The sequence below is a fragment of the Collimonas sp. OK412 genome (assembly GCF_900112135.1).
Taxonomy (GTDB): domain Bacteria; phylum Pseudomonadota; class Gammaproteobacteria; order Burkholderiales; family Burkholderiaceae_D; genus Collimonas; species Collimonas rhizosphaerae.
The window spans coordinates 57,672-109,820 of record NZ_FOLC01000018.1; the positions used below are offsets into that span (position 1 = coordinate 57,672).

The window sequence follows — 52,149 nt, forward strand, 5'->3', positions numbered from 1 at the left end:
TTGTTGCGCCCGCTTGTCACACAACAACAGTACGGTTACCATCAAACTATGAACGATGAACCCGACCTCAGCCGGCTGGCCCGCACCATCGGCGACCCGACCCGCATCCAGATGCTGGCGCTGCTGATGGAAGGACGCGCCCTGACCGCCAAGGAACTGGCGTACGGCACGGAAATCAAGCCTGCCACCGCGACCGCGCACCTGCGCCAGCTGCTGGAAGACAAACTGCTCGACATGACCACGCAAGGCCGCCACAAATATTTTCGGCTGGCCTCGCCGGAAGTGGCGCGCCTGATCGAATCCCTGATGGTGTTCGCCCCGAAGCGCAAACGCATCGGTCCCGCGAACGGCAACGACGCCATCTGCACCGCGCGCTTCTGCTACGACCACCTGGCAGGAAAACTGGGAACCAGGCTGACCGAGGTCCTGCTTGAACGCGGCTTGCTGCATGCCGACGACGGCACTTTTTCGTTATCGGAACAAGGCGAAACCTGGTTCGAAGACTTCGGCATCGATACCCGTCAATTGCAGAAGAGCCGGCGCCAGTTCGCCTACCCCTGCCTCGACTGGAGCGAACGGCGCGACCACCTGGCCGGCGCCCTCGGCGCGACATTGGCGAAGCGCATGGTGGAACTGAGCTGGCTGACCAGGAGCAAGCATTCGCGCGTGGTCGGCATCACGCCGGAAGGCCGTGCCGCGCTGGCGGAACAGTTCGGAATCGCGCTGCACCACGAGTAGCCGGCCGGCACGGCTGGAAACAAGTTCGCAAAATAAAATGGACCGGGTAATCAGCCCGGTCCATTTTTTTTGACGGCTGCACGGCAGCCGGCGAGCGCCTATTGCTGGCGCGCCGTCAGCACGCGCCGCGAGAAGACCCAGGCCACTGCCGCAAACACGATCAACCCCAGCCATTGCGCGGTGTTTTCAAAGGAAGCGCCAACCAGCGCCAGCGGCGAATCGTTGCCGGTAAAACCGATGATGGCCGCCAGCAGCACGCCCACCAGGCTTTCGCCGACGATCAGGCCGGACGCCAGCAGCACGCCGCGCCGGTTTGGCGCTTCGGCAAACTGTTCATACGGCAGGCCCGCCTTCTGCGCGCGCTTTTTCAGGATGCGTTCTATCACCCAGGCCAGCAAGGTGCCCAGCACCAGGGTCGAAGCGACCGTCGGCGGCAGGTAGATGCCGATGCCTACCGCCAGCACCGGCAAACGCGCCACGCCGCCGCGGCGGCGCAGCACTTCGTCGATCGTCACCAGCACGACGCCCAGTCCGAGGCCGATCAGTATCATGTCCCAGTTCAGCTGATGGGTGAAAATCCCGGTCGCGATGGCCGTCATCAAGGTGGCTTGCGGCGCCGACAAGGCGTGCGTCACATCCATCTCGGCGCGCGGCATGGCGCCGGCAAAACCGTAGGCGTTATACAGCAACTCCAGCACCGGCGGAATCACCACGGCGCCCACCACGCAGCCGATCAGCAAGGCTACCTGCTGGCGCCAAGGCGTGGCGCCGACCAGCCAGCCGGTTTTCAAATCCTGCAGGTTATCGTTGGAGATGGTGGCCACCGCGATCACCGCCGAGGTGGTGAAGATCGCCAGCGCGATGCCAAGCTTGTTGCCGCTCTCGGTCGCCAGCAGGCCGTCGCCGCTGCCGACCAGCAGGATCAGCAGCGACACCAGCACCACGGCGACGATGCCGACGCCGGAAATCGGGCTGGCGGAAGACCCGATCAGCCCTGCCATGTAACCGCAGGCAGCGGCGATCAGGAAACCGAAGATCACGGCAAACAGCACGCTATAGGCGACCAGCCCCCACACCATGCCGGCCGACAAAGGCGCGGCGCTCAGGAAGCTGGCGAAAGTCGCTACCAGGATGGCCACCAGCGCCAGCGTGATGCCGATGATCCAGCTCGGCGCCAGGTCCTGTTCGGTGCGCGGGATGTTGATGCGTCCCTTGCCGCCGCGCAGAGCCTGGAACGAGGTCTTGACGCCTTCCAGCATCGGCTTGAACAAGGTGATCAGGGTCCACACCGCGGCCACGCCGATGGTGCCGGCGCCGATGAAGCGCACATCCTTGCTCCACAGGCCGGTCGCATATTTGGCCAGCGTCACGCCGTCGGGGATGCTGTGCATCGAGGTCAGCACCGGCACGGCCACGCCCCAGGCGATCAGCAAGCCGATCAGCATGGCGATGCCGGCCACGATGCCGATCAGGTAGCCCGCGCCCAGCAAGGCCAGCGAAAAGCCGGCGGACAGGCGCACCACTGCCGGACCTGCCGCGAACCACAGGTTGATGCCTTCGCCCAGCACCCGGAAGCCGGATGAGAACAAGGTCACGGCAGCGGCGGTGAAACCGCCGGCCATGATGTCGACGATGCCGGTTTCAGCCTTTGTCCCCGCCTTGCCGGCGGCGCCGTCGAGTTCGACTTCGGCGCTGCCGACGCGCAGGATTTCAGCCGCCGCCACGCCTTCCGGGTAAGGCAGGTCGCTTTGCACCACCATCGCGTGCCGCAGCGGGATCGTGAACATCACGCCCAGCATGCCGCCGGCGGCGCAGATCGCCAGGGTCTGCCAGTACGGGAAACCCTGCCAGTAACCGATCATCACCAGGCCAGGCAGGATGAAGATGATGGAAGACAGCGTGCCCGCGGCCGAAGCCTGGGTCTGGACCATATTGTTTTCAAGGATATTGGCGCTCTTGAACATGCGCAGCACGGCCATGGAAATCACGGCGGCCGGGATGGCGGAAGAAAAAGTCAGGCCGACTTTCAAGCCCAGGTACACGTTGGAAGCCGTGAACACGACCGTAATCAAGGCGCCAAGGATGATGCCTCGCAGCGTCAGCTCGGGCAGCGAAACGTTGTCGGGAATGCGGCCAGCTCTATTCAACAAATCGGACATCGGAACTCCATCACCAAAATTGCAATCTGCCAATTATCCCCGAAACAGTTGCGCTCAATCAAAGAATTTCAGTTAGGTCTACAATGCCCAGGCGCGGTTTATCACGTCAATTGATAGCAAGGATTCAAGGCATTGCCAATTCGACTATACTGCTCCCGATTTATCCATCAATAGGTTATCAACCCCAAGCTGGAAAGGTAGAACCCACCATGACAAGCCTGAACATCAACGGCAAGCAGCACGAGATCGACTTACCGGAAGACACCCCGCTGCTGTGGACCCTGCGTGACCATATCGGCATGACCGGCACCAAATTCGGCTGCGGCATGGCCCTGTGCGGCGCCTGCACGGTGCACCTGAACGGCGCCCCGATCCGCTCTTGCATCACGCCGATCAGCGCTGCCGCCGGCAAAAAAGTCACCACCATCGAAGCCATCGCCGACGACAAGGTCGGCCATGCCGTGCAGGAAGCGTGGATCGCGCTGGGCGTGCCGCAATGCGGTTACTGCCAGGCCGGCCAGATCATGTCGGCCACCGCCCTGCTGAAAACCACGCCGAAGCCGACCGACAAGGAAATCGACGACGCCATGAGCGGCAATATCTGCCGCTGCGGCACCTATACCCGCATCCGCGCTGCAATCAAGCAGGTTGCTGCGCATGTCACCGATAACGGAGTCGCAAAATGAGCGCCGCTTTCGATTTCGCTAAAGATAGCGCTAACACCGAAGTCGCTTCCGTAAGCCGCCGCACCTGGCTCAAGGGAGTCGGCGCCTTTACCGGGCTGGCGCTGACGGTAGGCGTGAACGGACTGGTGATGGCAGCCGATGCCGCTGCGCCGGCAAAAAAATACGGCGGCGCCAACATGCCTGGCGGCACCGTCAACGATCCCCTGGTATTTGTCTCGATAGGCGCCGACGGCATCGTCACCATCATTGCCCACCGCTCCGAAATGGGCCAAGGCATCCGCACCAGCCTGCCGCTGGTGGTAGCCGATGAACTCGACGCCGACTGGGGCCGGGTGCGCGTGGTGCAAGCCAACGCCGACGAAAGCCGCTACGGCAACCAGAACACCGACGGCTCGCGCAGCATGCGCCATTTCTTCACGCCGATGCGCCAGGTCGGCGCCACTGCGCGCCTGATGCTGGTCTCGGCCGCCGCCGCGCGCTGGAACGTGCCGGCAACAGAAATCACCACCAAGAACCATGAAGTGCTGCACGCCAAGAGCAACCGCAAGCTCGGCTACGGCGAACTGGCGGTCGACGCCGCCAAGCTGCAGGTGCCGGCGCAAGCGCCGCTGAAAGATCCGTCGCAATTCCGTTACATCGGCAAGGATGCTTTCGGCAGCGTCGACTTCCGCAACATCGTCACCGGCAACACCCAGTACGGCATCGATACCCGCCTGGAAGGCATGCTGTATGCGGTGGTCGCGCGGCCGCCGGTATACGGCGGCAAAGTGGCCAGCTTCGATCCTGCCGAAGCCTTGAAAATCCCGGGCGTGGTGAAAGTCATCGAACTCAAGGGCAGCCCGCCGCCGGCCAAGTTCAATCCGCTCGGCGGCATCGCCGTGATTGCACGCAACACCTGGGCCGCGATCAAGGGCCGCGAAGCGTTGAAAATCACCTGGGACAACGGTCCGCACGCAGCTTATGACTCGACTGCGTTCAAGGCCACCCTGCAAGAAGCCGCGCGCAAGCCGGCCAAGGTGGTGCGCAACAATGGCGACGCCATGGCGGTCCTGGGCCAGGCCGGCAAGCGCATCGAAGCCGAATACTATATCCCGCACCTGGCCCACGCCACCATGGAACCGCCGGCCGCCACCGCCCGCACCGCCAACGGCAAATGCGAAGTCTGGGCTTGCGTGCAGGATCCGCAAGCCACGCGCGACACCGTGGCCGGCCGCCTCGGCTGGAAGACCGACGACGTCAAAGTCAACGTCACTTTGCTGGGCGGCGGTTTCGGCCGCAAATCCAAGCCGGACTTCGCGGCAGAAGCAGCGTTGCTGTCGCAAGCCATGGACGGCGCGCCGGTGAAAGTGACCTGGACCCGCGAAGACGATTTGCGCCACGATTACTTCCATACCGTTTCGCTGGAACACCTGGAAAGCACGCTGGACGCCAAAGGCAAGCCGCAAGCCTGGCTGCACCGCACCGCGGCGCCGACCATCGCCTCGACCTTTGTCGCCGGCGCCAAGGGCGAACAGCCGGGTGAACTGGGCATGGGCGCGATCAATATCCCGTTCGTGATTCCCAACATCCGCATTGAAGCTCCGGAAGTCGAAGCGCATACCCGTATCGGCTGGTTCCGTTCGGTCTACAACATCCCGCACGCATTTGCAGTGCAGTCGTTCGTGGCGGAACTGGCAGCCGCGGCCAAGCGCGACCATCGGGAATTCCTGCTGGAGCTGATCGGTCCGGCGCGCCAGGTCAATCCGCAAGAGATGTCCGACACTACCAACTACGGTGAATCGCCGGTCTTGTATCCGCTCGATACCGGCCGCATGCGGGCGGTAGTGGAACTGGCGACCAAGGAAGCCGGCTGGGGCCGCAAGGTGCCCAAGGGCCATGGCCTGGGCCTGGCCGTTGCGTACAGCTTCATGTCTTATGTGGCGGCGGTGATCGAGGTGGTGGTCGCCGACGACGGCACGATCAGCATTCCGCGCGTCGACATGGCGATCGATTGCGGCCCGCAGATCACGCCGGACCGGATCCGCTCGCAAGTCGAGGGCGCCTGCATCATGGGCCTGAGCCTGGCGCTGACCGGGGAAATCACCTTCAAGAACGGCAGCGCGGAGCAAGGCAACTTCCATGAGTACGAAGTGCTGCGCGCCTTCAGCGCTCCGCGCGACCTGCGGGTCCACATGGTGCCGCACAAGTACGATATGCCGCTGGGCGGCGTCGGCGAACCAGGCACGCCGCCCATCGCCCCGGCCTTGTGCAACGCCATTTTCGCGGCCACCGGCAAACGCATCCGCAACCTGCCGATCCGCGACCAGGCGAAAAAGAGCTGACCGCGCAGTAACCCGCGACGGTAACTCTCTATAGCGGCCATGCGACTTGTCGTGCATGGCCGTTATTATTGTCAGCGGTAGATCTTGACGAGACCTTCGTGCAGCGCAGGAAACAGGCTGCGGTTGAAATTGTTCCAGCGCAGCTCCAGGATCGTGTCTTCCTTGTCGATTTCGGTTTTCAGCACGTCGTGGATCACTTCGCCCGAATCGATGCCGTTATCCACGTAATGGAAGGAGGCGCCAGTCATGTAGAGCGGCTTCACGGGCACCGTTTCCATGGTTTGCCAGTCGACCACCTTCTTGCCGCGCGCGCCGTGCAGCGCGTCTAGCGTCGCATAAGCGCCGCGCCGCTCATACGGCGAATCCGCACGCGTAACGCCGGGATGGATGTTGACGATCTTGCGCTCGAAGCGGCTGCCTGGCCGCACCAGCTCGTCCAGGATGATCAGCAAACCGTCCAATACGACGATATCGGCCTGCAGCTCGACCAGCGTGTCGAGCAGCTTCTTTTCGAACGCGCTTTTGCCTGCCGGCCGTTCCGGCGCATTCATCCCAAGCCGCCGGTACGCCGACGGAATCGCCAGCAGCAGGTCGTTCACAGGGCGCCCCTGCACGTTCAGCCCTGGCGGATAAAACCAGCGCTTGCCGGCTTCGCAAGAGAATCCATACTCCTTCAGTTTTTCGCGATCGACGGCCGAATCCGCATCGTCGTCGTAGATGACTTTTTCGAGAGAATACATGTCGCCCAGCGCAGTATCGTTGAGCGCCTCGACCAGATATTCGAGCACCGATTTCATGTAGCGCGCGCCATCCTTGTACGCGACGTCCTGCCCTGCCTTGTCAGCCGCGGCGTTTCTCAGGGACCAGATATAAACGAGTTTTTTCTTTGGCATAAATGTCTTATCCATTCAGACAAATTGATGATCGGCGCCGGTCCCGTACCTCACGGCACAGGACCGGGCCCTATTCCACGCTTTGGTTCAACTCGCGCCTTACCAGTTGTACCTGGCGCTGGCGACCAGCGTGCGCTGGTTACCGTAGAAGCAAGTGTTCGCCGATTGGCAGCCGCTGACGTAGGTGCGATTGAACAGATTCGTCGCATTCAGCGCCAGGCGCCAGTTGGGCAAGTCGTAGTGGATGCCGGCGTCAAACACCGTGTAGCTCGGCACATACAGCGAATTGTCGGAAGCCCCGGCATTGCCGCTCTGGTAGCGGATGCCGGCGCCAGCGCCGAAGCCGGCCAGCGCGCCCGTACGCCAGGTCCAGTCACCCCACAGCGACGCCATCTGGCGCGGCCGCGGGATATCGACCGGCCACCTGCCCAGCGACGAATCGTTGGCCTTGGTGACCTTCACGTCCTGGTAGACATAAGCGGAAATGATAGAGAACTCGCGCGACAGATTGCCAACCGCACTGAACTCGACGCCGCGCGAACGCACTTCGCCGCTCTGCACCGACAAGCTTCCGGTCGGATCGGCAGGATCCGGCGTCTGCACGTTGGTCTGGTAGATCTGGTACAGCGCGCCGTTGAGCATCAGGTTCTTGTTGGCCGGCTGCCAGCGCAAGCCCGCCTCGATCTGCCGGCCCTTGCTCGGCGCGGCCAGGCCGCCGTTAGCCAGCTTGACGCCGATGATCGGATTGAACGATGTCGAATAGCTGACGTACGGCGACAAACCGTAATCGCCCAGGTAAACCAGCCCGACCCGGCCGGAGAATGCATGATCGTCCTGCCGGAAGCTGGTGCCGCCGGCGATATCGTTCTGCCTGGTGTTGCTCCAGTCCTGCCGTCCGCCGAACGTCAGCGCCCAGCGCCGCCATTTGATCTGGTCCTGCGCATACAGGCCGAACATGTTCAGCGTGGTCTTGGTATAAGTGCGCGGGAAAGAATCGGGTCCGGTCAGCATATCGTTGGTGATCGGGACGTACACCGGGTTGTACATGTTCAGGCTGGTCCCGGTCGTCATCCATTCGCTGTCGGTCGTGCTCTGGCGGTTATATTCTGCGCCGACCAATACTGTATGTTCAAACGGGCCGCTGCTGAATTTGGCTTGCGCCTGGTTGTCGATGTCGAAACGGCTGTAGTTGAGCTGGTACAGGCCTGCGTAGCGCAACAGCGTTTGCTGGGACGGATCGGCCGGATCCAAGCCGCCGCCGAATACCTGGCCCTGGTCGAGCGACAGATGCATCAGGCGGGTATTTTGGCGGAAGGTCCAGACCGGATCGAACTTGTGCTCGAACTGGTAGCCGGCCGACCATTGTTTCTTGCGGTAGTGCGAGAAAGTCGGGTCGCCGGTGTACAGGTTTTCGGAAATCTTGCCGTTCGGATTGGGCAGGATGGTGCCTTGCGCCGGCAGGAAGTTATTGGAGGCGTCGCCCCAGTCTTGCAGATAGGTCAAGGACGCGGTAAGCGAAGTGCTGGCGTCCGGCTGCCACCTGATCGACGGCGCGAAAGCGACCCGCTGCTCGGCATGCGGGCCGGTCAGCGAATTGCCGTCGCGGCCGGTGCCGACGAAACGGTACGACAGCGTGCCGTCCTTGTCTATCTTGTCGCCGACGTCGACAGAAACCTGTTTCCTGGCGTAGTCGCCCAGCTGCACCTGCAGTTCGCGGATCCGCTCGCCATTGGCCAGCTTGCTCTGGACATCGACGATGGCGCCGGGATCGCCCTGGCCGTACAGCACCGAAGTCGGGCCGCGCAGCACGCTGATGCTGTCGATCATGTAAGGATCGACGCGCCAGCTTGCCAGGTTCAGCGTACTTGGCACTTGCAGGCCGTTGACGAACACGCTGGGCGTAAAGCCGCGCAATACCGAATACCAGTCGGAACGCACTTCTGAGCCGTACGACGAAAAGCCCGGAATATAGCGCAGCGCATCGTTGATGCTGGCCGCGCCGGTCTGCTCGATCTGCGCCGCGGTGACGACGTTGATCGTCTGCGGAATCTCGTTGAGCGGCGTATCCGTTTTTGTACCGCTGGCGCTGCGCCGCGCCACCAGTCCGACGGTGCCGTCATCGTCCGCGCCGGCGCTGACGTTGATGACAGGCAGCGTGCTGTCTGCCGCCTTGCCATTTTTTTGCGCGTCGTTTGCCGGCTGCGCCGCCTGCTGAGCGTGCGCATGACCAACTGCCGTTGCCTCGAACAGCACACTCACAGCAACGACGATTGCACGCCGACGCGTACCTGTTATCCATTCCATCTTCTACTACTCCCGATTGCAATGCGGTTTGTATTGAAAACCCGCTTTCTTTATCAAAGGGCGGAAGCTATGCGGCCGCCGCCCACTCCGTTTTTCTGTTGATCCACTACCGGACTGAACGTCCGTTCCTGCTTTGCCCCCTGCACCAGCGAGGCGGTGATTTCATCCGAGCGCAGCGCCAGCACCGACAGCAGCGTGTCAGACAAGCCATGGCTATCCTCGCAACAGCCTTGCAGGTAGATGCGCGGCTTGAAGTGCGCCGGCGTGGCGAGCTGGTAGTCGCGCCTGACGTTGCCCTGCGCCAGGGCGTCGCCCAGATACGGCGCCAGCCCGTCCAGCAATCCAAGGTGGTTGGCGCGGCCGTAGCCGGTTGCCAGCACCAGCGCGTCGAACCGCTCGGCGCAGGCATGGCCGCTCAGGCGGTCGCGCAAGGTCAGTTCGACCTGGCCGCTGCTGTTGCGCACCGCTGCTTCGATCGCCGTATTCGCCAGCAAGCGATGACGAGGCTCGGCGGCGACATTCTGCAGGTACAGCATTTCGTAGATCTGTTCGATGAGAGAACGGTCGACCACCGCATAGTTGGTGTCGCGGAAACGATCGATCAGCGAGCGCCGCACATCCTTGGCCTGTGCATAGACAATGTCGGTGTATGCCGGGCTGAAAATTTCGTTGACGAACGGACTGTCGTCGGCCGGCTTGAGCGCGCTGGAACGTATCACCATGCTGACGTCGACGCCGGGGTAACGGCGCGTCAGGTCGACAAACACTTCGGCCGCGCTCTGCCCTGCGCCGATCACCGCGATCCGCTTGCGTGGACAGTTCTGCGGGGCGCCGACCACACGGTCGATGGACGTCAGGTAATTCGAGGTATGAATCACGTTGTGCGGGCCGAGCGCGGTAAACATTTCCGGAATCCGCGCCGAGCCGCCGATCCCCACCGACAGCGCATGCGTCACGCGCTGCCATTCGCGGCCAGCCTCGTCGCGCGAGAAAACCCGCAACGTATCGACCTGGCCGTTGTTGCCTGCCGCGGCCACAGGTTCAATCCCGATCACGGTTTCGCCGTAATGCACGCGCTCGTCAAAAGCCTGGGCGACCCAGCTCAGGTAATCATGGAATTCGACCCGGGTCGGATAAAAACTCTTCAGGTTGACGAAATCCGGCAGCCGGCCGCGCTCGAACAGATAGTTGATGAACGTGAAACGGCTTTTCGGATCGCGCAGGGTAACCAGGTCCTTGAGGAAGGAAATCTGCATCCGGCAATCGTCCAGCAGCATGCCGCGGTGCCAGCCGAATTCCGGCTGCCGTTCGACAAAACAATGGTTCAGATGCGATGCGCCTGCTTCTTCGGCAAGGCGCACGGCAAGCGCAAGGTTGGACGGCCCGAAGCCGACGCCAATCAGGTCAAAAACGCTATCTCGTTGCATGTCTATGTTCCTTATCAGTTTTACCCGGCACGCCAGGCGTGCCGATTGAAAAAAATTCCTGGACGATGGCGATACAGCCGAAAAATCCGGTTTCAGCCCGCATCGCGCAGCGCCATCGCAACCGGAGACCGCGCGGCCAGGCGCTTGCCCAGAACCGAGAAATACGGTGCAGCGAATACTTCGACGATGGTCAGCGTGTAACCCGCAGTCCTCGCCGCGTCGACGAAGCGCACGATATCGAATGAAGTGGCGCCGGCTTCGAACAGGTTGGCGTCACGCGATGGCGCGTCGCCATCGAACAAGCCATCCCAGACTCTTTGCAGCGCCTCTGAAAAATGACCGGCTTCTGCATGCAACTCGTCGATTCCATCTGTATTTACCGTCGCCAGATCCTGCGGCGTGACATCGGTGAAGCGAGGCTCGGCCGTACCAAGCGCTGCATGCGGCGCGTCGACGAACAGGCGCACGACCTCCAGGTAATCCGTTGCCAGCGCCTCGACAAACGGGCCATCGACCAGTTCGTTGGCATACGAGAATGCTCCGGTCACGCGGCCGTCCGAATGTTCTACGATATCCAGCTCCAGCTCGAACACCACACGGTGCCTGACATCGTTGAATTCACTAAGCGCGAGGCCGGCCCAATCGTGCCCGGCGGCGGCCGGACGCATGTAGTTGAACATCACCTGGAACAAGGGATTGCCGATCGCCGAGCGCGGCAAACGCAATGCAGCGACCACATCGGAGAATGGCGTATCGGCATGGGCATAAGCGGCAAGTGCGCCGTCACGCACCGCAGCCAGGACCGTGGCGGGAGAATCCTTGCCGGCAAGGCGGGTGCGCACCACTACCGCATTGATGAACAGCCCAAGCGCAAGGCGGGCGGCGTCGCCCGTCAGTTCGCGCGTCGACGCCAGCACGCCGACCGGCTGGTCAACCGCGCCAGTCGCACGGTAAAACGCTACGTTCAGCGCCGCATGCAGCAACATGGGCAAGGTGGCATGGGTTTCAAGCGCCATTGCACGCGCGCGCCGGACCAGGCTGTCATCCAGCGCGAAGGCAATCCGGCTTGCCGCCCAGCGCGGCTCGCTGGTCCGCCCGGATGAAGGCGCCGGCAAGACGCTGGCTGGCATGTCGCCGAGGACGCTGCGCCAGAACGCCAGCCGCGCCCGCGGCGCCGTCGCCGGCAGCACCGGCATTGCCGGCAATGGCGCAGGCGCGACACGCGCCGGTGCGGAACCAGAAACCAGCGCGGCATAAGTGGTGCGGATATCGTCGAACCACAGTTCGATCGACTGCCCATCCGACACGATGTGATGGACTACCAGCGACAGCACATGGTCGCCAGCTGCCAGGCGCAGCAGCCTTGCCCGCCACAGCGGTCCGGCGCCAAGCAGATTGAATGGCGTGAGCGCATCTTCGTCGGTCAGCGCGACGGCGCTTGCCGTCGCCGATGCGTCGCCGCTCAGGTCGATTACCGGCAACGCGGCCTGCCAGTGCCGGTCGATACACTGGCCTGGCAGGCCACCTGCCCGCTCGACCAATCTGGTGCGCAAAGCAGGATGCCGCGCAGCCGCCAAAGAGAAAGCCTCGCTCAGAGCGCCGGCATCGAGCGAACCGTGCAGGCGCAATGCAATCGGAATGTTGTAGGCAGCGTTCTCCGGCTGGGTGCGCCACAAGAACCACAAACCAAGCTGCGCGGCTGACAGCGGCAGCACGCCATTGGCGTCGGGAGCGACAGCGGCATCCGCCCCATGGAATTCGGTTTCAAACATCGGTTCCGTACGGACCGAAGCGAGCACCCGCTGCGCATATTGCGCCAGGCTTGGCGCTTCAAACAGCGCGCGCACCGGCACGTCGTACGCTAGCCGCTCGGCCACCCGTGTCGCCACTCGCACCGCCGCCAGAGAATGGCCGCCCAGTTCGAAGAAATGATCGGCACGGCCGACCCGTTCGGCGCCCAGCACCTCGCGCCATATCTGCGCCAATGCCGTCTCGACGCCGGCCGTGGGCGATTCGTACACGCGCTCTACCCGCTTTGGCTCCGGCAACGCAGCGCGGTCGACCTTGCTGTTCGTATTGCGCGGCAAGGCATCCAGCACGATGATATGCGCCGGCACCATGTAGTCGGGCAACGTGTGGCGCAGATGGGCGTCCAGTTCGGCTGCGTCAGCCTGCAACGGACGCTGGCGGGCCTCGTCGCTCAATTCGACATAAGCCACCAGCGCCGCCTGGGCGCCCTTGCCGTGCACGATTGCCACCGCTTCGCGCACATCTTCATGTGCCGCCAGCTGCGCTTCGATTTCACCCAGTTCGATACGCAGGCCACGCAGCTTCACCTGATGATCGACACGGCCGATGAAATCGAATACGCCATCGGCGCGCCGCTTGACCAGGTCGCCCGTACTGTAGAGCCGCGCGCCGGGCGCTCCGAACGGGTCCGGCACAAAACGCTCGGCAGTGAGCGCCGGCCGGTCCAGGTAACCGCGCGCCACTCCTACGCCTTCCCCGCCCAGGAACAGTTCGCCGATCACTCCCACCGGCAAGGGATTCAGGCGCGCATCCAGCACATGTGCTGTGCGCGCGCCGACCAGGGTGCCGATCGGCAGGTAAGCACTGTCCGCCAGGCTGGCGGCATCGTCGTGCGGATAGAACATCCACAGCATCGGCGTGATGACGGTTTCGGTCGGACCATAGCCGTTGACGATGCGAACTTTCGGGAATGCACGGCGCATCAGCGCGAACGCCTCGCGCGATGTCGCTTCGCCGCCCACCGTCAGCGAACGCAAGGCAGGCGGCGCGCCGTGCGCCAGCGCCCATTCGGCCAGCTGCGTGGCGCAGCCGGGCGGCACGTAGGTCATGGTGACGCCCTCGCGCACCATCATCTTGCAGGTCAGCGCCGGCGGCCAGAGCGTATCGGCGGTCACCGCCACGGCTGCGCCCGACATGTATTGGGAAAACCAGCCTTCGTGCGCGCCGTCGAAATTGACTGACTGGAACAGCAGGAACACATCGTCTTCGCCAGCGCCGTAGCGTTCGGCGATTGCCGCGCAATGACGGGCGAAAGAGCCATGGTCGACCACCACGCCCTTCGGTTTTCCGGTCGAGCCGGAGGTATAGATCACATAAGCGGCCTGCGTCGGCGCGACGGCCGGCAGTACTGCCGGCGCAATCCCGGCGTCATCCGCGCCGCTGTCGTCGCCGTCAATCCGCCAGATGCGCAGGGAATCCGAAGCCGGCAGCGCCGCCAAACTTTGGTCTTCGGCAATGACATGCGTAATCTGCGCATCATCGAGGATCTGCGCCAGGCGTTCCCGGGGATGGGCCGGATCGAGCGGCACAAAAGCGCCGCCCGACTTCAGCACCGCGATCAGGCCGACCAGCAAATCGACCGAACGGCTGAGCGCGACGCCGACCCGCATCTCGGCGCTGACGCCGGCGGCAACCAGACGCTGGGCCAGCCGCGCCGCGCGCCTGTCGACTTCGCCGCGGGTCAGCGAACGATCCATATCGGCGACGCCGCGCGCATCCGGCCGGGTTCGCGCATGCTCGGCGATATGTTCGTGCACCGCCTTGAATGCAGCCGGCTGATGCGCTTGCGGGCAATTCCAGGCATCCAGCTGCGCGCGCTCGGCCGGCGGCAGCCATTGCAAATCGCAGATCATGGTTGCAGGCGCGGCAACCGCACTCGCCAACAATGTGACAAAACGTTCCGCCAGCCGCTCGATGGCATCGGCATCGAACAAGTCGAGCGCATAAGTGAAACCGGCGTCAATGCCGCCGTCGTCGCTTTCCTCGAAGCCCAGCGTCAGGTCGAATTTGGCGAATGGCGAACCGGAAGGCAGCATGGTGATGGAGACATCGGCAAGCGATGGCAGATGCCTGCGTGCGCCGTAGGCAGCCATCACCTGGAACAGCGGGTTATGGCTTGCGCTGCGTACCACGCCCAGCGCTTCGACCACCTGTTCAAACGGCACGTCCTGGTGCGATTGTGCATCGATCAAGCCGCGCTGCACCTGCTCCACCAGCGCCGCGAACGGCTGTGTGACGCCAATCCGTGTGGCAAGCGCCAGCGTATTGACAAAAAAACCAATCAGCCCTGCGGTTTCACCGCGTTCGCGGTTGGCGGCCGGCACCCCGACCTGGATCTGCGATTCGCCGGAGGCGCGGGCCAGCAATGCATTCAGCGCCGCCAGCAGCACCGCGAACGGCGTTGCCCGCTGTGCATTGGCCAGGGAGCGCACTTGCTGCGCTAGCCGGGCATCGATCCTGAACAGGTGGCGCGCTCCGCGTGCGCTGCGTTGCGCCGGACGAGGCGCGGCGCCTGGCAGTATCAGTACGCTGTCGTTCAGTTGCCCACGCCAGAACGCCAGCTGGGATTCGCGTTCGCCGGCGTCAAGCCAGCGGCGCTGCCATAAGGCGTAGTCGGCGTACTGGATCGGCAGCGGCGTCAGCGAAACCGTCTCTTTCATCGCATATGAACGGTAAAACGATCCCAGTTCGGCCAGCATGACGTCGACCGACCAGCCGTCCGATACGATGTGATGCAGCGTGATCGCCAGCCAATGCGTGCTCTCGTCCAGGCGTATCAGGTAGGCGCGCATCAGCGGCCCATGCGTCAGGTCGAACGGTTCTGCCTCATCCTTGCGCGCGATTTCCTCTGCGCGCGCGGTGCGTTCGGACGCAGCGACATTGCTCAGGTCGATGCTGTGCCATGGACAGCGCACCGGCGCATGCACTGTCTGCTGCACACCGTCTGCGCTTTCGGTGAAAGTGGCGCGCAAGGCTTCATGGCGCGCGATCAGTGCATCGCACGACAGGCGCAAGGCATGGGCATCGAGCGCACCGTCGAGCTGCAGCCGCTCGGTAATATGGTAGGCCGCCGGTTCGTCGATCATCCGCGCATGCAGCCACAGGCGCATCTGCGCAAACGAAGCCGGCACGCTTGCCGTGCGCTCGGTGCGCGGCGGAATCGGCAGCAGGCGGAAATCGATGCCCGCTGCAGCCAGTTTCTGAAGAAACAGCTTGCGCTGCGCATCCGGTAATTTGGCAAAACGGGCGGCAAGGGAAAGCAGGTCAGGTTTCACAGTAGTCATCAGTCGGTTTCCATTTCCAGTTCACCCAGCAGCGCATCGATCGCGCTGGCGGTATCCGGCCCCGGCCTGGCGCTCCGTTCGGCCAGCGCCAGATCGATCGCAGCCGCGCAGCGCGCCAGCGTGCGTTCGTCGAACAGTGTCCGCAGCGGCAGCATCAGCGTCCAATGCAGGTTGGCCTGGGCATTGGCTTGCGTCGCCAGCAGCGAATGGCCGCCGAGCATGAAGAAATCATCGTCGCGGTCGATGGTGTCGAGGCGCAGCACCCGCTGCCAGATAGCGGCCAGTTCGCGCTCGGTATCGGTCTGCAAGGCGGCTGCCGGCTTGTCCTGGCGCACCGGCGCAGGCAATGCGTTGCGGTCGCATTTTCCGTTTGGGGTGACGGGCAGCGCATCCAGCTCAATCAATTGCGCCGGCACCATGTATGCGGGCAATTGCGCATGCAGCAGGTCGAACAGCGGGCCCTGATCGAGCGTGCTGCCGGCGCCGCGCGCGACGTAGCCGATCAGCTGCTCGTTGCGCACGATCACCACGGCATCGTGCACACCCGCAGCCGTCCGCAGCAAAGCTTCGATTTCGCCGAGTTCGATGCGCTGGCCGCGCAGTTTTACCTGGGTATCGATGCGGCCAAGATAGTCAAGTGCACCGTCAGCCCGGCGGCGCGCCAGGTCGCCCGTGCGGTACAGGCGCGCGCCAGGCACGAACGGATCCGGCACGAAGCGTTCAGCCGTGAGTCCGGAGCGGCCAAGGTAGCCGCGCGCCAGGCCCGCGCCGCCCAGGTACAGTTCGCCTGCGGCGCCTGCCGGCACCGGATGCAAAGCCGTGTCCAGCACATGCAGCTGAAGGTTGGCGATAGGATGGCCGATCGGCACCGAAGCCGTCCGGCTGTCGTCCGCTTCACAAGTCCAGTGCGACACATCGATGGCGGCCTCGGTCGGGCCATAGAGGTTGTGGAGCCGGGCGTGCGGCAACAGCTGCGCGACGCGCGCCACCAATTCCGGCGCCAGCGCCTCGCCGCTGGCGACTATGCGTTCGATGCTCTGGCAGCGTGCGGCGGCTTTGAAGTCGTCGAGATAGCCCAGGAAAACCGCCAGCATCGACGGCACGAAATGCAGCGTCGTCACCCGGTGCGTTTCTATCGCAGCCACCAGCCGTGCCGGATCGCGGTGGTCGCCCGGTGCGGAGATCGCCAGCTTGGCGCCGACCGCCAGCGGCCAGACGAATTCCCAAACCGATACATCGAAGCCAAACGGCGTCTTGTGCAAAACAACGTCGTCAGGCCGCAGCCGGTATGCCGATTGCATCCACGCAATCCGGTTCGCCAGCGCGCGGTGGGTATTGCCGGCTCCTTTCGGCTTGCCGGTCGAACCGGAGGTGTAGATCAGGTAGGCCAGCTGGTCGGCGCTGAGATCCGCAGCCTGATGCAAGGCTGTGGAAGTTTGCATCAGTTCATCGACAGTAAGGATGCGCGCCTCGGCGTGCAAAACAGCAGCGGTGACGCGCTCACGCAGATGGGCTTGCGTGATCACTACTGCCGGTTGCGCATCGCTGAGCAGATAGGCGATGCGTTCAGGCGGATAATCCGGATCTATCGGCAGGTAAGCCGCGCCGGCCTTCAATACGCCGATCAGCGCCACTACCATGTCGAAAGAACGCTCCAGGCAAAGGGCAACGGCGCTATCGGGACGGACACCGGCATCCAGCAGCGACGCGGCGACGCGGCTGGCGCGCTGATCGAGTTCGCCGTAGCTTATCTGCTGCTTGCGGCTTTGTGCGTCAACGAACTCAAGCGCGACCGCGTCCGGTGTTGCAACGGCGGCACGTTCAAACTGGCGGTGCAGCGCGATTTGCTGTGCATCGGGCCAGGCCTGCGCCGTGGCGTTATGGCGCGCCAGCGTCATCAGGTCGTCATCGGTCGTGATTGCCATCGTACCGAGCGCCGCCTGTGGATCGCCGACAATGGCGTTGACGGCGGCCGCAAACGCGCGATGCAGGGAAACCACGCGCGCTTCACCGATGCGGGCGGCATCGTAGCCGTAATCGATGGTCAGCGTCGCTCCTGCCCCGATGACCAGCGTCAAGGCAAAATCGGTCGCTTCGATGTTGCGCAGGCCGTGCATCTTGAGGGCCTGTTCGTCGCGTCCCTGCCATGCTTCATCGACCGGATAGTTTTCGAATACAACCAGCGTATCGAACAACGCCCCGCCCTGTCCGGCCCATTGCTGGATTTCGTACAGCGGCGTATGCGCATGCTCCGCCGCGGCAGCGTTATCGCCCTGCAGTTCGTGCAGCCATGCCGCCGCCGAGCGCTGCGGCGCAGGCACGGTGATGACTGGCAAGGTGTTGATGAACAAACCAAGCACGGTGTCGGCGTCAGGCAGCGCATCGGGCCGGCCTGCCACCGTGGCGCCGAACGCCACCGCCGGCTGGTTGGTCATGCGCTGCAGCGCAAGCGCCCATGCGCCCTGCACCAGCGTATTCAATGTCACTTTCAGGCTGCGCGCGGTTTCAGCCATGCGCGCCGTCGCATCGGCGGCGAATGTTGCGCGCCAGGTGCGATGTTCGGCCGTACGTCCGGCTTCCGCTTCTCGCTCGGCAACCCGTGTCGGCTCGTCAAGGCGGGCCAGGCGCTGCTGCCAGAATCTGCGCTCCAATTCGATATCACGCGCGCCAAGCCAGGCAATGAAATCGCGGTAACGGGTCTTACCAGACGCGGCAAACAGCTGAGGACGCGGCGGTTCGATGTAATCACGCAGCACATCGGCAAAGAAGCGCGCCGTGCTCCAGCCGTCCAGCAGCAGATGGTGGCGCGTCCAGACCAGCCGCCATTCGTCGTCCGTCATGCGGATCAGCGCAACCCGCATCAGGGGCGGCGCGGTCAGGTCGAAGCTGCTTGCCCGGTCCTGCGCGAGCCAGTCCTCGAACGCCGGCTGGGCGCTTGCGCCGCGCTCGCGCCAGTCGAGGATTTGAACCGGCATCTGCGCCTGGCGATGGACAACCTGCATCGGCACCGCTTCGCTGGGGGTGAAGCCGGTGCGCAAGATGTCGTGGCGTGCAACTGCCGCTTCGAAAGCTGTGCGCAAACGCGCCACGTTCGGCGCCGTCAATGTGGATACCAGCTGGTTCACATAGGTCGACTGTTCAGGTGCGAACAGGGAATGGAACAAGATGCCTTGTTGCATCGGCGACAAGGGATACATGTCCTCGACTGTGCGCAGATCGAACGGCAACCGCTCCAGCACATCCTGCGTCAGGCCTGCCGTGCGCGCCAGCGGATAGTCGCCGGGAGTGGCGCTGCCGCCGCGTTGCGCCAGGCGCGCTGCGCAGGCGGCAGTCAATCCGGCCAGCGCTGCTTCGAAACGCTGCGCCAAGGCTTCGATCGTGGCGCGCTCGAACTGGCTCTTGCCATAAACCCAATGCACCTTCAATGTACGCGGGCCGTCGGCATCGATATAGGCGTGGATCGCCAGCGCGTTGCCGAGCGGGCCGGCCGGATCGCGCTCGCAGCCTGCGCCGCCGAAACGCGGCACCAGCGCGGCATCGCGCGGCGCATCGAACTGGCCGAGATAGTTGAACGTCACGCGCGGACGCGGCACAGCCGCCAGCTTGGCGCGGGTGGCAGCGTCGCCGTAATGGCTTAGTACGCCGAAGCCGAGTCCTTTATGCGGCACGGCCCGCAGCCTGTCCTTGACCGCGCCGAGCGTTGCGGCAGGCGTGTTTTCGACCGCCAGCGCCACCGGATAGTGGCTGGTCAGCCAGCCGATGGTGCGGCTGGCGTCGATGTCGTCGAACAATGCTTCGCGGCCATGTCCTTCCAGTTCCATCCGGCAGGACGTTTGCCCGGTATGGTCGCAAAGTGCCTGCGCCAGCGCTGCGATCAGCAGTTCGATCATTTGCGTACGATAGGCGGCGTTGGCATCCGTCAGCGCAACCCGCGTGAGTTCGGCGTCCAGCACTTGCACCACGACGTCGGCACCGGCGTTGTCGGCGACTGCCTGCGGGTGGTCAAGCGCCAGGTCCTGATGAGGCGCGACAAGCGGCGCCCAGTATGGCACTTCATCCAGGAACAAAGAATCGGCGGCGGCAAGCGCCAGCCTGGCAGCCCATTCCTGAGCGCTGGCGCCTGCGGCCGAGAGACGCGCGCTGCGCCGTTCACGCGCTGCACGGTAGGCGGCATCCAGGTCGTCAAGCAATACGCGCCACGATACGCCGTCGACGATGGCGTGGTGAATCGCGAAATAGAGTTGCGTACTGCCATCAGGCAAAGCCGCTGCAAAGGCGCAGGCGATCGGGCCGTGCGCCAGGTCCAGCGTGCTCTGCAGGGCGTCGAACTGCGCCAGTGCATCGTTTTCATCCCGTGCAGCGGCGGCTGCGAGCGGCAAGGCATCAAATGCCTGCGGCGCCTGCGTGACCTGCCACGCGCCTTGCGCACCGTTCTGCGTAAAACGCTGCTTGAAGATGTCGTGGTGTTTTAGCAAGGTATCGAACGCGCGTGCGAATGCATCGAGATCGAGCGGCTCTTGCGAATCCAGCCTGATTGACTGGTTCCAATGACCGCGCCGTGGAATATCGAGTGCAAAAAAACGCAGTTGCGCAGGCGTCAGCACCAGGTTGCCCTCACGCTTTGGCGCGCCGGGCTTCGCTTGCGGAGCTGCTGTTGCAACCTCGATGGCAGTTGCTGCCTGGCCAAGCTGCGCAATTGTCGGACCGTCGAACAGCTGTTTCGGCGTAAAGCGCACGCCGCGTTTGCGCGACCTGGCGATCACCTGCAGCACCAGGATCGAATCCCCGCCCAGTTCAAAGAAATTGTCTTCGCGACCGACCCGCTCGGCTTTCAGCACATCTTTCCAGACTGCCGCCAGCGTTTCTTCGATCTCGCCGCGCGGTGCATCGCTTGCCGCCACGGACGGCGCCGGCGCGGCGGCCAGCACCCGCAACGCTTGACGGTCAACCTTGCCGTTGGCTGTGACAGGCAATACATCAAGTGCGAGCAGCACGGCGGGCACCATGTAATCTGGCAAGCGCAAGGACAACATTTCGCGCAATGACGTTTCGTTCAGCTTGGTTCCAGCGCGCGGCGTTGCAAACGACGCCAGCCGCATGCGCCCTTCGTGCTCGACTGCCAGCGTTTCGGCCTGCGCCACTCCTTCCAGCGTACGCAGCAAGGCGCTGATTTCGCCGGGTTCGACCCGGTAGCCGCGGATTTTTACCTGGTCGTCCTGGCGGCCGAGGAAATCCAGGCGCCGATCGGCGCGCAGCCGTACGCGGTCGCCGGTGCGGTAGATGCGCTCACCTGGGGCGAATGGATGCGGCACAAAACTTTCGGCGGTAGCCGCCGCCCTGCCCAGGTAACCACGGGCCACGCCCGGTCCGCCGAGATACAGTTCGCCGATCGCGCCTGGCGGCACGCTGGCGCCGTTCGCGTCGAGCACGCAGGCATAGGCATTCGGCAAAGGACGGCCGAGCGGCACGCCCTGCGCCGGCATCGCTGCAGCGCGCAGTCCGGCTTGCGCCGGCGCCGATGTGTCGCAACTCAGCGCACCTACCGTAGCCTCGGTCGGGCCGTAATGATTGATCACGCGGCAGCCTGGCTTGAGCGCCGCGATGCGTTCCACCAGCGCCCACGGCAAGGTTTCGCCGCCCATCACGAGGGCATGCGCGGGCAGCACGTCGGCCGGCTGCTGGGCGTCGAGCAGCGCGTGCAGATGGCTTGGCACGATTTTCAGCACGCCGACCTTGCGCGTGCGCATTTCGTGCGCGAACCGGTCCGGATCGAAGGCACATTCCCGCGGCAGAAGGTGCAGCGTACGGCCCGAGCACAAGGCGCCGAACAATGTCGTATGGCCGAGGTCCGCCGCCACCGTCGACACCATCGCCATCGATGCATCGGCGCTGAACGCCAGCTCGTCCAGCATCCCTCGCACATAATCGGCCAGCGCGTGTTGGGAAACCACCACGCCCTTGGGCGTGCCGGTAGAACCGGAGGTGTAGATCAGGTAAGCAGCCTGTTCAGGCGCAGGCGGCAACCGGCGTGCTGCGCGATTGGCGAGCAACGGCGTTTGTGCAAGCACATCCAGGCCAAGCGCCTGGGCGGCGCCGATGTGCTGCGCCAGGTCTGCCTGGCTGGCAACCAGGATCCATCGCGCCTGGCAGGTCTCGACCGCTGCCGCCAGCCGTTCCTGAGGCTGGGCAGGATCAAGCAGCACCGCATACGCGCCTGACTTCAGCACAGCGACCAGCGCCACGACGAAGTGCACCGAGCGCTCGATGCAGACCGCAATCGGTTGCTCGGCGCCGGCTCCTTGCTGCTGCAGCGCCAGCGCGATCCTGTCCGAAGCGTCGTCCAGTTCGGCGAAAGTGAGTTGCGTGTCGGCGTCCGCCAGCGCAATCCGGTGCGGCGTTTCGCTGGCATGCCGTGCGAACAGCGCCAATACGCTGTCAAATTCCTGCGGCAGCGAACGGCCGCGCCGTGCGGCAAGATAGTCGGCGTTATCGGCGCAAACCAGTTCGGCGACTGCGCGTGTCGGATCGTTCACCGCATCCGCGACCAGCACGGCAAAGCTGTCGAGCCAGGCTTGCGCCGTGCCGGCGTCGATGCCGTCCAGCGCGTAGGCGGCAACCAGCTCGATGCCGCGCGGATCGTCGGTGAAATCCAGCGCAAAATCGAAACGTGCGGCAAGATCCGGCCCCGGCGACATGCACACGGTCGCGCCCGGCAGGTCGGCGGCCAGTTCAAGGTCGAACTGCTGGGCAAACTTGACCCTCAGCCACTCGTCACCGCGCCGCACCGGCGGTTTCACGGCGTCGAGCACCTGGTCGAATGGCACATCCTGGTATGCAAACGCATCCAGGGCGGTCACGCGCACTGCATCCAACAAGGCAGCAAACGACTGCAGCGGTGCAACCCGCGCACGCAGCGCCAGGGTATTCAGGAACAAGCCGACCAGCGGCGCGGTTTCCGCATGCTGCCGGTGCGCGATCGGTACGGCGACAACGATATCGGTGGCCCCGGTCAGGCGGTACAGCCAGGCGTCGAAGGCAGCCAGCAGTACCGTAAACGGCGAAGCGCGAGTGCGCCGGGCAAGCTCGCGCACCGCGTCGGAAGTCTCTTCGGAGAGCCGCAGCGCCACGCGGCCGCCGCGATAGTCGCGGTCGGCGCGGCGTGGACGGTCAAGCGGCAACGCCAGCGGCCCGGGCGCGTCGCGCAGCGCGTCGCGCCAATAACCGAGCTGCCGCTCGCCCTCGCCTGCGGCCAGCAAGTCACGCTGCCATTGGGCGTAATCGGCATATTGGATCGGCAATGCCGGCAGTCCGGCAGCCTGGCCGCTGGCGAACGCCGCATAGGCCGCCGTCAATTCATTGAACGCGCAACGCGAGCTCCAGCCGTCGCTGACCGAGTGGTGGCTGGTCAGCAGCAGGCGTTGCGAATCGCCGGCCAGCGTAAGCAAGGTGGCGCGCACCAGCGGCCCGTGCGACAGGTCGAATGCCTCAGCCACATGACGTTCCGCCAGTTTGGCCGCCTTCGCCGCACGTTCCGTGGCGCTGTATGGATGTAAATCGATTTCTGCTACCTGCACCGGCAAGACTGCATGGATGCGCTGCATTACGATGCCGTCGTCATTTTCCACCAGCGTGGTGCGCCAGGCTTCATGCCGTTCCAGCAGGTAGTCAAGCGCACGCTGCAGCAGATCGATCTTCAAGGCGCCGGTTACCTCCCACTGCACGGCGATGTGATAGGCGGAGCCGGCGTCGCGGGTCTGCGCCAGCACCCAGAAACGCTGTTGGGCGAACGATGCCGGGCGGTCAACAAAGGGCGCGCCGTTTCGATCCTGGGACATTTGCACTGGAATAGCGCGCGCCTGTGTTTCAATTTCGCTGCGCTCGATCAGCGACGCCAGTTCTTCAAGCGAGGGATTGTCGAATAGTGCGTCAAGCTGCGGGTTCACCCGCCATTCGGCCCGGATCGCTGCCTGCAGCTGCATGGCGGCAAGCGAATCGCCGCCGCGCGTAAAGAAGCGGTCTGAACGGCCGATAGGCGAAGCATCGTTCAGCAGCCGTTGCCAGAGTTCGGCGAGACTGCTTTCGACAGCTGTCGCCGGAGCAATGTAATCAGCGCCGGGCGCATGCGGCAGCACAGCCACAGCGTCGCGCAGCGAGGCCCGGTCCAGCTTGCCATTGAGCGTATAGGGAAGGCGTTCCAGGCGGACGAAGCGGTGCGGCTGCCATGCCGGCGGCAGATGCGCAGCGAGATGCGCCTTCAATGTTTCATCGCCGAGCGCCTCGCCCAGCACCACGCAAGCAATCAGCTGAGTGCGGCCGCCGGCGGTTTCGGCAAGCACGGCAGCGTCACCGACAGTCGGATGGGCCAGCAGGCAAGCGGCAATTTCACCCGGCTCCACCCGCACTCCACGGACTTGTACCTGGTCGTCGATGCGCCCCAGGTAATCGAATGCGCCATCGGCACGTCCGCGCGCCAGGTCTCCGGTGCGGTAGATGCGCCCGCCGGGCTGGCCGGCCGGATCAGGCAAGAAGCGCTCGGCGGTAAGCGCGGGGCGGCCGTGATAGCCGCGCGCCAGGCATACGCCTCCCAGCAGCAGTTCGCCGGCTGCGCCTTGCGGCTGGCCGGCTATCCGCGCAGACCGTGCTAGCGGCGATCCGATCGGCCAGCCTATCGGCAGCGATGCGTACCCATTGCCCAGCTCCAGGGTTGGCACGCTGGCGGGATCGACCGGCCACAGCATGGGCGAAATGATCGCCTCGGTCGGGCCATAGCCGTTGACCAATCGGATATCGGGGAATGCCTGCCTGATTTCATCAAAAGTATCTTGCGACATCGCCTCGCCGCCGAACAGCAGCACGCGCAACGCCGAGGGCACCCCAAAACGCCTGGAAGCGGCAGCGAATTCGCGCAGGTAGGCAGGCGGCAAGGTAGTGTTGGTGACGCCTTCGCGCTCCATCATGGCGCGCGCGGCCTCCGGCGGAAACGGCGGCGGATCGCTGATCACGACGCTGGCGCCGATTGACAGCGGCGCCAGCCAGGCTTCGATCGACACATCGAAATTCACCGAGGCGAAATGCAGCAGGCGGTCTGACGGCCCGATCGGCAGCGATGTATTCAGCGCATCGCAATGCACGGCAAGCGGTCCGTGTTCGACCACTACCGCTTTCGGTGTGCCGGTGGACCCTGATGTATAAATCATGTACGCCGCCGCCCGCGGATCTACCGGCGCATCCTCGTCGACAGGCGAAGGCTCGCCGTCCGCAATCGGTTTATCGACAATAAAACATTGCGCAAAACGCGCGCGCATGACCGCATCGGCGGCATCGTCGACGATGCCATGGGCCAGCCCGGCGTCCTGCACGATCCAGTCCAGGCGAGCGGCCGGATGGCGCGGATCGAGCGCAACGAACACGCCGCCGGCCTTCAGTACGGCAAGCAAGGCGACAAACAGGTCGCAGGAACGTTCGACGCACACGCCGACCCGCACCTCGGTAGCGACGCCCGCCGCACGGAGCCGGGCGGCCAGGCGCGAGGCCCGGAGCTCCAACTCGCCGCGCGACAAGCGCACGGTATGCGGCGAAAACGACGCCAGCGCGGGCGCATCGGGATCAAGCCGCGCTTGTGCGCGGATCTGGTGGTGCAATGCAATCGGAAAGCTCGTCATAGGCATACATGGCTGCATAAAATCCTCTAGGTCTGGCCGCAAGTACGGCCTCTTTGCTAGATTGACGAACCACGCGCCGGAATTTTTACTTAATTCGCCTGGAAATATTTTTTTCTCACCTCCCGCATCAAAGCCCTAAATATTTGCCGCAGTCGTTCGTCATCAGGGATAAGAGCCTCTTTTTTTCATTCATTTTTTTACACCCCCCAACCGACTGACCGCCGATGACCGCAGCTACCCAGCCTTACGCTTCCCCGCCCCCTACCGAATCCAGCGCGCAGGCCAAGCCAGCCATGCGCCTTATCCTCGCCCTGCTCAAACGCTCGCGCGGCGCCCTGGCGATCGCACTCACCGCCTGTGTGCTGAACGGCATTGCCAGCGTGCTGCTGGTTGCGACCCTGAACCGCGCATTGTCCGAATCCGGCGCAGCCGACGGCTCGCTCGCCTTGCGCTTCGGATTGTGTGCAGTGATAGCGCTGGTTACCAGGGTCATTACCGGCGTGTTGTTCGCACGGCTGTCGCAAGACACCATGGCGCAGTTGCGCGAACACGTCGCCAAGCGCGTCGCCGCAGCCGAGCTGCGCGATGTCGAACGGATCGGCGCCGCCCCCGTGCAATCGGTGCTGACCGACGACGCCACTAACGTCTCGATGCTGTTCTTCGCCCTGCCCAACATCGTGATGCACGGCTCCATCGTCTTCGGCTGCCTCGGCTACCTGGCTTGGCTGTCATGGCCGGTATGCCTGCTGGCGCTGACCGCGATCGTGGTCGGCTCGATCGGCTACCACACCGGCGACAAGCGCGCCATCGCCTCGCTGGAAGCGGCCGGCCGTTCGCAAGACAAGCTGTTCGGCTATCTCGGCGCGCTGTTCACCGGCGCGAAAGAACTGAAACTGCACCAGGCGCGCGCACGCCAGTTCCTCGACGGCCAGCTCGGCGCGGCCATCGGCGAAGTGCGTGACCACCGCCGGCGCGCGTTCAGTTCATACGCCGTCGGCGTCGGCTGGATCGTGTTCCTGTTCTACGTGTTCCTCGGTGCAGCCGCATTCTGGCCGACGCTCGGCGTACGCGCCGACGCAGCCGCCGCCTCCGGCTATATCGTTGTTTTCCTGTTCATGCTGCTGCCTCTCGACGGCCTTCTCAACAACGTGCCGACGCTGAACGCGGCGCGCGTCTCGCTGGACCGCATCGAAAAGGTAATGGAAGAATTCGGCAACCTGCGCACCGTGCCGCAGCTCGGCGAAAGCGCGTCGCATGAACCGTTCAAGACCCTGGTGCTGCGCGATGTCACCCACTCCTATTTCCATGAGCGCGACGAACGGATGTTCAGCGTCGGACCGATCAACCTGACCTTCAAGCCGGGCGAACTGGTGTTCCTGGTTGGCGGCAACGGTAGCGGCAAGACCACCCTGGCGAAAGTGCTGACCGGACTGTACGAACCTGAAGACGGCGTGATCGAAGTCGACGGCAAAGCAATCGGCTCGGCGGAACGCGCCGCCTATCGGGAGCGCTTCACCGCAGTCTTCAACGATTTCCACCTGTTCGACGCCCTGCTTGGCATCATCGATCCAAACGATTCCTCGCGCGCGCAGGCTGACGCACGGGCAAATGCACTGGTCGCCAAGCTCGCGCTGGACCACAAGGTACAGGTAGTCAACGGCGCATTCTCGACCCGCGCGCTGTCCACCGGGCAGCGCAAACGGCTGGCGCTGGTGGTGGCCTACCTGGAGGACCGGCCGTTCTACCTGTTCGACGAATGGGCGGCGGACCAGGATCCGGCATTCAAAGCGGTGTTCTATGAGCAATTGCTGCCGGAACTATGCGCACGCGGCAAGACCGTGCTGGTGATTACCCACGACGACCGCTATTTCCCGCTCGCCGATCGTGTATTGAAACTGGACAACGGCAGCATCATCAGCGAAACCTACGGCGCACCAGCCGCACTGCCGGTCATGGCTGCCAACGGCACCGAAGGCTGAACGACGCCCGTTCCCGCAAGACGCGGGGACGGGGTTCAATCCATCACGGGCAGTGAAACAGGAATATCATCGTCAACGCTTCGGCGGCGGCAGCGACAACAATTGTTCGGTCATGGTATCCGCCAGGCGCAGCGCCGACATCGGCCCGCCAAATACCCACAGGTTACGTTCGACCAGCGCCACCCGCCCTGCGCGCCGTGCCGGCACAAAGGGCCAGATCGGCGAATCGAGTTTCTGCTTGAGCGCTACCTCAGGGCCGGTCGAGCTGACGAACAATACCGCCATGCCCGGCTTCTTGAGCAAATCTTCAGAGGTGACGTAAGTAGTGCCCTCACGGGTCGGTGCGGCGTATCCCAGTTCAACGCCAAGCGCACGCGCCACGCCTCCCACCATGCTGTTGCCGGTGAAAGCCCAGTAACGGTCAGGCAATCCCAGTTCCTGCAGCCAGGCGACCTGCTCTCCGCTGCGGCCAGCCTGCGCGATGCGCTGCGCGTCACGCGCGAGGCCGGCATCGAGTCTGGCTTCGACGGCGCCGGCTTCATCTTCGCGCCCGGCAAGGCAAGCGATGGTGCGGAAGATCTTGCGCGCCCAATCGAGCTGGGTCAGCGACGTGCCGTTCTTTTCAAGGTCAGGGCTGTATTGGAACAATACGGTGGGAGCAATACGGTTCAGCGCCGCGAAAATCGACGCATGGCGCAGCCCGACGCCGAGAATCAGGTCAGGCTTCAAGGCCGCGATTGCTTCAAAGCTGGGCTCCTGCCGCGTGCCGACGTCCGGCACGGCAGCCAGCCGCTCTTTGTCATAGTCAAACCATCCCGCATAATTCGCAGCGTCAGCCATGCCGACCGGCGTCACGCCTAGCGCCGCCAGGTCTTCCGCGAACATGTATTCGAGCACCACAATGCGCCGCGGCCGCTGTGGAATCCCTGGCTGGAACTGCGACACCACGAGATTGCCGGAAAGCGGTTCGCAAGCCGGCTTTCCGCCGCCGGCGCTTGCGGCATCGGCATGGGATCCGCACAACGCCGCACAGGCTGCTGCTATCGCGCAAAGCCGCCGCGCACGGTTCTTCAACGGATGGTTTCCTGCAGTGCAAGCGCTTCGTCGCGCATCGTCAACAGCAATGGACAGCTTGCGCACAGATTTGTCTCTCCCGGGATTTGATTGCGCATGCAGCAGACGCGGCGCGCGCGAAACGGATTCGGCAGCAAGGCCGACCGCGGCTGGATCTGGCGCACCGGCGAACGCAACGGATTGGGTTCGCCGGTGACCAGCATCGGCTGGAACAGGCAGGCAACCTCCTCTGCCGCACCAGGCAGCGCCGCACACTGTTCTGCCAGATAATCAAGCAGGTTGCCGACATTGCCCCACAATACGCGCGGCGCGATGCACGCCATGCCTGCCAGTGTTTCAATCACCGCCTGCAGGTGCTGGATCAGCGGCGCATGGCAGCGCGTGCAGTCGTTCTCGGGCGGCCGCAATGCGTCGGCAGCAAAATACAGCGCCGCCGGCATGCCCGAGCGCAGCACCAGCTGGGTGCGGGCCGGCGACATGTCCAGCGGACGGCGCAGCAACAGTGCGGCGATGCCGGCCGGCGCCGCCAGCAAGAAATAATATTTGCTCCACTGCGACAGCAGCGCCCGCGCGTGGATTTCGGCGTCGCCGCCATAGTGCGACACCATCGCATCGAGCAGTTCCGCGCGATAGGCGCCAAGCTCGGTCAGCGGTATGCAGACGGATTCAGCGGCATCGTCTTCCCTGTCAGGGACTGCCTGGTTCTGATCCGGCGTTCCAAGCCATACCTGCCCAAGATAGGAGGCCATCGATGTGGGCGCAAGGCCGGCAAGGCAATGTGCCGGCGTGCCCGCCGCGGGAGCCCGCTGCAAGATGTCCATCAGCGGCCGCCTCGTTTCTCGCGCCGGGCCTGGGCAATCAGCAGGATGAGCAGGTATGGCGCACCGATCATTGCAGTCAGCACGCCGGCCGGAATCTCCCGCGGGGCAAGCAGCGTACGGGCTGCGACATCTGCCAGGACCAGCAGCAGCGCGCCGCAGGCAGCAGCCAGCCAGAGCCGGGTGCGGTGCGTGCGGGCGCCCAGCATTGCCGCCAGGTGCGGCGCCATCAGGCCGATGAAACTGACCGGCCCGACAGCGGCGACCGCAGCACAGGCGGCAAGCGTCGCCACGGTCAGCACCAGCGGCCGCAATACGGCAATCGGCAAGCCAAGGGCCGCCGCCTGGTCGTCGCCCAGCGCCAACAGGTCAAGCGGCTTGGCCAACAGCGCCAGCACCGGCAACGCCAGCAGGCACCAAGGCAGCAGCGTTGCCACCTCGCCCCAGCTGCGGCCGTAGGTGCCGCCCACCAGCCAGACCACAAAACGCGCCGGCTGCACGCTTTGCTGCGTGATCAGCCATTGCGACAACGTGGTCCACAGGGTGCCGAGGACCAGCCCGGTCAGCGCCACCGCCATCGGCGCATAACGATGGCGGCGATTGAGCAGCAGCGTCAGCAACAACGTGGCGGCGCCGCCCGCGAGCGCGGCAGCGGCAAGTGTCGAATGGGCTGCGAACGGCCACAAGATCAGTGCAATGAAGGTGGCCAGTCCGGCGCCCTGGGTGACACCCAGCACTTCCGGGCCGGCCAGCGGATTGCGCACGATGCTCTGCATCAGCACCCCGCTCGCCGCCAGCAGCGCTCCGGCCAGCAGCGCGCATAACAGGCGCGGCAGGCGCAGGTCGAGCAGCATCCGGGTTACTTCGTCGCGCCCTTCCAGCGCAGCGATCCAGCCGGCCGGGCTGATCGACTGCGCACCCAGCGAGGCGCCGGCAAACAGCAGCGCGCAGCCGGCCAGCAGCAGTCCCGCCGCGACCAAGGGCCACGGCAGCGCCGTCAGCGCACGCACGGCGCGGGTTCCGGCGCCAGACGCCGGCCGCTCCTGACCCGCTCCGGCTGCGCCCGGCCAGGCGATTCCGCTGCGGATCATGGCCAGCATCAGCGGCGTGCCGACCAGCGCGATCGCCACCCCGGTCGACAACGTGGCGTCAAGGTCCAGCGCCAGCACGGCGCTGTCGGTGACCAGCACCAGCGCACCGCCCACCAATGCCGACAGAGGCACCAGGGCGCCCAGCTTGGATGCTTTTGCGCTACGCACCTGGCGCAGCAGGTTGGGCGCGATCAGGCCGACATACGACAACGGCCCGGCAATGCTCACCGCAACGCTGGCAAAACCTACCGCCACCACCATGGCCGCGATCCGCGTCGCATCGACCCGGACGCCGACGGCGGCGGCGGCGTCATCGCCCAGCACGAACGGATTGAGCGGACGGATCACGAACGGCAAGGCAACCAGCGGCAGCACCAGCCAGGCCATGGCGAGCTGGAGGCCGGCGGCGCCGGGTTGATAGAGGCTGCCGCTAGCCCACAATGCGGCGCCGGCGATGTTTTGCTCGAAAAACGCCAGCACCAGGGTCGCAATTGCCGAAAACAGCAGCATGCAGACACTGCCTGCCAGCACCAGCCGCAGCGGCGTGGCGCGCCAGCCGGCGGCCGCCAGCACGCAGGCCGCGGCGGCCAGGCCGCAGCCGAACAGCAGCGGCACCGAAGCGGCGCCGGCAAGCGCGGGAACGATCATCGCCGCCAGCAAGCCGAGCTGGGCGCCGCTGGTGATGCCGAGCAGGTCGGGTGAAGCTAGCGGATTGCGCGTGAGCGCCTGGAACAATGCTCCGGCCACGCCGAGACAACCTCCGGCGACAAGCGCCGCCGCGACCCGCGGCGCGCTCAAGTCGAACAGCAGGATGCGGCTGAGCGTGGCAGCATCGCCGCCTTGCGCGGACGCCGCCAGCCACAACTGCACGCCGGGCGCCAGGCGCGCGGCTGCTGCGGCGGCGATCAGCAGCAAGAGCGCCGCGCCGATCAGCCACGCCCTGCTTTTCATCGGCGCGTGGCGGCTTGCCAGTGCCGGCGCAGGTTTGCCTGCTGCCAACGCGGTCATGCCGCCAGGTCCTTGCCGGCGCCGCCTTCGCGCAGCGATGCCGGTTGGGACGAATCGCCATAAGCCGGCACGCACATGGGCGCGCCCGTCAGCGGATGAGCGATCTTCAGCATGGCCACATCGAATGTTTCGTGCAGATAATGTGGCGCCAGCATGGCGTCGGGCGAACCATGTGCAATGATCTTCCCAGCCCGCATCAGCACGATTTCGTCGCTGAATGCGGCTGCCTGGTTCAAGTCGTGCAGCACCCAGACGATCGTCAGTCCATGCTCCTGGTTCAGGCGGCGCAGCTCGTGCAGGATTTCCAGCTGATGGTGTATGTCGAGATAGGTGGTCGGCTCATCAAGCAAGACGATGGGCGCCTGCTGGGCCAGCGCCATGGCAATCCACGCGCGCTGCCGTTCGCCGCCCGACAACGCGGCAACATCGCGCTCCGCGTAGCCGGCAAGCCCGCTGGCCGCCAGCGCCTGGTCGATGGCGGTGTGATCGGCGCGCGTCAAGCCGCGCAGCCAGCCGCCGTAGGCATAGCGGCCATAGGCCACCAGCTCGCGCACTGTCAATCCGGCGGGAATCTGGTTGAATTGCGCCAGCATGGTCAGCGCCCGGGCCAGCTCGCGCCGGCGGTAAGATGCCAGCGGTGCGCCATTCACTTCCACTTCCCCTGAACGGATCGGCAGCAGCCCTGCCAGGGTCCGCAGCAGCGTGCTCTTGCCGCAGCCGTTCGGCCCGCACAAGGCGGTTACCTTGCCGGCCTTGACCGACAGGTCGAGACCGTCGAGCACCACCTGTTCACGATAGCCAACCTTCAACCCGCGCGCCACCAGCGCCGCTCCAACCGTTTTCACCAGAACGCCGCCTTCCGCTCGCCGGTTTTCGGTTCGCTATAGCTTTGCGCCATCGCCACCACCACCTTGCGCGCCCCCTGGAACGGGTCGCGCGCATGCGCGGTCAGCATGTTATCGAGCATCAGCACATCGCCGGACAACCATGGGAAGACTATCCGCTGCTGGTCCAGCACGCTGCGGATTTCAGCCAGCGCCTCGGCTTCAATCGGCTCGCCATCGCCGTAATAAACGTTGCGCGGCACGTTTTCCAGGCCGACGGCATCGACCAGCGCTTCCTGCATTTCCTCATCCAGCGCAGACAGGTGAAACAGGTTGAGCTGGTTGAACCAGACCATGTCGCCCGTGCGCGGATGGCTGGCGACCGCCTGGCAGCGTTCGCGGGTGCGCAGCAGCAGTTCGCCGTCGTCGCCGTCGCGCCATGTGCAATCGATGCCGCGCGCGGCGCAAATGCGCTCGACCACGCGCGGATCGTCCGCGCCGAAGGTCTGCTGCCACGGCAGGTCAAGTCCTTGGCCGAAATTGCGCACGTAAAGCAGTTCGCGCCGGGTGAAACGGGCAACCAGCGCCGGATCGAGCGCGCGGTAGATGGCGCGGCTGTCGGCAATCGGCGTCGCGCCGCCCGATGCCGCGGCAAGCACGCAATGGAACCAGATGCGCAGCGGCCATTCGCGCGTATACGACTGTTCGTTATGCAGCGGGATCGAGCGGTGCGGCGGATATTCGGTCGACGTGTACACCGCGCCTTCGACCTGGCTGCGTGGCGTCGACGCGAATTCGTAGCCGATCAGCGGGTGGCCGAACGAACCGGCAAAACCCTGGAATGACTCGATCGACGGCACCCGGAAGCCGGTGAACAGCAGGCCGCCGGCCTGTTCCAGGGTATCGTCGGCAATGGCGCGCAATAGCGGCATCGCCTCTTCCAGGGAGATATCGGCGCCGTCTTTCGGCGCCACAACGGTAGGCAGGCCCGGCGCGATACGCAGGTCATCGAGCGCGGGCTGCGGCATGGAAAGTGGTGTCATGCGAAATCCTCTTGCAGGAACAGCGCGCCAGGAACATCGCCCAGGCGCGCCGGATTACCTGAATTACGATAGGTGCGCCTTCGACGCGGCGCCATCCATATGGCGGCGCAAACTGGCCGGGCGCATGTCGGTCCAGGCTGACTCGATATGCGCGAGGCATTCGGCCTTGGGGCCGCTCACGCCGACTTCGCGCCAGCCAGCCGGCACGGCGCGGAAGGTCGGCCAGATCGAGTACTGTTCTTCGTCGTTGATGACAACCGTATAGATAACGTCGTCTGTCTCTGCGGCGGCAGCGCCAGGGGAATTCAATGTCTGTGTCATGTTCAAGCCTCGTTCAAAATGCATTCAGGAAACGGTGGCGGATGGCGCTCGGTGCACCCAAATGCCGCCCCCTACTTTATGAAGACGATTGGCGCCCGCGATTTTTTACCATCGCGGGCGGCGTTGGCATGGAACATCGGCAAAGCAGCGCCGCGATCGCATGCTTCCAGGCAGGCGCTGCAGTGCTTCTCGACATCCCGCACCATGAAATGCACCAGCGTCTGCGAGACATTGAGCGCACGCGCGGTGCTCTGCAGCGTTTCTTCGCGCATGCGCACCATCTCGAACGCCGCGCGGCTGCGCGCCGGCAGCTGAGCCAGCGCGTCATACACGTGGCGCAGGGTGTCGCGCACAACCAGCGCCGCTTCCGGCGACGGCTCCTGCGACGGCATGTTGAGGCCGCTGTCTTCATCGGCGTGGTAGATGTTTTCGAGATTCTGGCGCCGGCAAGCGTCGATCGAGGCATTGCGCACCATCCGCATCACATAGGCAATCGGCTGGCGTATGGCGTCCTGGCCGGGAAGATCGACCAGTTTGAGGAAAACATCGTGGACTACGTCTTCCGCACGGCTGGTGCAGCCGACGAAACCGCGCGCCACGTTGACGTACAGCGGACGGTTCGCGATCAGTATGTCGAGCAATGGGCCGGCGGGAGAGGACGCGCTGGAACTGAAGATCGATAACGATGCCGCTGCCGAAGACTTCGCCCTTCCAAGCATTTGCGCCATGAATTCACTCCGCTCTGATAAGATGGCTCTAAAGTATCATAAACACGAATCATTCTCAATATCATTTGCGATTACCCTTATGACTTTCATGGCTTTGCCTGGCTGGAAGGAATCGGATCGAGAGTGGGAACAATGGGCGTGAGCAGCCCCCCCGGCTCCGGTTAATGGGCCGGGCATGGGTCTGTTCAGGAAGAAAAGGTATTGGAAAACGGACGGTAGCGCGGACTGTCCGCTATTGGAAACAATTGCCGAAGGTTAGCTGCCAAGCATCCCAGCGGCCAGGCTCATTGGAGTTTTTGGCTGGCGACCAGCACGCCATCGGCGTCTGCATAGATCCATGCGCCGGGAGCCACCGTGACGCCGGCGATGGCGACGCTGACGTCGCGTTCCCCTACTCCCTTGCGTACACTGCGTTGCGGATGCAGCGCCAGCGCGCGCACGCCGATATCGCAGGCATTCAATTCCGCCGAATCGCGTACGCAGCCGTTGACGATGATGCCGGCCCAGCCGTTCTTTTGCGCCAGCACGCCAAGATTGCCGCCGACCAGCGCGCAGCGCAGGCTGCCGCCGCCATCGATCACCAGCACCTGGCCGTCGCCGGCGGTTTCCAGCGTGCTGCGCACCAGCACATTGTCTTCATGGACCTTCAGCGTGCGCGCCGGGCCCGAGAAAGCCTGGCGCAGGCCCAGGGCGATGAACACCGGCGGCAAGACCGCCAGGGCGGCGGTGCCGAGCTTGTCTTCGTTGGCGTCGCATAAATCGCAGGTAGAAAAAGTCATTGCATCTCCGTCGCATGGCAGTCAGAAAAAGATCAGTCGTCCGACGAAAACGTCAGGCCGCCGAATTTCTTGACACTATACATCCGCTTGTCGGCCACCTTCAACAAGGTTTCCAGGTCGAGGCCGTCGGCCGGATACAGGGCGCCGCCGATGGATGCGCCGATCTGGCAGTGCTCGCCGTTGGCCATCAGGATCGGCTTGTTCAATACCGCGTAGATCTTTTCCGCGATCGCCAGCGCCGATTCTTCGTCGGCCACGCCCGGCAGGTAAACGATGAATTCATCGCCGCCGAAACGCGCGACCTCGTCTTCCTTGCGCAAGGTGTTCTGCAAACGCAAGCCGACTTCGATCAGGACCCGATCGCCTTCGTCATGGCCGTAGTGGTCATTGACCTGCTTGAACTTGTCGAGGTCAACGAACAGCACGGCAAAGCGGAACAGGTGCGGCTCGACATCGGTGCGCCGGCGGAATTCGATCTGCGCGATCAGGGAATCGCGATTGAGCAGGCTGGTGAGGCGGTCGGTGCGCAGGTTGCGCTCCATCTCCTGGAAGCTTTGCGCCAGTTCGCCGATCTCGTCCTGGCGGTCGATGTTCAGCTTGGCGAACGGCCGGCCGCTGCCTATGCTGCGCACGGCCAGCGTCAGCTTGCGGATGTCGCGCAAGACCCAGCGCAAGATCGCGTAACCGAACAGCAGGGCCAGCAAGATCACCAGCAGGCCCAGGTACAGGCTCTTGTAGACGCTGGAATTGACCGCTCCCCAGAAATCGGAGCGCGGCAAGGCGACTACCGCCACCCACTCCAGCCCGGCGGCGTCGCGGTGGATTTGCGCCGCCACTTCGATCTGCCCGTATTTGCTGGGGAATGCGCCGACGATCAGCTTGCCCGGCTTGGGCGGACTGGCTGCCGAAGCCGCTACCGGATCGCTGACCGGCGCCATTTCCCGATGCCGCTGCAAATAGGTTTGCACCAGCTGCCAGCTCTGGCGCATGAAAGGCGCGCTGACATTTTTGAGGTTATTCCTGATGTGCTGGTTCTGGGCGCCGTTGCGCGGGGCAAATGCGCCTTCGCTGTTGGAAGAGATGACCAGGTCGCCGTTCGGCTCCGCCACGAAAGCAACCCCGTTCTTGTCCATCGGCAGCGCCTGCAGGTAATCTCGCAACGGCCGCAGCGACAGCTCCCTGGCCACCACGCCAAGCACGTCCTGGCCGGCGTCGTACACCGGCCGCGCCAGCATCAGCGCCGGCTCGCTGCTGACGGCGTCGATGAACACCGGCGACCATATGTCTTTTCTCTGGCTGACGGCGTCCAGATACCAGCTTTGCTCGCGCGGTTCATACTCTTCCGCCTCCAGCAATATCTTTTCGGTAGCTGGCCCGCGGCTGCGATACAAGTGGGTGGGGCCTTCGCCCGCGCCTCTCAGCCTGACGCGGAATTCGTTGGCGGCGATGCGGCGGATGCCGACAAAATGGCCGTCGACACCGGTAAAGCTGATCAGGCTGCCGACTGTCGGAAACAGGCCGCTGGCAATCCACATGCGCTCTTCCAGCCGGCCGACGCTGGCCGGGAACGGGATCGGGGTCGGGCTCTTGTTGGCGGCGCCGGCAACCTGATCAGGCGCGACTACCCGCAACGCCGCGCCGGCGTCGAATAATTGCCTGTTGATTGCGCTGTCGATGCCCCCCATCATGTCCGCCAGGACCTTCTGCGACAACGCATCGGTGGCGTCCTGGCCAGTCTGGTAGAGCAGCCAGCCGACTGAAACGGCCAGGAACAACAACAACGCTGCAAACGGCAAAATGAATAAGCGCTGCAGTGACGTTCGCTTCAAATTTGCCTCGAAATTACGATAATTGCGCCTGGCTTCAGGACAATGCCTCTGCCACTTTACATACCGCAAAAATGCCTGCTCCCGTCGTTGTCTACAATCGAATGCACAATTCACAACACTCAACTACAAACAAGCAATACGAACTAAGAGCATAGACCTAAAAAAAGGCCACACGGCATCGCCATGTGACCTTTAATTCATAAAGCAACACGTTCAAGCCTGCCGCGATTCTACCTGTTTGCGTCTGTAAAATCTGAGCTTAGATTGTCACTTTGAACACTATCTCACCATTGTTAACATTTATGTGAATAATGTCCTTCGGTCCGAACTTGCCTTCGAGAATCAACTTTGACAGGGGATTTTCGATCTGCTGCTGGATCGCCCGCTTCAACGGCCGCGCACCATAAACCGGATCGAAACCTGCCTCGGCGATCTTTTGCAGCCCGGCTTCCGAAATCACCAGCCCCATGTCCATTTTCGCCAGGCGCTGTTCGAGGAACTTCAGCTGGATCTTGGCGATGGCGCCGATGTTCTTCTCGTCGAGGGCATGGAACACCACGATTTCATCGATGCGGTTGATGAACTCCGGCCGGAAATGGTTCCTGACTTCAGCCATCACTTCCATCTTCACCACCGCCGGATCGCTGCCCTCCATTGCCTGGATCCGATGCGAACCCAGGTTCGAGGTCATCACGATCACCGTATTCTTGAAATCCACGGTACGGCCCTGGCCATCGGTCATGCGGCCGTCGTCCAGCACCTGCAGCAGTACGTTGAACACGTCCGGATGGGCCTTCTCGATTTCATCCAGCAGGATCACGCTGTACGGCTTGCGGCGCACCAGCTCGGTCAGGTAGCCGCCCTCCTCGTAACCGACATAGCCGGGCGGCGCGCCGATCAGGCGTGCGACCGAATGTTTCTCCATGAACTCGCTCATGTCGATGCGGATCAAGGCATCGGTGCTGTCGAACAGGAAACCGGCCAGGGCCTTGCACAGCTCGGTCTTGCCGACGCCGGTCGGCCCGAGGAACATGAACGAGCCGTATGGCCGGTCAGGATCGCTCAGCCCGGCGCGCGAACGGCGGATGGCATCCGATACCGCAACGATCGCCTCGTCCTGGCCCACCACGCGCTTGTGCAGTTCGTCTTCCATCTTGACCAGCTTGTCGCGCTCGCCCTGCAGCATCTTGGACACCGGGATGCCGGTTGCGCGCGAGACGATCTCGGCGATTTCGTCGGCGCCGACCTGGGTCCGCACCAGCTGCGGCTTGCCGTTCGGATCGGGGTGCGCGGCCGCCAGCGCATCTTGCCTGGATTGGGTTTCCAGCGCTTTTTCCAGCTCGTTCAGCTTGCCGTACTTCAGTTCGGAAACCTTTTGCCAGTCGCTGTTGCGCGTCGCTTCGTCGATTTGCAGGCGCAGCTTTTCAATCTCTTCCTTCAGGTGCTTGCTGCCCTGGGCGCTGGCTTTCTCCGATTTCCATATTTCTTCCAGGTCGGCGTATTCGCGCGACAGTTTCTCGATTTCTTCCTCGATCAGGGCGAAGCGTTTTTGCGAAGCTTCATCCTTCTCGCGGCGCACCGCTTCACGCTCGATCTTGAGCTGGATCAAACGCCGGTCGAGCTTATCCATCACCTCCGGCTTGGAGTCGATTTCAATCTTGATCTTGGCTGCAGCCTCATCGATCAGGTCGATCGCCTTGTCCGGCAGGAAACGGTCGGTGATATAGCGATGCGACAATTCCGCCGCCGCGACGATCGCCGGGTCGGTAATTTCCACGCCATGGTGGACTTCGTATTTTTCCTGCAGGCCGCGCAGGATTGCAATCGTCGCTTCGACGCTAGGCTCGTCGACCAGGATTTTCTGGAAACGCCGTTCCAGCGCCGCATCTTTCTCGATGTACTTGCGATACTCGTCGAGCGTGGTAGCGCCGACGCAGTGCAGCTCGCCGCGCGCCAGGGCCGGTTTCAGCATGTTGCCGGCATCCATCGCGCCCTCCGCCTTGCCGGCGCCGACCATGGTGTGCAATTCGTCGATGAAGACGATGGTTTGTCCTTCATCCTGGGCAATTTCCTTCAGCACCGCTTTCAGGCGCTCCTCGAATTCGCCGCGGAATTTCGCGCCGGCCAGCAAGGCTGCCATGTCGAGCGACAGGACCCGCTTCGATTTCAGGCTGTCAGGCACTTCGCCGTTGACGATCCGTTGCGCCAGGCCTTCGACGATCGCGGTCTTGCCGACGCCCGGTTCGCCGATCAGCACCGGGTTGTTCTTGCTGCGCCGTTGCAGCACCTGGATCGCGCGCCGGATTTCATCGTCGCGGCCAATCACCGGATCGAGCTTGCCGAGGCGCGCCCGTTCGGTCAGGTCCAGGGTGTATTTCTTCAGGGCTTCGCGCTGGCCTTCGCCATCCTGGGAAGCCACGTTGGCGCCGCCGCGCACCGCCGTAATCGCCGCTTCCAGCGCTTTGCGCGTGAGGCCGTTTTCGCGCGCCAGCCGGCCGGCGTCCGACTTGTCGTCGAGCAGGGCCAGCAATAGCATCTCGCTGGCGATGAACTGGTCGCCGCGTTTTTGCGCTTCCTTGTCCGCCAGGTTGAGCAATGCCAGCAGTTCGCGCCCAATCTGCACTTCACCGCCGGCGCCGCTTACCTTGGGCAGGCGTTCCAGCGCAGCTTTCAGGCCATTCCCCAGGGCCGCGACGTTGACGCCGGCCCGTTGCAGCAGCGAGGTGGCGCTGCCGTCGTCCTGGTTCAGCAGCGCGATCAGCGCATGGACCGGATCGATGTATTGATTATCATTGCCGACTGCCTGGCTTTGGGCGTCGGCAATCGCTTCCTGCAGTTTTGTGGTCAATTTATCGAAACGCATGGTTCCTCCAAAATATCTAATGGATAGAAAATTGGGACAGACCTGCTGATTTCAAGTTAGGCATCGGCTAGGCATAAAAAAAGCCCTTCGCAAGGAAGAGCTGGCGCGACATCCACAGGCCGGACTACCTGATGTGCGTAGCCATGAAGTAGGTCACGGCCACCAGGGCAGAGCCGAAGCCGCAGACAAACGTCACCAGGCGCCAGGTCTGGTCCGTCATTTCCCTGTGCATGTCGGCGCTGGTAGCCGTCTGGTCCAGGCGCGTTTCTATCCGCGCCAGCCGGTCGCGCGCGTCATTCACACATTCTTCAAGTTTCAGAACCCTGGTTTCCATATTTTCATCATAGCCACCGCCATCGCCACCGTCAAATGACTGCCTTTGCGTTTTTTTCCTTTTGACAATTGCTTCCTGCAGGAAAACAGCTTTAGATATAGCCTCCATATGCCTGCCTTTCCAGTCCCGAGCCCTTGTTTATGCAGAATATTTTCTTTTTATCATCCTGTCTTTAAGAGGCATCTTAAATCAGAAAAACAAGACCCGGTAAGTCATAAAACCAGCGATACACAAGATAATCGAACCGCATAGATGCAATACGGTATGTCCGAGGAACCAGGCATATTGGCCGTGCTGCAGAAGCACCATCGATTCTGCGGAAAAAGTGGAAAAGGTCGTCAGCCCGCCAAGAAATCCGGTAATCACCAGCAAACGCCATTCGATCGGCAGCACCGGATGCGCTTCGAAGAAGGCGACCGCCAGGCCGGCCATGTAGCCGCCCGCCAGGTTCACCAGCAAAGTTCCCAGCGGCAATTGGTTCTGGTAGGCCCCCAGCAAGATGCTTGCGCCCCAGCGCAGCCAGGCGCCGAGGACAGCGCCGACGCCAACCGCCAGCCAACTCACTTCTTGCTTTCGCGCATAGGCAACGGCAGCGCGTCCTGTTCCCATTTGGCCAGCGCCTCGTCGTCGGCGCTGCGGGCGTCGACCCAGCGCGCGCCCTGTTCCGTGTGTTCCTTTTTCCAGAACGGCGCTTCGGTTTTGAGGTAGTCGATGATGTATTCGCAGGCGGCGAAGGCGTCTCCGCGATGCGCCGAGCTCACCGCCACCAGTACGATCTGGTCCAGCGGCAGCAAGGGACCGATGCGGTGTATCACCAGGGCGTCGAAGATATCCCAGCGCTGCTTGGCCTGGTCGACGATGGCCGTCAGGGCTTTCTCGGTCATGCCTGGGTAATGCTCCAGCTCCATCTGGGCGACGGCGCTGCCGTCGTTCAGATCGCGCACGGTGCCGAGAAAGCTGACGACAGCGCCAATCTTGGGATTGGACAACCGCAGCTGCGCAAGCTCGGCGGCGAAATCGAAATCTTCAGCCTGGACACGGATGGGCATAATCAAGACCTCACGGACAACAGCAAACCAGGATCAGCCGCCGGTGACCGGCGGGAAAAATGCCACTTCGCCGCCTTCGGCCAGGGCGGTATCCGCGTTCGCCAGCTCCTGGTTGAACGCCATGCGCAAGGAACGCCCCTCGGCCAGTACTTCGGCCCAGAGCGCGCCGCGGGTGCGCAAGAAAGCGCGCAGTTCGCCGACGGTAGCGATCGTAGCCGGCAGCTCCAGCGTTTCCTGAGACAAGTTGAGCGCCTCGCGGATACTGGCAAAAAAGCGCAGCTGGATTTTCATTACATTCTCATTTTCAGTCAATTGCAAGGACCGCTTACAGAAAAGCGGAAAACGGCAAAAAGCGCAGGAAATCGCCCTTGGTGATGGTTTTCCCGGCTGGATTGTCGACCAGGCCGTCACCCCACACGGTAGATGTCAGGACGCCCGAACCTTGCTGCGGGAACAGGTCAAGGCCGCCGTCGGCGTTGATTTTTGCGCGCAGGAATTCCTGGCGGCGGTCCGCCTTGGGCCAGTCGAAGTCGGCGCGCATGGTCACCGCTTGCGGCGCCAGTCCGCTTGCCGCCACGCCTTGCTGGCGCAGGATGAATGGCCGCACAAAGATCAGGAAGGTGACAAAACTGGATACCGGATTACCGGGCAAGCCGATAAAGAAAGCCGTGCCGCCTGCAGCGCGGCGGACTTCGCCGAAGGCCAGCGGCTTGCCAGGCTTCATGGCGATCTGCCACATGTTCAGACGCCCTTCCGCTTCCACCGCCGGCTTGACGTGGTCCTCTTCCCCGACCGACACGCCGCCCGAGGTCAGGATCAAGTCATGCTCTTGCGCCGCAAGGCGCAGCGCCTCGCGGGTTGCTTCGCGGTTGTCGGGGACGATGCCGTAATCGCTGATTTCGCAACCCAGGTTTTCCAGCAGGCCGCGCAATACGAAGCGGTTCGAGTTGTAGATGGCGCCCGGTTTCAGCGGCTGGCCGGGCATGGCCAGTTCGTCGCCGGTGAAAAACATCGCCACCCGCAATTTGCGCAGCACCGGCAAGGCTTCCAGACCGACCGAAGCCGCCAGGCCCAGATGCTGCGGCCGCAACCGCGTGCCGGCCGGCAGGATCACGCTGCCGCTGCGGATATCTTCGCCGGCGCGGCGCACCCACTCGCCGGCGGCCGGTGCATGTTTGATGACGACGGCGTCGCCGTCGGCCTCGCACATTTCCTGCATGACCACGGCATCGGCGCCATCTGGAATCATGGCGCCGGTAAAGATGCGGGCAGCGGTGCCGGCTTGCAGCGGCGCACCGACATGGCCGGCGGGAATCCGCTGCGAGACAGGCAAGCGCGCCCCTCCGGCAGCGCCGCTGGCGCAATCCGCGGCGCGTACCGCATAGCCATCCATTTGCGTATTGTCCGCCGGCGGCACGTTGAGCCGGGAAACCTGGGCATCCGCCAGTATCCGGCCATTCGCGGACAGCGTCGGGACCAGTTCGGTGGCGGCGGCGTCAACCAGCGGTCGCGGCGCTGCCAGCAATACATCGAGGGCTTCGGCAACGGATAACATCGGAGGTTTTTGCATGTCTGGTCGCGGCAAGCTTACAAGCCGGTGTGGCTGGCGATGAAAGTCTTCACCTGCGCCACGTCGGCCGCCATTACTTCGAAGCGCTGCGGCAGCGCTTCTATGTTCTCAAAACCGGCCGGCCGCTCCGCGTCGCGCCCAAGCGCTTCGCGGATGGTTTCGTTGAACTTGGCCGGCAACGCGGTTTCCAGCACGATCATCGGCACGCCCGGAACCAGGTATTCGCGCGCCACCTTGATGCCGTCCGCGGTATGGGTGTCGATGGTGACGCCGTAGCGCTGTTCGATATCGCGGATGGTGGCCAGCCGGTCCTGGTGGGTCGACTTGCCGGACTGGAAGCCGAAACCGCCGATCTTGGCAAATTCATCGCCATCGCTGCCGGGGCCGCCCGCCAGGCTGAACCCGCCTGCGGTTTCCACCTTGTGGAACAAGGCGCGCACGCGCTCGCTGTCGCCATCCAGCAGATCGTGGATGAAACGCTCGAAATTGGAGGCCTTGCTGATGTCCATGCTGGGGCTGCTGGTGTGATAAGTCTCGGCCGGCTTGCGCACCCGGTAGACGCCGGTGCGGAAGAATTCGTCGAGCACGTCGTTCTCGTTGGTGGCGGCCACCAGCTTATCGATCGGCAAGCCCATCATGCGCGCGATATGGCCGGCGCAGATATTGCCGAAATTGCCCGAAGGAACGGTGAACGATACTTTCTGATCGTTGCTGGTTGTGGCGCTCAGGTAGCCGCGGAAGTAATACACCACTTGCGCCACCACGCGCGCCCAGTTGATCGAATTGACGGTGCCGATTTTCTGGCCGGCTTTGAAGGCGTGGTCGTTGGATACCGCCTTGACCATGTCCTGGCAATCGTCGAATACGCCTTCGACCGCGATATTGAAGATGTTCGGATCCTGCAGGCTGAACATCTGCGCGGTCTGGAATGCGCTCATCTTCTTGTGCGGCGACAGCATGAAGACGCGTATGCCTTTTTTGCCGCGCATCGCATATTCCGCCGCGCTGCCGGTATCGCCGGAAGTAGCGCCGAAAATGTTCAGCTTGGCGTCGTTCTTCGCCAGCGTATATTCAAACAGGTTGCCCAGCAGCTGCATCGCCATGTCCTTGAAGGCCAGCGTCGGACCGTTCGACAACGCTTGCAGCAGCAGCTTGCCGCCGTCCTTTTCTTCCAGCACGCGCAAAGGCGTGATCTGGCCGGCGTCTTCGCCTGCCCGCGCATTGCGGTACACCTCGGCGCTGTAGGTCTTGTGCGCCAGGGCCTTCAGGTCGGCCTGCGGCACGTCGGTCGCGAATTTCTTCAACACCTCGAACGCCAGGTCAGCGTACGACAGGCTGCGCCACTGATCCAGTTCGGCGCCGCTGACTTGCGGATATTTTTCAGGCAGGTACAAGCCGCCATCCGGGGCCAGGCCGCCTAACAGGATTTCGGAGAAATTTTGCGCAGCTGCGTGGCCGCGGGTCGAAACATAATGCATATTGTGGATGGCGTTATTTAAAATTGCGGGTCAGGATCAGAATCTGGTTACAAGCTGCTGTTTGCATTATAACGTTCGCTGCCATGCTGCTGTCAGCTTTGCACAGGCGATGCAAGTGGGTGCCGGGCTTATTTTTTCTTCCAGTAGTCGCCGGTCTCTTCGTAGCACTCGATCGCCAGGTCGGAAACTTTCGCCTCCATGTGCGCCTGCGCATCGGCTATCGCCTGGTTATAGATGCCGGGGCCGATCACGCGCAGGCAAAAATCGAGCAGCATGCCGGCTTGCAGGTCGCCGATAGGCTCTTCCATGTTTTCCTTGAAATAGCGCTGGATCGATCCGACCAGGTCTTTCTGCTCGCTTTGCTGCAATTTGATCGCCATGGCGCTCTTCCTTGTCATCTGTACATCGTCAAAACGCGACGGCCGGGGCACGGCGCTTTTTGGAAACCCATAAATGTACACCATGGCCGGCAGCACCGTTATCACAGCGCCAATATACCTGCCGTTCGCGCTATGCAGGAATGATACAAATCGGCTGCAGCCTTATTGTCGCGCTGATACAATGTCACTCTTATATACAAGTATGTTAAATATGCTTGTCAGCTTGCACATTATCCAATTGACATGACACCACCACTAATACCTGCTTCACCAAATGAACTGCTGGCCGGTTCGGCCATGCCCGACGAGCACCCCATGTCGGGCAGCCTGTTCATGGTGGTTGCACCTTCCGGCGCCGGCAAATCGACGCTGGTCAACGCCCTGCTGGCGCAAGAACAAGCCATCAAGCTGTCGATCTCCTACACCACGCGGCCGCCGCGCCCGGGCGAGCAGGACGGCCGCGAATACCATTTCACTACGGTCGAAGATTTCCGGGCGCGCCATAAGCAGGGTGAATTCCTGGAATGGGCTGAAGTCCATACCAATTATTACGGCACTTCGCGCCTGGCGATTGCCGAGCAAATGCAGTCGGGCACCGACGTTTTGCTGGAAATCGACTGGCAAGGCGCGCAGCAGGTGAAGAAGCAGTTCCCGCACGCGGTCGGCATTTTTATCCTGCCGCCATCGATCGCAGCGCTGGAAGACCGCCTGAAAAAGCGCGGACAGGATGAACCGCAGGTCATCACGCGTCGCATTCTTGCCGCCGGCGGCGAAATCGCCCACGCCCCCGAGTTTGAATATGTTATTATTAATCAAGAGTTTGCATCTGCTTTGTCGGAATTAACAGCGATAGTCAAAGCCACTCGCTGCCGCTTTTCGCAGCAGGCAGTGCGCAACGCGTCTTTGTTTGCCCAATTAGGCATACACGCCAACTTAAGTTAGCATTAAATCAACCAGCATCAAGCCAACACCAAGCTACACCGTTTTCCGGAGAATATATGGCCCGCATCACTATCGAAGATTGTTTGAAACAGATCCCTAACCGTTTTCAGTTGACGCTGTCCGCGACTTACCGCGCGCGCCAGCTGTTGCAAGGCCACACTGCCAAGATTGACGCAAAAGACAAGCCAACCGTAATTGCACTGCGCGAAATCGCCGCAGGCAAGATTGGTATTGAAATGCTGAAAAAGGTACCTGGTTAAATTGGTTGGGGACAGAGTAATGCGTCACGCTTCGGTGACTTATAAACTCTGTCCCGCAATTAGTAAAAATCATGCGGCTGATAACTACCCAGTATGAACCTGACATCTCCAGATTCAAGCCTGTCGTCAGCCGCAACCACTAAAAAACGGGCGGCATCCCCCCGCTCAGCCAGAAAACCCGCGAATACTCCTCCCTTGCCAGATCACCAGCCCGCGCTTCAACCCGGCGTTGCCTCGATCACGCACCTGACTACCAAGCTTGCCGAATACCTGACCCCAGCCGAGCTGAAGAAGGTCAAGGAAGCGTATCGCTTTTCGGATGAAATGCATCTGGGGCAGATGCGCAAATCCGGCGAACCCTATATCTCGCATCCGATCGCCGTCGCCGAAATCTGCGCCGACTGGAAGCTGGACGCGCAAGCCATCATGGCGGCCCTGCTGCACGACGTCATGGAAGACCAGGACGTCAAGAAGGACGAGCTGATCGAACGTTTCGGCGCGCCGGTGGCGACTTTGGTGGATGGCCTGTCGAAGCTGGACAAGATCGAATTCCAGAGCCAGATCGAAGCCCAGGCCGAGAACTTCCGCAAGATGCTGCTGGCGATGGCGCGCGACGTGCGGGTGATCCTGGTCAAGCTGGCCGACCGCCTGCACAACATGCGCACGCTGGGCGTGATGATCCCGGAAAAGAAACGCCGCATCGCGCGCGAGACCATGGAGGTCTACATCCCGATCGCGCATCGGCTGGGCCTCAACAATATTTACCGTGAACTGCAGGAACTGGCGTTCTCACACCTGTATCCGCTGCGCCACCGCACCCTGGCCAAGGCAGTCAAGGCAGCCCGCGGCAACCGCCGCGAAGTGGTCAGCAAGATCCTGGAATCGGTCAGCACCACGCTGGCGGCGACGGGCATCAATGCTCAGATAGACGGCCGCGAAAAAAGCCTGTTCGGCATCTACCGCAAGATGCACAACAAGCACCTGTCGTTTTCGCAGGTGCTGGATGTCTACGGCTTCCGCATCGTGGTCGACACCTTCGCCAACTGCTACCTGGCGCTGGGCACCCTGCACGCGCTGTACAAGCCGATGCCGGGCAAGTTCAAGGATTACATCGCGATTCCCAAGCTGAACGGCTACCAGTCGCTGCACACTACCCTGATCGGGCCTTACGGCACGCCGGTGGAATTCCAGATCCGCACCCAGGACATGCATCGCGTGGCCGAGTCGGGCGTCGCCGCGCACTGGCTGTACAAGGATGAAGAAGGCAACCTGAGCGACTTGCAGCAGCGCACCCATGCCTGGCTGCAGTCGCTGCTCGATATCCAGAAACAGACCGGCGATTCGGCCGAGTTCCTGGAACACGTCAAAGTAGACTTGTTCCCCGATTCGGTTTACGTGTTCACGCCGAAATCGAAAATCATCGCCCTGCCGCGCGGCGCCACCGCCCTCGATTTCGCCTACACCATCCATACCGATGTCGGCGACCAGACCATCGCCGCCAAGATCAACCATGAACCGGCGCCGCTGCGCACCGAGCTGCATAACGGCGATATCGTCGAAATCATTACCTCGCCCAGTTCACGCCCGAGTCCCAACTGGCTCAGCTTTGTGCGCACCGGCAAGGCGCGTTCGGCGATCCGCCATCACTTGCGCACCATCAACCTGAGCGAGTCGGTAGAACTCGGCCAGCGGCTGCTGTCGCAGGCGCTGGCGATGCTCAACCTGAATCCGGTGCTGGCGCCTATCGTGGTCGACCGCCTGCTGAATGAATCCAGCGCCAAGTCGCTCGATGAAATCTATGCCGACATCGGCGTCGGCAAACGCATGGCGACCCTGGTGGCGCGCCATATCATGGGCTTGCTGGAAAACGAACCCTTGGTAACGCCGTTGCTCGACATGGAAGGCGTCGCCGCCCCGGCCAAGATGGATCCGGTGGTGATCTACGGCAGCGAAGGCGTATCGGTGCAGCTGTCGCCGTGCTGCCAACCGATTCCGGGCGACCATATCACCGGCCAGCTCAAGCGCGACCAGGGCCTGGTGGTGCACGCCGAAGACTGCAATATCGCCAAGCGCCAGCGCAGCAAGGATCCGGACCGCTGGATCGAAGTGCTGTGGGGTGAAGACCTGAACCGCCGTTTCGACTGCCGCATCAAGGTGCTGGTGCATAACGACAAAGGCATCCTGGCCCGGGTTGCCGCCGAAATCGGCGATTCCGACGCCAACATCATCTACGTCAACATGGATGACGACAAGGACCAGCTGATGACCCAGCTGATCTTCACCATCCAGGTCGAAGACCGGGTGCACCTGGCCAGGCTGATGCGCAATGTGCGCCGCATCCGTGGCGTCACGCGGATCCTGCGCGACCGCAGCGGCTAAGCTGCCGCCTTACTGCAGCGTCCGCTTGTGCGAGATCGGCAGCGGCAGCTGAAAAACCTCGATGCCTTCTTCCGCCAGTTCCTGGCACTGCTGCGGCGAGGCCACGCCCCGGATGCCATGCTCGGGAACTTCCTTGTAATGGATCCGGCGCGCCTCTTCGGTAAAACCTTCGCCGACATCCTCAGTGTTTTCAATGACATGACGCGCCATATCCTGCAGCCGCTGCTGGAATTGCGCCATTGCCGGCGAGCCCTGGCGCTGCTCCCCTGCGCCGGCGGGATCCGGTCGGGCCGCGTCCGGCCGGGCCGCGCCAGGCCGGGACGCATTGGGCCTGGCCGCGGACAAATTCAGATGCGGAGCTGATGGCAGCTTGCCGACCTTGAAGCTATCGCATACCGGGCAGACGATCTGCTGCGCCGCGGATTGCGTAACAAAATCCTCCTCTGAGGCAAACCAGCCCTCAAAACGATGATTCTGGTCACAAGCTAGATTGTAGACTTTCATGGTGAGCAGCAATTCTTCAGCACGGAAAAGCAAGGATCTTACACTAACCAGCATATAACTTATTACCAGCTTCCGCTGCTCAAAGTTTGCCGGCCGCCTGCAGCATCTCGCTGATGCGCCGCGTAGTCACCGCCTCCTCGCCGTAGGTAAACGTGCCATGCTCGCGCATCTCTTCAGCTGCGCGTATGAACGCTCCCAATGCGGCGCGCGCCAGGGAGCCGCCGACGCTGACCCGCTTGACGCCGATGGCACCCAGTTCCCGCAAGCTGAGCTGCACGCCCTGCAGCCCCATCACCACGTTCACCGGCTTATCCAGCGAACTCACCACCGCCGCGATATCTTCCCGGCTTTTCAGGCCCGGCGCATACAGCACGTCGGCGCCGGCTTCCTGGTATGCCTGGAGCCGCTCGATCGTGTCTTTCAGATCGGGCCGGCCAGCCAGGTAATTTTCCGCCCGCGCAGTCAGCGTAAATGGAAAATCCAGGCCGCGCGCCGCTTCGGCCGCTGCACGCACGCGGTCTGCGGCCAGTTCCAGTGCGTAAATCGGATCGTCGCGATTGCCGCTGGCGTCTTCGATAGAACCGCCGACGATGCCGGTGGCTGCAGCCAGCCTGATGGTCTCGGCGACCATCGCCGGCGCCTCGCCGAAACCATTTTCCAGGTCGGCGCTGAGCGGCAGGTCGGTAGCGGCGGCCAGTTCGGTCAAATGCGCCATCATCTGCTGGCGTCCTATGCCGCCATCCAGCTGCCCGCGCGAAAAGGCAAACCCCGCGCTGGTGCTCGCCAAGGCTTCAAATCCAAGCAGGGCCAGCAGCCTGGCACTGCCGATATCCCATGGATTGGGAATGATGAACGCACCGTCACGTGCATGAAGCTGCTGGAATATGCGGGCTTTTTCGGCCTGGGATTGCATTCGGTACCTCCGTTAGAAATTCATTGGCGCAAAATTTTTCATGATTTCTCATATGGAAAAATCTTGTCCGTTACCAATTTATGCCAGTAACTGCAGTGCCATCAAGACACAAACATTACCACCAGCAACTACTTCGTGCAGCGCTCCGCGAAAGATGTCTGAAAAAGCCCGATATACAGCGAATCTCCATTAGCTTCGCGGCGATTTGTTTCCTAGAATGAAGTCCTGAAGGGATTGCGCTATTGGGTTTGAAGCGGCGAATCGGGGGGCGATATGGGAAAAATATTATTCGTGCTGGCGCTGGCGGGCCTGGCTGCAGGAATGCCGAACCGGGCCATTGCCGATGCAGGTATCGGGATTGGCGGAACCGCGCCCTTTTACGCGCCGCCGGCCTTATATGGCGCGGAACTGCATCCGGCGCAGCTGTTCCAGCCGCCGGCCGCCGTGATCGTGGCGCCGGTCTGGCGCGAACGCAATGAATGGGAAAAGCGGCGCGTCGAACAATGGGCCGAGATCGAGCGGCATCGCCAGGAATGGCGCGAAACCCATGGCAGCGATGCCAACGGCGTCCCGATCCGCACCGATGCGGCGCGCGGCCCGACATCCTCCAGCAATTTTTAACCTAACCAGGCGGATTTGCAGCGAGCCTTGTCAGAACCGCGGCAAATCGGCCAGCGTGCGGCCGGGCGCATCCTGGCCGGCGATGCCGATGCCTTCAATCCCGTGCTCGTAGATCACCAGTGCGATGTTGGGACCGCGCACGATTTTTCCGTCGATTGAAAACGCCGTCGCCACCTCGTCGCCGAAATGCAGGGCGTCGACCACCAGGCTGACGTCCTGCTCCGAGGTCTTGTGCTCCCATCCGATCGAACCGTCATCCTTGGGCTTTGCCCGTCCCCAGCGCACTTCTTCGACCCGGTCGCCGGCGACATTAAAACGAACCGCTTCAATCATATGAATAGACATGCATTTCTCCGGGATAGAAAGTCGAATGATTTTTTGCTTCATGGTACGCGCCCTGCCATTCCGCAGCAAGATGCCGGATGAAAATTTGCCGGGGCATGGCTGTCATGCGGACGCGCACGAAAAAATGCCGCTCAAGGGAGCGGCATTTTTTACGCGGCTTGCGATCGGATCAATATGGCGCATCGTCGGGAGCGACCCGCAACCAGCCAGTCGGGCAAGCCTGCACATCAGGATAATATCCGACGGGATCGTTGCAGTAATAACTGTAGTTGGCATCAGGCTGCACATACATCAGCGGCACCGCATCCTGATAAAAGAACGGGTCGCGATAGACCGGTGGCCAGAAAAAAGGACCGCCAATGATGATCCGGCCCCGTCCATGGAAATCGTGGAACCGGTGGAAACCGTGGCGAGCCTGGTGTCCACCGCCATGGTTCATGCCGTTGCCATTGCCGTGAAAACCGCCCTGTCCGTGGAATCCATTGTTTTGCGCAAGCAACGAACCGTTGGCCGCGCTTAGCATCAGCGCGGCTGCCGCAAACCATAAAACCGTCAGCTTTTTCATCGCAACACCTTCACTTCCCATGCCGCCAGCACGACGGCACAAACTGCCTTCCTGTATTCAATATAGGTTGTGCAATGGAGAGGGTAACTACAAATCGGTAATCTTTGCAACAAGCTGTATCATTCCATCGCATTGCGTGGTTACGGTATACTTGCGCGTCCCAAACGCCGAAAGAAAGCAACAGAAATGACGACATACAAAGAGCTGCAAGCACAAATCGAACAATTGAGGAAACAGGCGGAAGAACTGCGTCAGGCCGAAATTGCTGACGTCATTACCGAAATCAAAACCAAGATGCAGGAATACGGCATCACCGGTGCCGACCTGGGCCTGATGGGCAAGAAGCGCATCATGAAAACCGGCCCTGCGGTGGAAGCAGAAACGCCTGCGCCTGCGCACGCCGATGCACCGGCCGGCAGCGAAATGTAAGGCAATACGGATTTGACGCCAGGCTGTTGTCGTTGGCGGATAAAGAGCCCTTCAAGATATCCGTCAATGACAACCGCGGCTCAAGAATACCCGGATCAATCAAGCCTGAAGCGCAGCCCCAGCGCCAGCACGCTGTTGCGCAACCCGCCGTTGCCCAGCTGCGCATCGTAGTTCAAGTACCAGCCCCAGCGGCTATCCACCGCCGTATTCAAACCCAAACCCGCCCAGCCCGAACTGCGCGCCAAGCCGATCCCCTGCACCGTGAAGCGCGCCGCCGGCGCCCCCACATACGCCGCCCCGAAATCCAGGCTGCCATCGCTGAACGCATGCTGCCACGCCGCGTAAGCCTGCACCACGCTTAAGCCGCCAGCCCATTGGAAACTGCTGTCGCCCCGCACACCCAGCAACCCCGCCGTCTGTTTATAAGCCTGGCTGTCCGCCGTCAAGCCGAACACCCCGCCGCTTTCGGTAAAACCGCCGCGCTTGAGGCGGTCATACGCCAGCCCGGCGTAGGGCGTCAGCCGCATGTCGGCCGAGAGCGGCAACACATAACCGCCTTCCGCATAGGCCGACCACAGGCTGTCCGTGTGGCTGGTCCCCAGGTTCTGCTCGCTATTGCCGATCACCGCGCTGCGCGTCACCGTGCTGTCGATGCTGGCTGCGCCCGCCCGTCCCGCTACATACCAGCCGTCCGCACCGAATGCATGGCGGCCATACAGGGAGACGCCGGTGCTGTGCCC

The 52,149-nt window shown here is 62.8% G+C and carries 37 protein-coding genes; 9 read left to right on the plus strand and 28 right to left on the minus strand.

The window, feature by feature from the left end; translation table 11 throughout:
- The first annotated feature begins 48 nt into the window (after nt 1-48).
- The gene (locus tag BM062_RS17815; protein WP_254785137.1) at nt 49-738 is read left to right on the plus strand and encodes an ArsR/SmtB family transcription factor; all 690 of its coding nucleotides are present in this window, start codon (nt 49-51) and stop codon (nt 736-738) included.
- 98 nt (nt 739-836) lie between these two features.
- Here BM062_RS17815 and BM062_RS17820 read toward each other — a convergent pair whose 3' ends face one another.
- Nucleotides 837-2,897: an OPT family oligopeptide transporter gene (locus tag BM062_RS17820; RefSeq protein ID WP_092399281.1), complete on the minus strand. Its 2,061-nt coding sequence runs from the start codon at nt 2,895-2,897 to the stop codon at nt 837-839.
- 209 nt (nt 2,898-3,106) lie between these two features.
- Between BM062_RS17820 and BM062_RS17825 the strand changes: the two genes are divergently transcribed.
- Nucleotides 3,107-3,583, plus strand: a complete 477-nt coding sequence (locus tag BM062_RS17825) for a (2Fe-2S)-binding protein (RefSeq protein WP_092399283.1) — start codon at nt 3,107-3,109, stop codon at nt 3,581-3,583.
- Entirely contained in the window at nt 3,580-5,904 is a 2,325-nt protein-coding gene (locus tag BM062_RS17830; RefSeq protein WP_092399285.1) for a xanthine dehydrogenase family protein molybdopterin-binding subunit, read from the plus strand. Before BM062_RS17825 ends, BM062_RS17830 begins: the two co-directional genes overlap by 4 nt.
- A 71-nt stretch (nt 5,905-5,975) precedes the next feature.
- Here BM062_RS17830 and BM062_RS17835 read toward each other — a convergent pair whose 3' ends face one another.
- The 5 genes from BM062_RS17835 to BM062_RS17855 all read right to left on the minus strand — a co-directional run bounded on the left by BM062_RS17835 (nt 5,976) and on the right by BM062_RS17855 (nt 25,283).
- A complete protein-coding gene (locus tag BM062_RS17835; protein ID WP_092399347.1) occupies nt 5,976-6,797 on the minus strand; it encodes a formyltransferase family protein in 822 nt (273 codons plus the stop codon).
- Nucleotides 6,798-6,896: 99 nt separating this feature from the next.
- Nucleotides 6,897-9,101, minus strand: a complete 2,205-nt coding sequence (locus BM062_RS17840) for a TonB-dependent siderophore receptor (RefSeq protein WP_092399287.1) — start codon at nt 9,099-9,101, stop codon at nt 6,897-6,899.
- Nucleotides 9,102-9,154: 53 nt separating this feature from the next.
- A complete protein-coding gene (locus BM062_RS17845) occupies nt 9,155-10,528 on the minus strand; it encodes a lysine N(6)-hydroxylase/L-ornithine N(5)-oxygenase family protein (RefSeq protein WP_092399289.1) in 1,374 nt (457 codons plus the stop codon).
- A gap of 92 nt (nt 10,529-10,620) precedes the next feature.
- Nucleotides 10,621-15,621, minus strand: coding sequence for a non-ribosomal peptide synthetase (locus tag BM062_RS17850; protein WP_092399291.1), 5,001 nt, complete (start codon nt 15,619-15,621; stop codon nt 10,621-10,623).
- A complete protein-coding gene (locus tag BM062_RS17855; protein ID WP_092399293.1) occupies nt 15,621-25,283 on the minus strand; it encodes a non-ribosomal peptide synthetase in 9,663 nt (3,220 codons plus the stop codon). Before BM062_RS17855 ends, BM062_RS17850 begins: the two co-directional genes overlap by 1 nt.
- Nucleotides 25,284-25,507: 224 nt before the next feature.
- Between BM062_RS17855 and BM062_RS17860 the strand changes: the two genes are divergently transcribed.
- Nucleotides 25,508-27,262, plus strand: a complete 1,755-nt coding sequence (locus BM062_RS17860; RefSeq protein WP_092399295.1) for a cyclic peptide export ABC transporter — start codon at nt 25,508-25,510, stop codon at nt 27,260-27,262.
- Nucleotides 27,263-27,334: 72 nt separating this feature from the next.
- On the opposite strand, the gene BM062_RS17865 is transcribed toward BM062_RS17860, so the two are convergent.
- The 17 genes from BM062_RS17865 to BM062_RS17945 form a co-directional block, all read right to left on the minus strand.
- Nucleotides 27,335-28,336 carry an ABC transporter substrate-binding protein gene (locus tag BM062_RS17865; protein WP_254785138.1) on the minus strand — a complete coding sequence of 334 codons (1,002 nt, stop codon included), beginning with the start codon at nt 28,334-28,336 and terminating at the stop codon, nt 27,335-27,337.
- Complete coding sequence (gene fhuF / locus BM062_RS17870) at nt 28,333-29,157, minus strand: siderophore-iron reductase FhuF (RefSeq protein WP_092399299.1); 825 nt, start codon at nt 29,155-29,157, stop codon at nt 28,333-28,335. The genes BM062_RS17865 and fhuF overlap by 4 nt, the downstream gene beginning before the upstream one ends.
- Complete coding sequence (fhuB, locus tag BM062_RS17875) at nt 29,157-31,253, minus strand: Fe(3+)-hydroxamate ABC transporter permease FhuB (RefSeq protein ID WP_092399301.1); 2,097 nt, start codon at nt 31,251-31,253, stop codon at nt 29,157-29,159. The genes fhuF and fhuB overlap by 1 nt, the downstream gene beginning before the upstream one ends.
- Nucleotides 31,250-32,101: an ABC transporter ATP-binding protein gene (locus tag BM062_RS17880; RefSeq protein ID WP_092399303.1), complete on the minus strand. Its 852-nt coding sequence runs from the start codon at nt 32,099-32,101 to the stop codon at nt 31,250-31,252. The genes fhuB and BM062_RS17880 overlap by 4 nt, the downstream gene beginning before the upstream one ends.
- On the minus strand, nt 32,095-33,120 hold the full coding sequence (locus BM062_RS17885; RefSeq protein WP_092399305.1) for a TauD/TfdA family dioxygenase: 1,026 nt from the start codon (nt 33,118-33,120) through the stop codon (nt 32,095-32,097). The genes BM062_RS17880 and BM062_RS17885 overlap by 7 nt, the downstream gene beginning before the upstream one ends.
- 63 nt (nt 33,121-33,183) lie before the next feature.
- Nucleotides 33,184-33,441: an MbtH family protein gene (locus BM062_RS17890; protein ID WP_092399349.1), complete on the minus strand. Its 258-nt coding sequence runs from the start codon at nt 33,439-33,441 to the stop codon at nt 33,184-33,186.
- Nucleotides 33,442-33,512: 71 nt separating this feature from the next.
- On the minus strand, nt 33,513-34,169 hold the full coding sequence (locus BM062_RS17895; RefSeq protein ID WP_092399307.1) for an RNA polymerase factor sigma-70: 657 nt from the start codon (nt 34,167-34,169) through the stop codon (nt 33,513-33,515).
- 284 nt (nt 34,170-34,453) lie between these two features.
- Entirely contained in the window at nt 34,454-34,948 is a 495-nt protein-coding gene (rraA, locus tag BM062_RS17900; protein ID WP_092399309.1) for a ribonuclease E activity regulator RraA, read from the minus strand.
- Between the two features lie 32 nt (nt 34,949-34,980).
- Nucleotides 34,981-36,777 (minus strand): diguanylate cyclase, encoded by a 1,797-nt coding sequence (locus BM062_RS17905; RefSeq protein ID WP_254785139.1) that lies wholly within the window; start codon nt 36,775-36,777, stop codon nt 34,981-34,983.
- 259 nt (nt 36,778-37,036) lie between these two features.
- Entirely contained in the window at nt 37,037-39,640 is a 2,604-nt protein-coding gene (gene clpB / locus BM062_RS17910) for an ATP-dependent chaperone ClpB (RefSeq protein WP_092399311.1), read from the minus strand.
- Between the two features lie 124 nt (nt 39,641-39,764).
- Nucleotides 39,765-39,974 carry a hypothetical protein gene (locus BM062_RS17915; protein WP_139220099.1) on the minus strand — a complete coding sequence of 70 codons (210 nt, stop codon included), beginning with the start codon at nt 39,972-39,974 and terminating at the stop codon, nt 39,765-39,767.
- A gap of 189 nt (nt 39,975-40,163) precedes the next feature.
- Nucleotides 40,164-40,538, minus strand: coding sequence for a fluoride efflux transporter CrcB (gene crcB / locus BM062_RS17920; RefSeq protein WP_092399315.1), 375 nt, complete (start codon nt 40,536-40,538; stop codon nt 40,164-40,166).
- A complete protein-coding gene (locus BM062_RS17925) occupies nt 40,535-41,023 on the minus strand; it encodes a molybdenum cofactor biosynthesis protein MoaE (RefSeq protein ID WP_092399317.1) in 489 nt (162 codons plus the stop codon). The genes crcB and BM062_RS17925 overlap by 4 nt, the downstream gene beginning before the upstream one ends.
- Before the next feature lie 33 nt (nt 41,024-41,056).
- Nucleotides 41,057-41,314 carry a molybdopterin converting factor subunit 1 gene (gene moaD / locus BM062_RS17930; protein ID WP_092399319.1) on the minus strand — a complete coding sequence of 86 codons (258 nt, stop codon included), beginning with the start codon at nt 41,312-41,314 and terminating at the stop codon, nt 41,057-41,059.
- A 34-nt stretch (nt 41,315-41,348) separates the two neighbouring features.
- Entirely contained in the window at nt 41,349-42,593 is a 1,245-nt protein-coding gene (gene glp, locus BM062_RS17935) for a molybdopterin molybdotransferase MoeA (RefSeq protein ID WP_092399321.1), read from the minus strand.
- A 17-nt stretch (nt 42,594-42,610) separates the two neighbouring features.
- Nucleotides 42,611-44,071, minus strand: coding sequence for a threonine synthase (gene thrC, locus BM062_RS17940; RefSeq protein ID WP_092399323.1), 1,461 nt, complete (start codon nt 44,069-44,071; stop codon nt 42,611-42,613).
- Between the two features lie 128 nt (nt 44,072-44,199).
- On the minus strand, nt 44,200-44,451 hold the full coding sequence (locus BM062_RS17945) for a DUF2164 domain-containing protein (protein ID WP_092399325.1): 252 nt from the start codon (nt 44,449-44,451) through the stop codon (nt 44,200-44,202).
- A 297-nt stretch (nt 44,452-44,748) separates the two neighbouring features.
- On the opposite strand from BM062_RS17945, the gene gmk reads away from it, so the two are divergent.
- The 3 genes from gmk to BM062_RS17960 all read left to right on the plus strand — a co-directional run bounded on the left by gmk (nt 44,749) and on the right by BM062_RS17960 (nt 48,032).
- Nucleotides 44,749-45,393 (plus strand): guanylate kinase, encoded by a 645-nt coding sequence (gmk, locus tag BM062_RS17950; RefSeq protein ID WP_014006294.1) that lies wholly within the window; start codon nt 44,749-44,751, stop codon nt 45,391-45,393.
- 56 nt (nt 45,394-45,449) lie between these two features.
- Entirely contained in the window at nt 45,450-45,653 is a 204-nt protein-coding gene (rpoZ, locus tag BM062_RS17955) for a DNA-directed RNA polymerase subunit omega (protein WP_092351791.1), read from the plus strand.
- A 93-nt stretch (nt 45,654-45,746) separates the two neighbouring features.
- Nucleotides 45,747-48,032: a RelA/SpoT family protein gene (locus BM062_RS17960; RefSeq protein ID WP_092399327.1), complete on the plus strand. Its 2,286-nt coding sequence runs from the start codon at nt 45,747-45,749 to the stop codon at nt 48,030-48,032.
- 9 nt (nt 48,033-48,041) lie between these two features.
- Here BM062_RS17960 and BM062_RS17965 read toward each other — a convergent pair whose 3' ends face one another.
- Together BM062_RS17965 and BM062_RS17970 are read right to left on the minus strand one after the other, a co-directional pair.
- On the minus strand, nt 48,042-48,548 hold the full coding sequence (locus BM062_RS17965; protein ID WP_371326604.1) for a DUF1178 family protein: 507 nt from the start codon (nt 48,546-48,548) through the stop codon (nt 48,042-48,044).
- Between the two features lie 67 nt (nt 48,549-48,615).
- Nucleotides 48,616-49,449 carry an isocitrate lyase/PEP mutase family protein gene (locus BM062_RS17970; RefSeq protein WP_092399331.1) on the minus strand — a complete coding sequence of 278 codons (834 nt, stop codon included), beginning with the start codon at nt 49,447-49,449 and terminating at the stop codon, nt 48,616-48,618.
- A 273-nt stretch (nt 49,450-49,722) separates the two neighbouring features.
- Here BM062_RS17970 and BM062_RS17975 point away from each other — a divergent pair, with 273 nt between their 5' ends.
- On the plus strand, nt 49,723-50,070 hold the full coding sequence (locus BM062_RS17975) for a hypothetical protein (protein ID WP_092399333.1): 348 nt from the start codon (nt 49,723-49,725) through the stop codon (nt 50,068-50,070).
- Between the two features lie 30 nt (nt 50,071-50,100).
- On the opposite strand, the gene BM062_RS17980 is transcribed toward BM062_RS17975, so the two are convergent.
- Nucleotides 50,101-50,415, minus strand: coding sequence for a hypothetical protein (locus tag BM062_RS17980; protein WP_254785140.1), 315 nt, complete (start codon nt 50,413-50,415; stop codon nt 50,101-50,103).
- Nucleotides 50,416-50,584: 169 nt separating this feature from the next.
- On the minus strand, nt 50,585-50,980 hold the full coding sequence (locus BM062_RS17985; protein ID WP_217647607.1) for a hypothetical protein: 396 nt from the start codon (nt 50,978-50,980) through the stop codon (nt 50,585-50,587).
- 186 nt (nt 50,981-51,166) lie between these two features.
- On the opposite strand from BM062_RS17985, the gene BM062_RS17990 reads away from it, so the two are divergent.
- Nucleotides 51,167-51,409: an H-NS histone family protein gene (locus tag BM062_RS17990; RefSeq protein ID WP_092399337.1), complete on the plus strand. Its 243-nt coding sequence runs from the start codon at nt 51,167-51,169 to the stop codon at nt 51,407-51,409.
- A gap of 95 nt (nt 51,410-51,504) precedes the next feature.
- Here BM062_RS17990 and BM062_RS17995 read toward each other — a convergent pair.
- Nucleotides 51,505-52,149, minus strand: a 645-nt coding sequence (locus BM062_RS17995; RefSeq protein WP_139220100.1) for an autotransporter outer membrane beta-barrel domain-containing protein, incomplete at its 5' end; no start/stop codon positions are given.

Coding starts and splice junctions, on each gene's coding strand:
- BM062_RS17815 (WP_254785137.1), top strand. CDS start 49: ATGAACGATGAACCCGACCTCAGCCGGCTGGCCCGCACCATCGGCGAC.
- BM062_RS17820 (WP_092399281.1), bottom strand. CDS start 2,897: ATGTCCGATTTGTTGAATAGAGCTGGCCGCATTCCCGACAACGTTTCG.
- BM062_RS17825 (WP_092399283.1), top strand. CDS start 3,107: ATGACAAGCCTGAACATCAACGGCAAGCAGCACGAGATCGACTTACCG.
- BM062_RS17830 (WP_092399285.1), top strand. CDS start 3,580: ATGAGCGCCGCTTTCGATTTCGCTAAAGATAGCGCTAACACCGAAGTC.
- BM062_RS17835 (WP_092399347.1), bottom strand. CDS start 6,797: ATGCCAAAGAAAAAACTCGTTTATATCTGGTCCCTGAGAAACGCCGCG.
- BM062_RS17840 (WP_092399287.1), bottom strand. CDS start 9,101: ATGGAATGGATAACAGGTACGCGTCGGCGTGCAATCGTCGTTGCTGTG.
- BM062_RS17845 (WP_092399289.1), bottom strand. CDS start 10,528: ATGCAACGAGATAGCGTTTTTGACCTGATTGGCGTCGGCTTCGGGCCG.
- BM062_RS17850 (WP_092399291.1), bottom strand. CDS start 15,621: ATGACTACTGTGAAACCTGACCTGCTTTCCCTTGCCGCCCGTTTTGCC.
- BM062_RS17855 (WP_092399293.1), bottom strand. CDS start 25,283: ATGACGAGCTTTCCGATTGCATTGCACCACCAGATCCGCGCACAAGCG.
- BM062_RS17860 (WP_092399295.1), top strand. CDS start 25,508: ATGACCGCAGCTACCCAGCCTTACGCTTCCCCGCCCCCTACCGAATCC.
- fhuF (WP_092399299.1), bottom strand. CDS start 29,157: ATGGACATCTTGCAGCGGGCTCCCGCGGCGGGCACGCCGGCACATTGC.
- fhuB (WP_092399301.1), bottom strand. CDS start 31,253: ATGACCGCGTTGGCAGCAGGCAAACCTGCGCCGGCACTGGCAAGCCGC.
- BM062_RS17885 (WP_092399305.1), bottom strand. CDS start 33,120: ATGACACCACTTTCCATGCCGCAGCCCGCGCTCGATGACCTGCGTATC.
- BM062_RS17890 (WP_092399349.1), bottom strand. CDS start 33,441: ATGACACAGACATTGAATTCCCCTGGCGCTGCCGCCGCAGAGACAGAC.
- BM062_RS17895 (WP_092399307.1), bottom strand. CDS start 34,169: ATGGCGCAAATGCTTGGAAGGGCGAAGTCTTCGGCAGCGGCATCGTTA.
- rraA (WP_092399309.1), bottom strand. CDS start 34,948: ATGACTTTTTCTACCTGCGATTTATGCGACGCCAACGAAGACAAGCTC.
- clpB (WP_092399311.1), bottom strand. CDS start 39,640: ATGCGTTTCGATAAATTGACCACAAAACTGCAGGAAGCGATTGCCGAC.
- BM062_RS17915 (WP_139220099.1), bottom strand. CDS start 39,974: ATGGAAACCAGGGTTCTGAAACTTGAAGAATGTGTGAATGACGCGCGC.
- BM062_RS17925 (WP_092399317.1), bottom strand. CDS start 41,023: ATGCCCATCCGTGTCCAGGCTGAAGATTTCGATTTCGCCGCCGAGCTT.
- moaD (WP_092399319.1), bottom strand. CDS start 41,314: ATGAAAATCCAGCTGCGCTTTTTTGCCAGTATCCGCGAGGCGCTCAAC.
- glp (WP_092399321.1), bottom strand. CDS start 42,593: ATGCAAAAACCTCCGATGTTATCCGTTGCCGAAGCCCTCGATGTATTG.
- thrC (WP_092399323.1), bottom strand. CDS start 44,071: ATGCATTATGTTTCGACCCGCGGCCACGCAGCTGCGCAAAATTTCTCC.
- BM062_RS17945 (WP_092399325.1), bottom strand. CDS start 44,451: ATGGCGATCAAATTGCAGCAAAGCGAGCAGAAAGACCTGGTCGGATCG.
- gmk (WP_014006294.1), top strand. CDS start 44,749: ATGCCCGACGAGCACCCCATGTCGGGCAGCCTGTTCATGGTGGTTGCA.
- rpoZ (WP_092351791.1), top strand. CDS start 45,450: ATGGCCCGCATCACTATCGAAGATTGTTTGAAACAGATCCCTAACCGT.
- BM062_RS17960 (WP_092399327.1), top strand. CDS start 45,747: ATGAACCTGACATCTCCAGATTCAAGCCTGTCGTCAGCCGCAACCACT.
- BM062_RS17970 (WP_092399331.1), bottom strand. CDS start 49,449: ATGCAATCCCAGGCCGAAAAAGCCCGCATATTCCAGCAGCTTCATGCA.
- BM062_RS17975 (WP_092399333.1), top strand. CDS start 49,723: ATGGGAAAAATATTATTCGTGCTGGCGCTGGCGGGCCTGGCTGCAGGA.
- BM062_RS17980 (WP_254785140.1), bottom strand. CDS start 50,415: ATGTCTATTCATATGATTGAAGCGGTTCGTTTTAATGTCGCCGGCGAC.
- BM062_RS17985 (WP_217647607.1), bottom strand. CDS start 50,980: ATGAAAAAGCTGACGGTTTTATGGTTTGCGGCAGCCGCGCTGATGCTA.
- BM062_RS17990 (WP_092399337.1), top strand. CDS start 51,167: ATGACGACATACAAAGAGCTGCAAGCACAAATCGAACAATTGAGGAAA.